This window comes from Bacillus sp. CGMCC 1.16541, assembly GCF_003184905.1.
Taxonomy (GTDB): Bacteria; Bacillota; Bacilli; order Bacillales; family Bacillaceae_H; genus Priestia.
In genome coordinates this window covers 1-57,671 of the sequence record NZ_KZ821207.1, presented here as the reverse complement: position 1 = coordinate 57,671, position 57,671 = coordinate 1, and the positions used below count along the sequence as shown (strand labels likewise).

The following is a 57,671-nucleotide window of genomic DNA, read 5'->3' as shown; positions in this document are numbered from 1 at the left end:
ACTTGGTGGGACGATTACTGGTGAACATGGAGTTGGAGAGATGAAAGCTCCTTACCTCGAGTTGAAGCTTGGGGCAGAAGGAATTGCTGCAATGAAGACGTTAAAGCAAGCATTTGATCCAAATAATATTATGAATCCTGGTAAAATTTTCGCTAAAGATGAGCGTAAACGTGTGGTGGTGACAAAATGACAACAGTAAAAGAACGTGAAGTCATCCAAGAGAAATTTAAAGAACAAATGAATGAAGATGAACTCCTTAACTGTATGCGCTGTGGCTTTTGCTTACCATCTTGTCCGACTTATATTGAGTCAGGGTATCAAGAGTCTCATTCTCCTCGCGGTCGTATTGCTTTAATGAAAGCCGTTGTCGACGGTGTCATTGAACCAGATGAAGATGTAGAACGCTCACTTGAATTATGTCTTGGTTGTCGTGCGTGTGAACCGGTTTGTCCGTCAGGCGTTAAGTACGGCCATTTACTTGAAGAAGCGCGCGATATTATTAACCAAAATAAAAAGCACTCACTACCTGTTCGTGCCGTTCGTAATGTCGTGTTTAAAGGAATGTTCCAACACCAAAACCGCATGCGTGCAGCCACAAGTTTATTAGGTGTATATCAACGTTCTGGGCTGCAAAAGATTGTTCGTAAAACTGGCGTGTTGAACGTATTACCTGACCATTTAGCGACAATGGAGAAAATATTGCCCACTGTTCCAACACTAAAAGAAATGAAAAATCGCCCTACGTCTTTACAAGCGCATGGTACACAAAAAAAGCGTGTCGCCTTCTTTTCTGGATGCTTAATGGACACGATGTTTATGGGGACAAATGATGCAACGATGAAGCTTCTTCAATTGGCTGGTTGTGACATTGTCATTCCCAAAACACAAGCATGCTGCGGTGCTCTTCATGGACACAGTGGTGAAAAAGCACAAGCAAAGGAACTCGCCAAGCGTAACATTGAAGCGTTCGAAAACGACAACGTAGATTACATCATTACAAACGCAGGTGGCTGTGGTGGATTTTTAATTGATTACGATCATTTGTTAAAAGATGATCTACAATGGGCAGACCGTGCGAAAGCCTTTGTCGCAAAGTTAAAAGATATTTCAAGTATTTTAGTTGAACTTGATTTTCATAAACAACCTTTACAATTACCAAATCAAGTCATTACGTATCAAGATTCTTGTCATTTACGTAATGTGATGCGAACATCCGGTGAACCTCGTCAGCTTCTTCATGCGATTGAAGGCGTGCAGTTTACGGAAATGAAAGATGCCGATCGTTGCTGCGGTTCAGCAGGTATCTACAACATTATTGAATCAGACATGTCGATGCAAATTTTAGATCATAAAATGGAGCAAGCAAAAGCGACACAAGCGACAACCATTGCGACTGCAAACCCTGGATGTCTGCTTCAAATGAAGCTTGGGATTGAGCGTGAAGGAGTAAGCGATAAAATGCGCGCTGTTCATATTGTTGATTTACTCATTGAAGCGTATGAATACGGTCAAAAGCAAACAAACCAAAAAACAATGTAAAAACATCCCTCTTGTCTACACTTTAGCCAAGAGGTTTTTTCATTGAGATTGATAAAGGTTCATATCTGGATGATTTCCCTTTGTGATTACATCACGCAGTATTTCTTGCTAACAGAATACTATATACCATACATGTGTATACTCCTTCCTGTTTTTCATTTAGTGTCTAACAATCATTGAAAATTTACATACAAAAAAGAGAAGAGCCAATTGCAATTGACCCTTCTCTTTACACATTCTTATTTAGAGCGTTTCTCTAACCAGTCACCAATCGTTGGATACGTTTCATTCACGGCTTTTGGACCGAATACAACAGAAACGTGACCTGTTTGAAGAAGTTTATACTCTTTATCTTTACTTGAAATTACATCCATCAATGCTTCTACTTGATGTGGCATGGCGATGTGGTCTCGGCTTGCTGCGATGTTTAACACGTTCGCTTTAATATTGGCAAGGTCCACTTTTTTACCACGCACTTCTAACTCACCATTGATAAGTTTGTTTTGCTGATAAAACTCGCGAATCCATTGGCGATAAGACTCACCCGGAAACGGAATGCCATCTGCGACCCACTTTTGCATGAGCTTCCAACTTTCAACGAAGCGTTGATTTTCCGAACGATCTACAAGTGTCACATATGGACCGTAAAAGTTCGTAATTGGCTTTAACATTTTGTTACCAAAGTCAATCATTTCAGGCGGGATGTTTCCTAACACATCTACCGCTTTATCAAGGTTAAAGTAACGCTCATCTAAGAAATGGCCATACAACCCTGTCTCTGAGAAATCAAATGGACTTGTCATGAAGATTAAATTTTTCAAAGGAATGTCTTCATTTAACGATGCAAAAATAGATGTCATCGTTCCACCCATACAATAACCTAGTACAGAGATATCAGAGGCACCAGACGTGCGCAACACTTTTTTCGCGGCTTTTGGAATGTAGTCTACAACATAATCCTCAAGCTTCATGTGACTATCTTCCAATCCAGGAGTTCCCCAATCAAGAAGATACACATCAAAACCACGATTCACAAGGTACTCCACGAGGCTATTGCCTGGTGTTAAGTCTAAAATGTAAGGCTTGTTGATCATCGCATACACCATTAAGATTGGTGTTTTATGAAGCTTTTCTTGTGTTGGTGTGTAACGATAAAGCTTTGATTTATTCTTTTTCCAAATAACCTCTTTTGGAGTTAAGCCTACTTCTGGTTCTGGTTCTGTTGCGACAATTTCAAATGCGCGTTTAAAACGATTCACTTGGCTTTTATACTCATTTGGCATGGATTTAATGTACTTTTCCCATTCCGTTAGATACGCCGTCATCATGAATTTACACAACCTTTCTACAGTATGTTGTGAATACTTAATTTTCGTTTCCATGACTTCCCACCGATGTAATAACTGTTTAGCCCCGACAAATGTCAGGGCTAGACAGTTTTATATTTGCCGAAGGGGCAATTACATGTACAGACCGCCGTTAATGTTTAATTGTTGACCTGTAATATATGCACCATCTTGACATAAGAATACAACGCCGCGTGCAATTTCTTCCGCTTGACCGAAGCGACGAGTTGGAATTTTTGAAACGATTTGCTCACGAATGTCTTCTGGAATTGCCAGAACCATTTCTGTTTCAATGAAACCAGGGCAAATCGCGTTTACTGTTACCCCTGTACGAGCAAGCTCTAATGCTAATGATTTTGTAAAGCCTAGCATACCTGCTTTTGCAGCTGAATAGTTTGTTTGACCGAAACCACCAGCTTGACCAATAATAGAAGAGATATTAATAATGCGGCCAGCTTCAGATGCTTGAAGATATGTAAGCGCAGCAGATGTTGTATTGTATACGCTATGTAAATTGACATCAATTACTTTTTTCCAATCTTCTTCACCTAATTTTTTGAACGAACGATCGCGTGTAATACCAGCATTATTAACTAAAATATCAACTTGGCCAAATGCTTCCTTCGTTGCTTCAATTAGATTCTTTGCTTGATCAGAATACGAAACGTCAGCTTGAACAGCAATTGCGTCGCCGCCGTTTTCTTTAATTTCGTTTACTAATGCTTCTGCAGATTCTTTACTGCTGTTGTAGTTTACCGCTACTTTTACCCCTTGAGAAGCAAGCTCTTTTGTAATCGCTGCTCCAATCCCTTTTGAACCACCTGTTACGATTGCTACTTTGTCTTTTAATGAAATCATCCTTCATATCCCCCTTGCTTCAGCTATAAGTTTTGTATATTGCATAATGAAAATAAAAGCAGTAGTTGGTGCTCTTTCCCCTTACAAACAAAAATTATTTACTAACTTCTTGTTTGCTTTTTTCTTTTTGAGGTGCTGTTGATTGATCGAGTAACTCCATTTGTTGTTCTAAAAGTTGCGTTTGAAGCTTTTCACTCTGTTGTTGAAGTTGCTGTTGAAGCTTTTCTTGAAGTGTTTCTTGAAGCTGGCTTTGACCTTCAAGCGCCGCTAACACTCGATCTAACTTTTTATCTAGCGCTTTCATGTCGGTTTTTACTTTACTTAACTCACGTTTTAATGCTGCATTGTTTTCTTGATTTGTCTCGAAATCGTCAAAGCGCTCTTCAAGCCCTTCAATTTTTTCTTCGACATTAATCACTAACGACGCAACATTTGCAACATCATCCTTTGTCGGGATGTTTGTTTGCTCGAAGTAACGACCTGTTACCTCATTAACGGCTTGCTGATACTGAAGATTCATATTCAACACGTTCCCCAATAGTTGAGAGAACTCATCGCGTTGAATGTTTTCACCGATCACCTTGCCCCAATAAGATTCCGTCTTGTCATATACTTCTTTCCAAGCTAAAAATGGGTCAAATACTTTTTGTTGATCCACTGTTCCATCTCCTTTCCCGTTGTATTAAAAGTGATGGTTCTTCTCTTAACCTCATCGGTCACCCGATTAGATTAAAAGCAGCAAACAATTTTTCGTTTGCTCATTCACAAACATACCGGCATTCATCAGCATATTTTTACGTGAATATGAAAATTTTTACTTTCTTGCTTATCTTTATTATAAATTGCTTTCTTTCAATAGACAATTCTAAATTTTTGATAGATTTTGATATCTTTTGACGATTCCTGTCGAAATAACAAAAATCGTCCCTTTAACCTAGAAGACTTTAGGTGTTCTTGTTGAAAAGTAAGTTTCTCACCAACGACCGTTTTACCGCACCGTGTTTCTCCTTCTAAGAATCTTTAAAGAATTACATTGATTAATAAGGTGGGGGTCTTCTCGACTGAAATGATAAAGGAAGGGAATACTCTTTTCTAACTTCCCCAAGCAGAAAAGGGTTGTCAACGAAAACACGCAACGCACACCCGACAGAAAGCAAGCATCCTAGAGTGTAAATCAACAAACTTATTCGAAGAAAGAGGAAGAAAAACCTATTTTTCGTTAACCATCCATATATTGGTTGACATTTTTATCAGATAGGTGTAAATTACACATAGGTACACATTACTTATTATTTTGAATAGGGGTGATCCCTTGTCTATGAATGACAAAGATAAAAACTCCACTACATCCAACTTAGAAAAAGCGATAAGTGGTACTCCTAAAAACTTTATGATTCCTTTTTTGCTCTTGAGCTTACGAGGTTGGAACTTACACGGTTATAAGCTCATTCAACAATTGATGAACTATGGATTTACATCGGTTGATCAAGGAAATGTTTATCGCACATTACGACAACTAGAAAAAGATAACTTAATTAAATCTGAATGGGATACCTCATCAGATGGTCCAGCTCGTCGCATTTATTCACTAACTGATGCGGGAGAGCAATATTTACAATTATGGGCGAACTCACTTGAACAATATCAAAGTATGCTTAATTCATTTTTTAAAATTTACACCGATATGTTTTTCCCTTTTACCTCTTCTTCAACCACAGATAAAGAAAAAGAGACTGAAGAAAAACAATAAAGGGACTCACACAGCAAAATATTGTTGTGTTTCCACATAAAACTATAAACTAGCGAACTAGAAGGAATGTTCACGACAGTGTAAGCACCTTAGAAATTATCATCCGCAAAATGTTCCATATACCTCTTTGTTTTGTTACAACCATTTGTTCGTAAAACTTATTTCTAGGGAGGAAATTATGATGACAACAGTTAAGTATGATACGTTAGTAGATGCAGTTTGGGAGCAATGGTCAAAAGGCTTACACACACTTTTAGAAGGCAACAAGCAAGTGGAACAATGGACGCTACAAGCGATTCAACAACAAAATGAATTCGTAACAAAATCAATTGAACAACTTCAAGAAGTGGATAAACAATGGAAGCACGAGTTAGAAGAATTACATTCTAAAACAGTAGATGGATTACGCAAAACAGCTGGAAGTGCTGTAGCAGATTCATATGAAGATTGGTCAAACCGTACACATGACGTGTTACACCGCCTTCAACAATTATCAGTTGATCAAAGTAAAAATAGCTACAGTTTCGTGCAACAAGCACAAAGTCAATATCAACAAGTTGTCTCTCAATTAGTTGAAGAGCAGAAGAAATCTCGTGAAGAGCTTCAACAAGTATCTGAAGCTTACATGGAGCAATTAAAATCACTTCAAAAGTCATTTTTACAATCAGTCGAACAATATTCGCTTGTTAAATAAGGTTGAATACATGCCGCGTTTCCTATAAAGGAGCGCGGCTTTTCGATGCGTCTCCTTCTTCCCTCCTGTAAACTGGTTGCCTTTCAAACCATTACCAGCATGAAAAAGAGTGAATAAGAGAAGATAGTAATACAACGAGAATCTCGTTGATGCTATGAAAAGGAGATGACTATAATGGCTAGAACAAACAAACTACTTGTTCCTGGTGTTGAACAATTTTTAGATCAATATAAATATGAAATCGCTCAAGAATTTGGTGTAACATTAGGTTCTGACACAGTGGCTCGCAGCAACGGTTCTGTTGGTGGCGAAATGACGAAACGTCTTGTTCAACAAGCACAAGCTCATTTAAGCGGTAACAAATAAAACTTTATAACATGGCAAAAAAGGACGCTCTCACATGGAGCGTCCTTTCTATTCTTCTGATAATTCTTTTTGCTTCGTTGACGACGAATGGTTTTGTTTTGCATGCGGTGGTGGACCTTTTTGCTTTTCTTCGTTCGATTTCGCGTGTGCTGATGGGCCACCTTTTGACTTTTCTTCGTTTGGTCTTGCGTGTGCTGGCGGACCTTTTGGTTTATCTTCGTTCGGTCTTGCGTGTACCGGCGGATTTTTTGGTTTGTCTTCATTCGGTCTTGCGTGTGCTGGCGGATTTTTTGGTTTGTCTTCGTTCGGTCTTGCGTGTGCTGGCGGACCTTTTGGTTTGTCTTCGTTCGGTCTTGCGTGTGCTGGCGGACCTTTTGGTTGGCCTTCATTCGGTCTTGCGTGTGCCGGCGGACCTTTTGATTTGTCTTCGTTCGGTCTTGCGTGTGCTGGCGGATTTTTTGATTTGTCTTCGTTCGGTCTTGCGTATGCTGGCGAACTACCGTTTAACTTGTCTTCTTTTGCCTCTTTAGAAAAATCGTGCTGAGCGTCTTGTTTCGTTGACTTTGATGATGAAGTCTCTGACTTGTCTTCTCTTTGAGAGGAAGGAGCTAGGTTATCTGTTTCTTTTATCTGTTTCTCTCTTATAACGGCCCCTGTCGATACACCTCGTGTCATCGCTTCTTCTCTTGTCACTGTTGATGTACGAACTGTTTCAAACGTGTATGACTTCCACTCATTTTGAATTTGTTGAATGTCGGTTGATAAGCGCTTTTCGTAACTTTTTTCTTTTTTCTTCACAACCGTCGTAATTAATACTTCGTTCGTTTCCTTTAAATACCCCTGCTTCTTACTAGCGTTTAATAAGGCTGTTGTCACATCGTGAACGGATTGATGTTCCCATGAGGAAAGTGTCTTAATCAGCTTTTCTCCCTCTTCGTTAAATGCTTTTAAATCGACAACTTCATAGTCACGATTCACACCTAACTCTAAGCTTGGGTTAATATCAATCGACATGTACGCGTACACTTGCTGTTGCATGTAATAAGGAACTAAAAAGAGCAACACCATTGCAACAGCTAACGTACTGACAAAGAGCGGCTTCCATGTTTTACGTTTAGAAGTGAATCGAGTTGCTTCTACCGTCTCCACACGAAAGGGAAAGAAAGACATTTCCTGTCCGATTTCATACTGTCTGTTTTCCGTTCTTGTTTTGACAAACTCACCTTCAGGGGTCAACATTGTGACATAATCGTCTGTTACTTCCATGACAATTCCCTTTTTCAAGAATTGAGCACCCCTTTTAAGTAATCTTTCAAATATACGTAATCCCCTGTTAACACAATGACAATCGCAATTATATACTTACGATTTCGCTCAATGGTTTTTCGACTAACTGAAACGTTCTTTTCAACGAGGCGAATAGGAAGCTGCTTCTTTTTAAACAACTTTGCTTTTATCTCTTCATGTTCAGCGATAAATGTAGCCACTTGAATCGCATTAATTCGAGCATCTGCATGTTTAGGTGATTGTTCGACGATTTCATGAAAAGAAAGATCAAACGTCTCGAGCATTGATTGAAAATGAAGGATTTCATCTCTGCGTATTTCTTGTTCAATCTTTTTAATATGCTCGTGAAGAGATAAATTTGCTTCTAGCTTTGTTTGCGCAAATTCTTCTTCTTCCTCTTCATATCCATGTAAATGAAACGTTTGAAGGCGAGCTTCTTTTCGGATGTGATCAATCACACGACGCTTAATAATCACCTCAGCAAATGAAAGAAGAGAGCTTCCTTTTTCTTTCGTATATTTTTCAATGGCTTCGTTAAAAGCGATGAGACCAATGCTAAATTCGTCGTCTGACTCTTCAATATATCTTTTACAAACACTTGAAACAGCTTTCGCAATAAACGGCTTATATTGTTCAATTAAATCATTTTGAAGCTGTGTATCTCCTTTTTGAACTTGTACAGCCATCTCTTCAAGTGTCCGTTGGCGACCGAACTTAAAGAGTATGTTAAGCAATGGTTTCACCTCTTTTATCTCTATAATTATTCGTTTTTAGATGTTTATTTTTGGGTGTTTGTTCATAAATAAATAGCCGCCTTTTTAGGCGACTATTTATTATAACGTAAATGAAGTAAAATTGACCACTTATTCATATATTTCAAATCTATCTTTTGTTTAACAAATTTTACAACTTATTCATTTTCTACTTTTTTCATCATTTCTTCTGCATCTTTTTCAACATCTGTTGGTGCTTCTTTTTTCTTCGATAAGAACCAGCCACCAGCAGCTATTGACACTAACACAATCCAGAAGAAAATTTTCCACAGTTTTGACTCTGGGAAATGCTCGTCAATAATCGCAAGCTCTGGGTGAGCAAGTGTGTACACAGCTAATTTTACCCCAACCCAACCTACAATTAAAAATGCCGCTGTTTCAAGACCTGGACGTTCATTCAACAACTTCACAAACCATGTTGCGGCGAAACGCATAATGATTAATCCAATTAATCCACCAGCGAAAATGACTAAAAATTGTCCCCCATCTAACCCACCGATTTTCGGTAACGGTGTATTCGGTAATGTCACCGCTAATGCAACCGCTGCTAAAATGGAGTCTACTGCAAAGGCAATGTCTGCTAACTCAACTTTAATAACAGTTGGCCAAAAGCCTGAACCTTTTTTGTCTTTGTCTTTTACTTCTTCGTGTTCGTCTTTCTTTATATAACGTTTTACAAGATGATTAATTGCAATAAACAGTAAATAGATAGCTCCGATGGCTTGAACTTGCCATACATCGACTAAGAATGAAATCGCAAAGAGTGATCCAAAGCGGAACACAAACGCCCCTGCTAATCCATAAAATAACGCTTTTTTACGTTGTTCATCCGGCAAGTGTTTCACCATGATAGCCATAACAAGTGCATTATCTGCTGCTAAAATCCCCTCAAGGGCAATGAGTACAAGAAGTACCCACCCATACTCTAATAACAATGCTGCATCCATTTTTCTTGCTCCTCTCTTTTCTCTCTCTGTAGTATTCTTTTTCCCCTTTTCGACAAAGAAAACACAAAAAGACCTTTGCCAAAAATGGCAAAGGTCTTGCTAAGCATACACGTATGCCAACAAAGCCGATGGATCTTCATCCACGTAATGACGACTTTGTTTCAGGTTTCCCTGACGCTACTCCCCTTTACTTTGAGAGAAAGTTCGTATTTATTTGTTATTAGTTTATAAAGAATACCGTAACTTGTCAATTGATTTTTTCTGATACTTTACTATATGTACACAATTGAGACAATAGACCAATTATTGAACATTTAAAATTAACTCGTTTAATCGCTTTTGAATGTCTTGGATTTTTAATTTTGAAATATGCGCATACTGATCATGATCTAAAAAATAAGCAAAATACGTTTCATTCTTTGGTGTGATGTGTGAAATTTTTTGTAAGTTCACAATGTAAGAACGATGCGTTTGATAAAAATAATGAGGATCTAGATACTTATACAAATCACTAATGTTTTCATACGTTTCATACACTTTTGCTTTTGTATAAATCAAACACTTTTTTCCTGATTTCTCAATAAAAATAATTTCTTCAACTGGAATATAATACGTTGAACCGTTAAACTTCACAGGCAACCTTTTTAACGGTTTTTGAGGAGACAGTTGTTCCTCTTTTTTTATGTCAATCGATTGCTTAGCACGATCTAAGGCAATGTACAAACGCGTCTTTTCAATCGGCTTAACAATATAATCAAGTGCAGATAATTCAAAGGCCTTTACCGCAAACTCATCATAACCCGTTATAAAAACAAACTTTAAATCTGGCTTTATTTTTAAGCATTCACCAATTGCATCTAATCCGTTCATTTTAGGCATGTCAATATCCACAAATAAAAGGTGCGGTTGCTTTTCCATCACTTCTTTTATAAGTGCTTCTCCGTCATGACACTTTCCGACGACAGAAAACGGCGATATTTCTTCAATAAAATAATGCACAATTTCAACTGAATCTGGATTATCATCTGCAATGATGACCTTAATTTCACTCAACCTACATTCTCCCCTTTTACTCTTTATCGCAGGAGATAAAGAGATGAACACATTTTCCTTCATAGCAGTTACTATACTTCATTATAGGTGCTAAACATTTCAATTCACCTTTGTTGTCTATTTATTTTAACAAGTTCGACAAAATATACAAGTAGGTACGTGGAATTCGCATAAAAAATTGACATCGTTTCCATATATTTATTACATAATAAGTAAATGTTTCCTTTTAAGACCAAAAGCCCTGATCCTCTACTCAAAAAAGTTTGAATAGAAAGGAAAAGGGCTTTGAACAACCATCTTATTTTGCTTTGTTAAACAACTTGTTTGCAGCTTTTGGGACGTAGAAGTCACCTTTTTGACTTTGAACGACCACACCAGGTAACTTGTATTCTTTGCCGTTTACAATGATGATGTCTTTGTTCACTGGTAACTGTGCTTTTTTGTTACCTTTCTCTACAACAAGCACTGGGTTCGCTTTGTCTGTTTTATCAATGCTTGTTTTTGCTCCCTTGAACACATCACTTGCTTTTCCAAATAGTTCGTCTGTTAGCTTGTTTAAATCAACACCTAACGCTTTTGCCATGTGCTTAGCAATGTCTGTGTTATCTAAGAAACCTTCCGGACGATTCGGACCGTATGAATACAAGAACATATCTTCACCTGTGTGCCCACCTGTTGTAAACCCGATGTTTGCACGCTCTGCAAGCATTTCAACTAATGCTGTTCCAATTGCTTTTTCGTCTTTTGCTGCATCTAATTTTGCTTGTTCTTGTTCAGATAAGTCTTTTAATCCATATAGTGCTGCCACTTCTTCTTTGTTTGATAAGTCATCGTTTAACTTACTTAACGCACCTTCAACCGTCATTTTTGCTTCTTTTAATGGATCAATGTAGTTAGATACTGGTGTTGTATCATACCCTTTTGTTGTGTTTTTGTTTCCAATTGAAATCCCGCTGTTTCCGTGGTCAGATACGGCGATAACCATTGTGTTACCGTCTTTTTTCGCGAACTCTAACGCTTCACCTAATGCTTCGTCAAACGCTAATACGTCACTGACCATCCCGATTGTATCATTGCTATGAGCAGCCCAGTCCGGCTTACTTCCTTCTACAAATAAGAAGAAACCGTCTTTATCTTTTGATAATGTATCCACTGCTTTTCCAGTCATGTCTGCTAATGTAGGCTCTTCTGGACGCGTTTGCTCACGGTCCATGTCATACGCTAACGCTGTATTTGAGAATGAACCCCAAATTTTGTCTGACGTCGAGTTTAATAAATCGTCTCTTGTTTCAACGAAATCGTAACCACGCTCATCTAGAACATCAACTAAATTTTCACCGTCTTTACGACTCTTCTTTCCTTCACCTGGCGCTAAAGAATCTTTTCCGCCACCAAGAATGACGTCCATGTTTTGGTACACTTGTTGTTCACCGATCACTTCGAAATTGTCACGATCATGGTGGTGAGAAGAAAATCCTGCTGGTGTCGCATGCTGAATTTCAGAAGTGGAAATGATTCCTGTTGCACGACCCGTTTGTTGCGCTCCTTCTAATACGTTTGCAACGGGGCGGAATTGATCTTCTTCTTTAACTGGCTCAACACCTGGTGTCGTCACTGTTGATGGAAGTACACCGACATACCCTGAATTTGATTTGTTTCCTGTGGCTAGTGCCGTTGAAGCTGGTGCTGAGTCTGTAATCGCAGATTCTGCTGAATAAGTCGTCACTCCTCCTGCTACAAGCTTGTCCATGTTTAGTGGCTCACCTTTGTACCATCTTGCTAGCGTTGTGGCACTAGAGCTTGTTCCGTCCATAACCATCATGATGACGTTTTTTGCTTCTTCTTGTTTGACCGTCTTTCCTTCATTTTTCGCTTCTGTTTTTGGTGAATATTGGCTAAATCCGAATGACCCGAGCGCCACTGCACTCGCAAGTGTTACTCCTAATACTTTTTTTGAAACAGGCTTCACTAACTTCCCCTCCGTCATAATGATGTTTGATTAACATGTTTAACAGTATCAAAGAGGTGTAAAGAACATTTTTCACAGATTTAAAGCCTATGTAAAGATTTATTACAATTTCTTTTCACGGCAAAGTTTCGCATAAAAAGGTAATGCATGAACAAACTACCAATAACGAACGAGGAGCGTGAATGACTCACCTCACTATTCGGCTGCATAAGGGAGTATGTACATCATGTTTAAAAATCTATTTAAACGCGGACGATCAGATAAACAACCTGAAAAGAAGTCAATGAATGAAATGATTGAGCAATTTAAAAAGTCGAGTGATTTTATGACACTCGCGATTGGGGCGCAACATAAAAAGTTCGCAATTACTTATTTCAAACAACTCATTAACGTCAACAGCGTGGAACAGAAGATCATTTTGCCGCTCCAAAAACTAGATTTCGTGTTAAACGATTTAAATGATATTGAAAACGTCATGCCAATTGAAGACATCTCTATTACGACTGATACGCAAATTATTGAAGAAAAGCTTCTACGTGGGTATGTCATGTTTCAATTGCATACCGATGACAAAAAAGTTGCACTTTTAAAGGTCGAAAGCTTAGATACAGGATTTCGAAAAGAAAATGACTCTGAGAATGAATTCAGTGTGGTCGGTCCAAAAGTCGGACTTGTGGAAGATTTAGATGTAAATCTATATTTAATGAGGAAAACGTTAATTTCCAATCGACTCATTTTCAAAGAGTTATCGATTGGCACGGTATCGAAAACACGCGTCATCATTGCTTATATTGAAGGTGTAACCAACCCACAGCATGTTGAAACGCTGACGCAACGAATTGAAGAAGTGGATTTTGATGTCATTTTTGATAGCACGATGCTTGATCAATTGATTTCAGATCATTCTGCTTCTCCGTTTCCATTGTTTTTAACGACCGAGCGAATTGACCGTGTCGTGTTCGCCCTTTTAAACGGACAAGTAGCATTTTTCACAAGTGGCTCCCCGTATGCTGTCACAGGGCCATCTACGTTACTTGATTTCTTTATTTCACCAGAGGATTATTACTTACCTTGGGTGCTTGGATCGTTTTTCCGTCTTATTCGAATGTTTGGGGTGTTCTTTTCAATTTTTGCGACACCACTCTATGTCGCAATCGTTACCTATCACTATGAAATGCTTCCAAAGGATTTATTAGGGCCCATTATTTTCTCGCGCACCAACGTCCCGTTTCCACCAGTTGTGGAAGTATTATTTTTAGAGATTACCATTGAATTGCTTCGTGAAGCAGGAGCACGGTTACCAACCAAAGTTGGACAAACACTTGGGATTGTTGGTGGGATTGTTATTGGACAAGCGACTGTAGAGGCATCATTGACTAGTAACATCTTATTAATTATCGTCTCGTTAACAGCACTCGCGTCCTTCACGACTCCTATTTTTAAAATGTCAAATACCATTCGTTTGCTACGCTTTCCGTTTATTATTTTTGCTTCGCTTTTAGGGTTACCCGGCATTACACTTTGTTTCTGCTTGTTACTCGTTCATTTAATGCGCCTCGAATCACTTGGTACACCGTATCTTGTTCCACTTTATCCGTTTCGTCCAAACGGTTATCGTGATTCATTTTTACGTTTACCGTACAGTCATACCGCAAAGCGACCAAGCTTTTTACGACCGCTTAAGCGATTGCGTTACGATGAACAAAAAGCGAAAAAGAAGAAAGACCCTGGAATTAATGAAGAATAATCTTTCAACATGTGAGGCATCGTTTGTATGAAAAAATTATGGTTACTTGCTTTTTCTGTTGTACTTGCGACAGGGTGTGCGGACCAAGAAATTATTGATGAAATCCAGATTGTCAATTCGTATGGCCTTGACTTAGAAGAAGATGACAAAATTCGCGGGACAATTTTATATCCATTATTTAAATATGGGCAAACCGAAGAACCTAGTATTATTGCGACAACCGCAGATACCATTTTTGATATTCCTCTTCAATTAAACAATAAGTCATCACTTCCTGTTGCATTCGGGCAGTTACGCAGTGTAGTAATTGGGGAGTCTCTTGCTAAGAAGGGACTAGACGACGTTATTAATACAGTAGCTCGTAATCCCGACTTAGGGCGAACGCTTCAAATGGCAATTGTTCAAGGAGATGCCCATGAAATGCTCAGTTCGGTAACAAAGAAAAAGGTAAGTGATTCACAGTTCATCTCTAGTTTGATTGAACAAAACATTCGAACCGAGAACTTACCTCTTACTAATTTCCAAGTATTTTTATTTGATTTTTTTAGTGATGACCGAGATGCGGTATTGCCAATGCTTAAGCAAGAAAAAGACGCCATTAAACTAACCGGATTAGCCCTTTTTAAAGGCGATAAAGTGATTTCAAAGATTAATATGAAAGAAACCTTTTTGTTTAAGCTTTTATCGTCTGGTTCAAAACATGGACGGTATGTGATGCAAATAAAACGTGACGATCATAAAGGAGAAGTGGTGCTTCAAAACATTCGCGCTCGCACCAACTACGACTTACATCACGAAGATAACAATTCATCTATTACGGTGAACGTGAAGATTGATGCCTTGGTGAAAGAATATCCGTCTTGGGTTGATTTGACCGCTCCTAAAAACGTAAAAATGCTTGAAAAGAAACTGGTGCGTGATATTGAAAAAGAAGGCGAAAAGCTCATTAAAAAGTTTCAAAAGCTAGATATTGATCCCATTTGCTTTACTGATTATGCACGTAGTCGAACACGACATTTTAAGAAACAACAGTTTAAACGTAATTATCCAACGATGGACTTTAACGTCAAAGCAGATGTACAGCTTGTTCAAACAGGCATTAACGAATAAAGGAGGAGAAGACATGCATAACACCATTGATGAAAAATACCAAGTGTCTCCTTCTTTTGTCTTTTTTCTCATTCACTCCGTTCAAATTGGGGTTGGTATTTTAGGCTATCAACGTTATATTATTCGGGGTGCAGGGTACGATGCGTGGATTTCAATTATTTTATCCGGCATTAGCATTTGCATCTTAACGTGGATGTGTTACAACGTGCTAAACCGTGAAAACACAGACTTGATAGCCATTCACAAAGCGTACTTTGGCAAATTCATTGGGAGTATCTTTAATATCATCTTCGCAGTTTACTTTTTCTCTTTTGCCTTTGCCGTTTACCGAACGTACATTGAAGTGCTTCAAGTGTGGATGTTTCCACAACTTGCCACATGGTATATTTCCATTTTCTTTTTAACTCTTGTCTATTACATTGTATCGGGTGGATTTCGTCTCATTACAGGAATTGCTTTCTTTGGTGTCATGCTTCCTCTTCCACTTGTCTTCTCGTTATTGTATCCGCTAAAGTATGCAGAGGTGGATAACCTTTTACCCATTATGAGTCACGGGATCAAAGACTTGTTTGAATCTTGTAAAATTGTCACATTTGAATATTTAGGATTTGAATCCATTCTTATTTACTATCCGTTTATTAAAAATGGAAAGTCGAGTCAAAAGTGGGCGCAAAAAGGGTTGATTTTTAGTATCATTATGTACACGATTGTTGCCATCGTCACGTTTATGTACTTTAGCCAAGATCAGTTGTCACAAACCATTTGGTCCACGTTAACAATGGCGAAAATCATTGAAATTCCATTTAGTCAACGTTTTGAGTATATCGTCATTTCGTTGTGGCTACTCGTTGTTCTACCGGTTATTTGCGTGAATACATGGTGCACCGTTCGAGTGTTTAAACGTCAATTTGGCGGGAAACCTTCCATTTATGTGTTTATAGCGATGATTGCGCTACTTGCTCTAAGTATATATTTTGATAACCGAAAAATGATTGATGCCCTTAATAACAATACATCAAAAATAGGCATGTATATGATTTACTTTTACATTCCGTTTTTATTTGTATACGGACTGCTTCGAGCGAAAATAAAAAAGGCAAGAGAACAGAAATAATGTCTCTCGCCTTTTTGGTTTATCGTTATCGCTCATTCAAAGTGAGCTAAAAATTCGCCGTATCCTTCTTTTTCGAGGTCTTGTTTCGGAATGAAACGAAGAGCAGCTGAATTGATGCAGTAGCGAAGACCGTTTTCACCTGGTCCGTCATCAAACACATGACCTAAGTGAGAGTTTGCATCTTTACTTCTCACTTCTGTGCGCACCATGTTGTGGCTCACATCCATGTTTTCTTTTATTTGTTCTGATTTTAATGGTTTTGTAAACGATGGCCAGCCGCATCCCGCGTCATATTTATCTTTTGAACTAAACAATGGCTCACCTGATACGATATCAACATAAATACCTTCTTCCGTATGATTCCAAAACTCATTGCGAAACGGTGGTTCCGTTGCATCATTTTGTGTCACTTCATATTGAATCGGTGTTAATCGTTCTTTTAACTCTTTATCAAGCTCAAAGTTGCGCCAGTTTTCTTTGATGAACTTTGCACGTCCAGATCCGTTTCGGTACATTGAATAACGAAATGCATTCTTTTTATAGTAATGCTGATGATATTCTTCCGCTTCATAAAATGGCTTGGCTGGCAAGATGGCTGTTACGATTGGATCTTTAAAACGGCCACTTTCCGCAAGCAATTGTTTCGATTGCTCCGCTAATTCTCTTTGTTTGTCGTTATGATAAAAAATCGCCGTGCGGTACGAATCACCACGATCGGCAAATTGACCACCTGCGTCTGTTGGATCAATTTGTTGCCAATATAACTCTAATAACTTTTCATATGGAAACACATCTGGATCAAACGTAATTTGAACCGCTTCATAATGTCCTGTTGTTTCGGAGCACACTTCTTTGTACGTTGGATTTTCCGTGTGGCCACCGGTGTAACCAGACACAACTTTTTCAATGCCTGGTTGCTCGTCAAACGGCTTGACCATGCACCAAAAGCAACCACCAGCAAACGTCGCTAACTCATAATTTGTTGTCATGTCGCTAACCTCCTATAGGCTTTTTCTCTATTATACGCCTCTTGCTTGTTGTAACCAAATTTGATGCTTTTTCAAAAAAAGTGTGCGACACGAAGCCATTAATGCCACATGTCACACACCCCTCTTGTTAAACTACTTCTTCTTTTTTCTCTTCTACTTTTTGACTTGTACGAAGCGGAATTTCTTTAATGAAAAATGTTAATGCCACTCCGATAATAATAATGAAGGCTGCCGTGAAATAAACGCCTGTTAATGCATAGCTTAACGACTCACGAAGCATGTTCACAATCCCGCCGAACGCTTCTTGAAATTGTGGTGGGATTTGTTGTTGAATTTGACCAAGACGATCCGGGTCCATCAATACTTGTGGGTCTAGTCCTTGTAGTTGCTTAGCAAGTTCAGGGTTTTGTGCAAGTTTTCCTGTCTCACCGCTTCCTTGTTCCATTTGCTCATTCATACGCACGTTCATCATTGTTCCCATAATCGCCACTCCAACTGTTCCTCCAATTTGACGGAACAATTGAGACGAAGCGGTTGCAACCCCTAAGAATTGCTGAGATACAGCATTTTGAATAATCAAGGTGAAGACCGGAAAGCTCATTCCAAGACCAAGACCGACTAAAATATTGTTTAAGACAACGATGGTCACCGATGTAGATGGGTCCATTGCAGAAAGGGAGAACATTCCACCAGACATGACCAAAAGACCTGTGATGGCTAACGCTTTGTATTTCCCTGTTTTTGTCATAAATTGACCACCAAGCGTACTAGCTGCTACCATCGATAGCGTCATCGGCATCATAATAAGGCCGGATGCAGTGGCCGATTCACCAATAACCCCTTGAATAAAAAACGGAATGTACATCGCAGCACCAAACATTCCCGCGCCTAAAATAAAGCCGACGATATTTGCTAAGGAGAAAATGTTATTTTTAAATAAATCCAGTGGCAGTACGGGACTTTTCGCTTTCTTTTCAACCACGATAAAAATAGCAAGTGACGCGATGGTTGCGACAAACAAGCCAATGATTTGCCCAGAACCCCAATCGTACTTCGAACCTGCCCATGAAAATGCAAGCAGTAACGGGACGATCGTTGTCGTTAAAAAGAGTGAACCGACATAATCGACTTTCTCACCTGGTTTCTTCTCCACACTCGGAAACAGCGACCAAATTAACACGAAAGCCACAAGCCCAAACGGTAAGAACACCCAAAACACCCAGTGCCAATCCGCGTTATCGACGATCCAGCCGCCTAATGTAGGACCGAATACACTCGCTAACCCAAACACAGACCCCATAATGCCTTGCCACTTTCCGCGCTCACGTGGTGAAAACAAATCGCCGACCGCTGTAAAAGCAGTGGACATAATGAGTCCTCCACCTAGTCCTTGAATCCCACGACACGCAATCAATTGAAACATCGAAGTGGAAAAGCCAGCTAATAACGAGCCGACGGTAAACACACCGATTCCAATTAAAATGAAGGGCTTTCGTCCATAGATGTCTGATAGTTTTCCGACTAAAATGGCAGTAATACTAGATGCTAACATGAACATTGTGAATACCCAGCTAAAATACTCAATCCCACCAAGTTCCGCGATAATACGTGGCAAGGCGGTTCCGACAATTGTTTGGTTTAATGCCGCAAACAACATCGCTGCCATAATTGCAATCATGATGGTAATTTTCTTTTTATGATCCAGATGCTCCATACTGACACTTCCTTCTGTAAATTCATTCACTTAGTGAAACATTTCATTTCGTTCGATCAATCTTTTCAAATAACGTAATAATGATTTTAATTTCTTCATCCGTAAATTGTTGAAATCGTTCAAAGAAGTACTCTTGCTTTTTTTGTTCCATCCGCTCAAACGCCGCTATACCTGCTGTTGTAATGATAATTTCAACGATGCGTCGATCTTGTTCCGACCGCTTTCTCTCGACATAGTCCTTTGAAATCAACACATCTGTCACTGCCGTAATATGACTGGCTGAGACATTTAAGTGCTTCGAGATGTCTGTTACTTTTTGTGGTCCTCCGTCTTTTAACATACGCAATGTCATAAACTCATTCGGTGATAACTCGGCGTTTAACACCTCGTGAATCTCTTGTCGAAGTTGACGGAAAACGTTGCGAAACAACAACTCCATCTCATGAATTAACTCGTGTCTCTTCCCCACTTACTCTCCTTCTTTCTTCTAAATAGTCAAAAATTATTTATTTCACTTTATTAAATAATTAGTAGATAAAACAGTTTTAACAAACAAACAAGCTCTTCGTCAAGAAAAAATTTTTCGTATACCGAAATAATTTCTCTCGCATTTTCCTTATCGTGAGTTTATTGAATCATTTGTATGCGTGTTACGACGGGAAACAAAAAAAGAACAGACCTCATTCAATGAGAATCTGTTCGCTAACTAAAAATACCCGTTAAAAATGTACGCCATTTTGGAGCTGCTTTTTTAGGTTGTGGACTTTCATACTGCTTCAATTTCTCTTGCATCACGTCCATTTTTCCTTCAAGCTTTTTAATCGTGCGTGTGAGCTGCTCAATTTCTGAACGATGTTCTAAAATTTGAAACGTCACCACTTCGCCCGCTTTTTCATCAATGCGTTTTTCGTTTTCTACCATTCGCAGACGTAAATGTTCAAGCTGCTTTTGAACGTCTTGCACGTGTTCATTTTGAACCGGAACGAGCTTCGCTTCATTTTTTTTAATACGTGACGTTAGTTCGTCAATTTGCTTTTGTAGTCGTCTATTTAATTTAGACTCTTCTTCTTTTTCAGCAACAAGCGTCATCATTTCATCAAGTTGTTTTTGCACCTGTTCCATTTGTGTCGTGGTCGCTGCTTCTTCGTACGCTTCATTTCCTTTTACATAGGTCATCACTTCATCGAGTTGTTTTTGCATGGTTGCGAGGTGATCGTCTGAACGCGAAGGGTGTGGCTCTTGCTCAATACGCATCGTTAATTCGTCTAATTGCTGCTGCATTCTTTCCATCTGGCCATTCGATGTGATCTCACGTTGCTTTTCTGGTAAACGAGCAGTTAGCTCATCTAATTGCTTTTGAATCGCGCTTATTTGTTCGTTTGGGATGATTTCTTCTTTTTGAATGACTTTGACAACACTTTGACGCTGGCGGTTTTGTTGAATTTCTTGTAGCTTTTCGACTTCTTTTTCCGTAAATTCACAATGCCCAAATTCATTTTTCTCCGGTTCCATGTCGTGTTGTTTCACCCATTTTAAGACCGTACTTGGATGAACACCTAAAATCTTTGCAACTTCGTTCGTTTTCATCTTCATCCCTCCGCGTGCTTTTCGTATTACTACGGGTTTTCGCGAAAAGAAAACGAATTCCTCCTAGCATGACAAAACTAGAAGAAATTCGCCAAAGAAAGCTATAATTTTACGATTTCCCTAACACCCAGCGACTCTTTGTAAACATCATGTAGGCAATGACGAATGTAATGCCAATCATCACAACTGAACTTCCTACCACATACAAGATACTCGTTACATCGTATACACCATAGATTAATTGTTTGATGAGTGCGTAAATATTTAAGAACGGAATTAAAAAGTGTGTCGAAGTTAACTCATTCACTGACGTACCAATCAATAAGAAGTACGGAATCATCGCGACTGTCATCATTGGTGAAATGTAGTTTTGTGCTTCTTTCATCGTATTTGCCATCAAGCTAAGCATCGCGAACACACATGCCGCTAACAATGAGAAGACGATAATGCCGACTACTAAGCTACCTGTGAAAAATAACAGATTCTCTGAAATGTTCAACGCCTCCACAAGCGTTTCTGTAAAGTATTGAACAAATACAACGAATGTGACGACTGAAAACAGTCCACTTAACATCCCAAGTGTTGCGATCGTGAACCACTTTCCGACAATTAAATCTAGTCGCTTCGCTGGTGTCATGAGCAATGCTTCCATCGTATTGCGCTCTTTTTCACCTGCAAACAAATCACTAGCCGCGGGCATGCCACCCATTAAAACACCAATCACAATGACAAGTTGAGCAAAAATTGAAATCATATAAAGGGAACCATCATCCGCTTCTGTTAATCCTTCCATGTTCACTTCAAACGGCGTGATATCGGAGTTTTGAATGTTTAATTGTTCAAGACGTTGTGCAATTACTTGTTCACGTTGCATCGTTAAGACCGTCATCACGTAATCACTAGCTGCCGACGCTTTCGTACTTGTTGGATCTGCATAGACGGTAATATTTGCAGCTTCGCTGTTTTGCAGTTTCGTCATAAAGTCCTCATCCATTTCAACTGCTACGAGTGCTTTTCCTTCTTCGACCGCTTCTTTTGGATTTGTCACTTTTTCAATCGTGACATTTTCTCCTTGTTCGATCCATTGCACGACCGTATTGTCTGCTTGCTCACTAACCGCAATGCTCATGTTGTCTTTTCCTTGATTTGACATGTACATATCAAAGAAAAACAAGATACCGATGTTAAATAGAATCGGAAGTAAGATGCTCAAATAAATCGTTTTTTTATCACGTAATGAATCTTTTAATTCCTTTTTATACACATGCCAAATCATGCCGATTCTCCTCTCACAATGCGTGACATAAAGATATAGTTTAAGTCGCGACTTTCTTCTTCGCGGTACAGTTGTTCGTTTGATCCTTGATAGATCATTTGCCCTTTATGAATCATAATGATGGACTGACAAAGCTGTTCGACTTCTTCCATAATGTGACTTGAAAACACAATGGTTTTCCCTTCTTTTTTCAACTGACGCACAAGCTCTCGGAACATGTTGGCTGCTGTGATGTCTAGTCCCGTTGTTGGTTCGTCAAAGAAAATGACATCGGGGTTGTGTAAAATCGTTCGTGCAATGGCTACTTTTTGACGCATCCCTTTTGAAAACCCACCAACCCGACGGTCTAAATACTCTTTCATGCCAAAGCGCTTAGCAAGCTCTTCGATGCGCACTTTTGTTTCGTGCTTACTCATGCCGTAAAATGCTGCGAAATATTCTAGATTTTCACGCGCTGTTAACCGGTCATAAAGACCTGTTTCACCACCGAATAACACGCCAATTTGTTGTTTTACTTTCATTGGTTCTTTATGAATATTTGTGCCATTGATTAACACTTCTCCGCTTGTTGGTTCAAGTACCGTGGACATCATGCGTAACAACGTTGTTTTTCCTGCCCCATTTTCCCCAAGTAATCCGACAATTTCACCTTTTGGAATTGTAAACGTTACATCTTTCACTGCTTGAATCGTTTGCTTTTTTTCTTTAAATTCGCGCGACACGTGTTTGATTTCAATCATCGTAAAAGCCCCTTTCGCCTTCCGTTTTGTTCTGTTTTTATCATAAAAGGAAACGACAATTCGCACACCGATGTTGTCATGAAACGGGCGTTTATTGTCATGAAAAGGTCCTATCATTTTGTAAAACATGGTAAAATGGGTACAAATAATCAATCAAAGAGGGTTGCATATGATGAAGGTCGGTCTTGTGGATGATCAAAAATATGATTTAGAAAAACTGCATGTCACAGTGTCACAGCTTCCTCATGTTGACATCGTCTTTTCTACTAATGACGCAGAAGAAGCGTATGAACAAATTAAAAAGAACGACATTGATTTATTAATTACCGATATAGAAATGCCTCGTTTATCAGGTTATGAGTTAGCGGACTTCATTAATAGTTACGCGCTCGATATAAAAGTGATTTTTGTGACCGGTCATAGTGGTTTTGCCGTTCACGCCTTTGAGTTAGATGTGCTTGATTACATTATGAAACCTTACTCACGCGACCGCCTTTTAAAAGGAATTGCCCGATTTGAACAAAAGAAAGAGAAAAAAGAAGATCATGACAAGCTCATGTTAAAACAAAAAACAGAGATGCAAATTTTAAATAAGAAAGACATTGTGTTTATTGAACGAACAGGGCGGTCCACAACGATTGTCACAACGAATGGAGAGTATTCCACGTATCAATCGTTAAGTGAGCTGGAACCTGAATTTCAAGCGCGCCATTTTTTACGATCACACCGTGCATTTATCATTAACATTCATTACGTGAAAAACTTTTCTCTTTATACGAAGCATTCGTATTCAATTACGTTTCAACAAACGAACAAGACCGCACTCATCACAAAAGCGAATCTTGATAAGCTTCAAAAAGAGTATTTTTAAAGGAGCAGTCCCATGAATAAGTACCAACTTAGCTTATCAATCATTCTACTTTTCATCGTGTTCGTTCAACCTTGTTCCATTGTCGTAAAAGTCGTGTTCAGCCTCTTTTTATTAGTCGAAAGTTATGTGTCGCAAAAAAGGGCCACACCTCTTTCATGGCATGTCGTTGTTTTACATGGATTGCTATTGATCGCTATGGTCCTATCATCGTCTTGGTTAGTAACTGGCGTTTTACTTGTTTCATTATATATAGTGGAATGGCTCCGATTTTTTCTGATGAAACAAGTCGATATGAAAGTAAAAGCATGGAACGAGGCATTTTCAGAATTGGCGGCAACGGATGAATTGTTTCGTAGTGTAAGAGCGGAGCGTCACGATTACATGAAGCACATCTCAACGGTTCACTATTTAGTTGAAACCAATCAAATAGAAGAAGCCAAATCGTATTTACAAGCGTATGTCGGGGCCGTTGGAGATGTAAGTTCCTATATAAAAGGAGAAGCGGCACATGTGGCGTCTGTTTTACATCGTGTGACCCGAGAAGCGAAACAAGAAAACATCACGTTGTCGCTTCAATGCATGGTCCCTCTATCTGCCCTTCCGCTTCAACCAATTGATCAAGTGAATCTTCTCATGAACTTACTTGAAAATAGCGTCGATGCTGCGAAACAGTCAGAGCAAAAGGAAATCACGATTAAAACGTCGACACATGGGGGCATTTATATGATGGAAGTAATCAATTCGACACCTCCTCTCTCTCATGAGCGTCAAGAACATCTATTTTCGCAGTTTCAAATAACGGAAAAAGGTGGCCATCATGAAGGGTTAGGAACATGGATTATTAAAGAAACGGTGAACAACTATCGAGGTCATCTTGACTACGCATATAAACCTCCGTACTTGGGGATTAAAATAAAAGTACCAATTGTAACGAATTCATAATTTGTGCTTGCATTTGTTTCTAGAAACGAATATTATTATAAATGTTGTTTTTAATGTTCGTCATTTCGGAGGGTAACTATGTTTAAACTAAAAGAAGCAAACACCAATGCTAAAACAGAAGTGGTCGCTGGGATCACGACGTTTTTAACAATGGTTTATATCGTCATTGTCAATCCAGTCATTTTATCTGACGCTGGCGTTCCATTTGATCAAGTCTTTACTGCAACGATTATTTCAGCGATGGTTGGAACACTTTGGATGGCACTTGCCGCAAACTATCCAATCGCTATTGCCCCGGGAATGGGCTTAAATGCATACTTCGCTTATTCCGTTGTCGGTTCATACGGTGGCATTGATTACGCAACAGCGTTCGCAGCTGTGTTTGTCGCTGGTTTGATTTTTGTCATTTTATCACTCACTCCTTTTCGCAAAAAGTTAATTGAAGCGATTCCTGATAACTTAAAGCATGGAATTACAGCTGGTATCGGTCTTTTCATCGCGTTTATCGGTCTTCGCTTAACAGATATTATTGTGGCAGATGAAGCCAACTTAGTTGCACTAGGTGATCTTCACTCTCCAAAAGTCGTACTGGCTTTAGTCGGTCTTGCCGTGACGTTAATTTTTTATGCAATGAACGTAAACGGTGCCTTGTTTTTAGGAATGATCATTACAGGTGTGATCGCATACTTCACAGGTCAATTAAAGTTTGACGCTGGCATTATGGCGATGCCTCACCTTCCTGAAGGATTAATTGTCGCAAACCCAATCACAGCAATTGGCGATGTGATTCAACATGGATTATATGCGGTCGTGTTCTCCTTCTTACTTGTTACGATTTTTGATACAACAGGTACAATGATTGGAGTTGCTCAACAAGCAGGCTTAATGAAAAACAATGAAATGCCTCGTGTTCGTCATGCATTACTAGCTGATTCATTCGGTACATCGATCGGGGCCATGTTTGGTACAAGTCCAACAACTGCGTACATCGAATCATCTGCGGGAGTTGCTGCGGGTGGTCGTACGGGATTAACTGGTTTAGTGGTTGCAATTTTATTCGGAGTAGCCGCATTCTTTGGTCCGTTAGTCGGTGCTGTATCAGGAATCGCTGCCATTACTGCTCCTGCGTTAATTATCGTTGGTAGCTTAATGATGGGTGCCATTGCTCACGTAAAATGGAACGAATTTGACGAAGCATTCCCTGCATTCTTAGTCATTTTAAGCATGCCGTTAACATCAAGTATCGCAACAGGAATTGCACTAGGATTCATTTCATATCCACTCATGAAACTTGTAAAAGGAAAAGCAAAAGAAGTTCATCCACTTGTGTATGTCTTTGCCGTGTTATTCCTTTATCAACTAGTGTTTTTACCTCATTAAAAAGTGAGACGGGTTTTTATCCCGTGTCGCTTTTTTTGTTTGGAAAAAGAAGACGATTCTTTCAATTATTTGATATACTAGTCATACTTACTTATACATATAGGGGAATCACGACATGAAAAAACAGTTACTCACATTGATGTTTATTGTATTTATGGTGTTTGTCGGATTCGGGATCATTATTCCCATCGTACCTGAAGTCATTCGGGCGACAAATGTAAGCACTGTCAATTTAGGCTTTTTAATGGCGATTTATTCGATTGGTTCGTTTATCACTTCTCCGTTTTGGGGAAGCTTGTCTGACCGTAAAGGAAGACGCCCGATTTTATTAATTGGGTTAATTGGATTTAGTTTAAGTTTCTTTATTTTTGCAGCTGCGGGTGATTCGTTAGTGATGATGTATGCGTCTCGCATCGTCGGTGGATTGTTTGCAGGGGCAGTCATTCCATGTGCATTTGCGTATGCTTCAGATATTACGACGGAAGAAAACCGCACAAAATCAATTGGATTGTTAGGGATGACGATTGGTCTTGGCTTTATTTTCGGTCCGGCTCTTGGTGGATTGCTTTCTTCATTCGGTTTGTTCGTTCCGTTCATCGTATCGGGTGTTTTAGCCATTATCATGACAATCTTTGCGTTTTTCGTACTACCAGAGTCTCTTTCACCTGAAAAACGAAAGCCAGCAACAGAGAAGTCGACGAGTTGGAGCGATTTTACAACCGACTTTCAAGGTGCATTGAAGTATTTGTACATCCTCTCATTTTTTGCGACGTTTACACTTGCCGGATTGGAAGCAACGTTTCAATTTTTCCAAATCGACCGCATTGATGCAACCCCAACCACAATTGGCTGGATGTTTGTCGCAAGCGGTGTCACACAAGCGCTGATTCAAGGTGGGGTCTTGCAACGCTTTAAAAAAGGGAATGAGAAATCCCTCATTGTCGCGGGGCTGTTACTGTCAGCGCTTGGTTACATCTTGATTTTATTTTCATCTAGTGCTTTAAACGCTGCCATCTTTTTATCGGTCTTTACAGCGGGAAATGCCCTCATTCGTCCGTGTGTGCTGTCTCTTATTACGATGAAAACAAAGGTTGGCTACGGTGCCGCATCAGGTATTAGTTCCTCAATGGACAGTCTAGGACGCATCTTCGGTCCTGTTGTTGGGTCTTTTGCTTTTAGCCTCAACATGTCCCTTCCGTTCTTACTTGGCGGTGTGTTGGCGTTAGGTGCGCTTTTATTACTACAGCGACACGTCACATTAGATCGTAGCGAGCATACGGTGTCGTCGTAAAAACGGAGGTAGAAGCATGAGCTGGTATTTAGATATTGTGTATGAACGCAGTAAAGAAGCACCCTATACGTTTTATGTCCCTAGTGAAGACGTAATTGCCTAGTTGAAAGTGGGAGATTACGTCAAGCTTATTTTTGAAACAGATTCTGAAGAAGATGACTATCCTAGAGAGCGAATGTGGGTCGAGATGACTCCATTCTGGCTTTTCTAGACGAGCCACCTCTATGCGTATATGAACGAAATGAAGACGGAACATTTGATAAAATTGAAGACTACGACTGGGATTATTATTTGAATGGATAAGCAAACTCAATAGTTTAGGCATTGCTAGAAAGTGCACGTTTCACTCTCTGGCAATGCCTTTTTTCTATTGCTTATGCGCAATTGTATGACTGTATGTAGTTCATCAACTACTTTTTTCATAACCTTCTACCATTAGTTTAAAGTATTTCAGCACCTTCTGTCGTTCTTCAGGGAATAAGACGTTCTTCATTGCTTCAAATAAGGCTAATTGCTCTGACTTTAATAAAATGACAAGAATACTCTTTTTGAATAGCTATATAAGTTCTGAGTGAACGTTTAAAAAGAAAAGGTTTCATAAACCGTTGATTGAAACGGAAGGTGCGAGACTCCAGTGGGAGCAGCGGGTCAGATGAGATCCCGCAGGAGCTTATGCGACGAGGAAGCTCAACGCACGCCCCACGGAAAGCGAGCATCCTGAAGTGAAAATCAACTCTCTTTATTCAGAGAGAATGAGATGACAAGAATGCTCCTTTTGAATAGCTATATAAGTTCTGAGTGAACACTAAAAAAGAAAAGGTTCCGTAAACCGTTGATTGAAACGGAAGGTGCGAGACTCCAGTGGGAGCAGCGGGTCAGATGAGATCCCGCAGGAGCTTATGCGACGAGGAAGCTCAACGCACGCCCCACGGAAAGCGAGCATCCTGAAGTGAAAATCAACCCTCTTTATTCAGAGAGAATGAGATGACAAGAATACTCCTTTTGAATAGCTATATAAGTTCTGAGTGAACACTTAAAAAGAAAAGGTTCCGTAAACCGTTGATTGAAACGGAAGGTGCGAGACTCCAGTGGGAGCAGCGGGTCAGATGAGATAGCGCAGGAGCTTATGCGACGAGGAAGCTCAACGCACGCCCCACGGAAAGCGAGCATCCTGGAGTGAAAATCAACCCCCTTATTCAAAGAACGAAGCCAACTAATAGACGGTTTCAACAGTAGTCGAGCTACTAAACAGGATAAACCCATTAAAATGGCGTATTCTCTATAGTAGAGAGAAAAAGGAGGACACGTAGTATGCAGCTATCATTTGATCATCTTGTTCATTTTTCACCTAATCCAGAATCCGCAAAAACTGAGCTACTTGAAAAAGGAATGAACGTCATCAACGGCGGACATCACGAGAAATGGGGAACATTTAATAAGCTATCTTATTTTGGATTGAGTTACATTGAATGGCTCGGCTTTCACGAACGCGCTGTCGCTGAATCTGTCACCGATAATGATTTGATTCGACAATTCGTCAAAGAAGAACATCCATATGGTCACTTTGGACGCTTTGCGCTTCGAACGGAAAACATCGAAGAAGTAGGAAAAAAACTAACAGAAAAAGGCTATGACATAGAAGGACCAGTCGCAGGATCTCGTCGTAAAGAAGACGGATCGACGCTTGAATGGCGGATGCTGTTTGTGAAAAATGACGAGCACGAACTTCCTCTTCCCTTTTTTATTCAGTGGGGTGAAGATGATCACACACGAGAACAAGCCCTTGCTCCTCTTTCACAGCATCCACAAGGAGCATTAAAAATTGAAAACATTTATTGTGCTGTACATCGTGTCGTCGAAACGTCTGAAAAATGGGCATCAGTACTAGAATTACAACTTGGTGAAGTATACCGTGATGCTTTATTAAATGCGACATGTCGCAAGCTTTATTTGCATGGAGGCAATCTCATCTTATGCGAATCAGCAAATGGTGTGGTGCATGAAACCTTGCAAACGGTTGGCGAACGTCCCTTTTTAGTCGAGATTTACAATGCGAACGAAAAAGCGGAATTTATGGTACAAAATGGTCGGTTTCGATTGAAGCGATGAAGAAAACGGGGACTGACACAAAAGGGACATAAAACAGCCCTGTTTGGCTCAGTCCCCTCCTTTTTCTTATTTTAATGCCTCATGAATGACATGTTCAATAAGAGTCGGTAGTTGTCCAAATGAATAACTCACATTTAGCCGTTCTGTCCACTGATGGGCATCGCGTCCAATCGGGCCAAGATTACATACAGGTACATGAAAGTCCGCGAGTTCTTTTAACGGAATCGTGTAGCCTTTTTCCCAAAGCGGCATGTTGGTCACAAACGGCATGAACGTATCAAGCGGATGTTGAAGACCTGCATAACTCAAGTCAGAAATTCCTCCGAAATAAGCTTGTTCAATGAGTTCGACATTGAAGCTTCTTTTTGCCACAGCTTGCACCGACTGAATGATGCCTTGCAATTTTACGCTTTCCTTTGAACAAATCGCCGGATAAAACGGTGGTGTGAAAAAGAGGATCATCATCGGCGCGGCTTCGCGGCATAAAATCGCAAGCTCATCGACAAGCTTAATGGAACGGGTGCGATCATCTTTCCCTTCACACTGTTCAAGCACCGCTTCTTGTAGTTCTTTTACCTTTTCTTCTCCGTGTTGCGTGACGGCATAAGTGTATAGCTCTTCATACGTAAAGACATTCACATCAAACGTACGAGGCGTCGATGCTTCTAATCTTGCATATTGCGCCGATCTCTGTTCATATAGTCCTTTAACGTGACGTGCTGCTTCGTTCGCTACTTGCATAAGCGGTGACATCACACCTTGAATCGACTTTTCCATTAAAAACAAATTAAACAATACAACCGCCCGATTTGGAATTTGAACAGAGTATTCTTCTTTTAAGTCTTTTTGTAAAAGCACCGTTGGAGGCGGACTGACTTCGTCAGCCACCACTTCGCAAAAGTCCGTGTTTAATTCAAGCTGACGTGTTAGCTCTGACACGAGAAGATTGGCATTTAATCCTGCAAATGGTTCACCTACGTGCGTTTCTTTTCCGTAGCATAAAAAGCTTGGCATCAGTTTACCAATGGAGCCTGAATACAAATAGTTCGTCGTATCACCAGGATAGCGACTAAAAACGGGCTCACTGTTCAACATAAGTTCATACTGTAAGTCGTGCTCACGTTGAAGTTGCCCTAACACTGACACAGCCGTGCGCATCCCAACAGAATTTACTTCTTCATCAGGTACACTGACAAGCAACACATTGCCATCAAACGCACCGTTGCTTGCTTTTTCAAGCATTGATACGTGAAGTGCGATCCCTGCTTTCATATCCATCGTACCGCGCCCAAACAGCCACTCCGCTTCTGATAATTCTTTTTGCACATGAAGCGGTAAAACGTGTATATGTTGAGAGAAGTGTTCCGTTAGTTCTCGTGGCTGAAACGCTTTGTCTTGAAACACCCCATAATCGTATACATCAACCACATCAAAGTGACTGAGTAACACAACCGTTTTTTTTGCTCCTTCTTTTTTCACAAGCCCTGTTACAACCGAACGTCCATCACCTGTTGAATGAAGTTGAACGTGCTGTTCATGCTGATTAAAATACGGAATACGAGCAATTCTTTGATAAAGAACGTGTGCCATCTCTACTTCTGAAATCGTTCCTGTCACACTAGGCACTTCGACTAACTCGCACAAAAGCTGTGTTAATGCTTCTTTGCTTTCATAAAGACTCTGATCTGTGCGCATTTCTTTCACCCTTTTCTTTTTCTAAATTTTCTAACAAAAATTCCAAATGGTCAAGAAGCATATATAAACGCCACAAAAAAAAGACCCACCGGAGTGAAGTCATGATAAGGTGTCAGCTTAGACTAACGCATGTTAGTCGTACGACGCGTTTGTGCCCGTAAAAGGAGCATAGGTTGTAAGCGCTTTTAAAGTTACTCTGTAAAAACATGAGGAGAACGCACTTCTCATGTTCATACGCTTGCGCTTATTTTTCTTCTTCTAAGAAGTCAATGATACGATCAATGAAATGCTCGCTCGTTTGATCATTTCCGTGCTCAATTAACACTTCCACGATACCTTCTCCTTTCCGTGTACACATCCACTTTGTATTTTTATAAGGTACAAGCTGACGACATGTTGCTTGTTTTATAAGATACCATATTTTGCATCTTTTATGATAGACTATTTGTGTAAAAATTTTGACAATTATTTTAACGAATTGTAAAATCGGCAAAATGAGAAATGTATCATATCATGATGACTTCATGGTGTAAACCAAAAAGCTCCTAATAAGTTTCGTCCTCTATGTACGCCCCTTATCAGTTACTTGAAGAAAGAAAAATCTTTCGAGCATGTATTAAAATCCGACCGCTTGCAACTTTTGAAGAAGAACGTCTTTGATCGCTCGCGCTCCTTTTTCTTTTAACGAAGCAAATGTATCGTGACTAAGACCGACTGCGTATGCTTCTCCCTCACGCTCCACTAAAAGCTCATAAAAGGTTGCATACTCTGTACAAGTTACATGTCCTTCTACCAACCCTTCGTTCTGTAGCTCTTTCCCTAACTCTTCTACTGTTAATGGCTTGGTGATTGTTTCATAACTCATGTCATTTCCTCCTCGTCTGTTAAACATAAAAACGCTCATTTTGCTTCGGATGCAAAATGAGCGTTTTCGCCGTTTTTATCACCCAAAGCATGTGCGTGCTTTGCTGGTAGGAGCACCTTACGTACGTAGGTTGCTGTGGAGTCTAGGAGCCAGTTCTCTCGTCCACTCGTGATAACTTGTTATAAATGATTTTTTAACTATATCAAACATCTGTTTAAATGTAAATAAAAAGTCTGAATTTTTCCATTACACTTTAAATTTAACGAGTAAATCTTGTAGATCTTGTGCCATGTTGCTTAATGCATGAGCAGCTGATGTGACTTCTTCCATTGCCGCTAATTCTTCTTGTGATGCGGAAGCGACGTTTTCAGAGCTTGCTGCTGACATTCTCGCTGCTTCAGAGAGCGTGTGCATTGCTTCTGTTATACGCGTTGAGTACGTTTCAATTTGTTCGGTCGCTTCCGTAATTTGTTGTACATCTCCTCGGATAGCAAAAATAGCTTGAATGATTTTTGAGAAGTTACGACTTGCTTCCGATACCACATCCATGCCAGCGGCGACGTTTTCATTGCTTTCTTGCATGACATGATACGCTGCTCGTGTTTCTAGTTGTATTTCTTGAATAAGCGTCGAGATTTGATCAGCGGATCGCTTTGACTCTTCCGCCAATTTACGAACCTCTCCTGCTACAACCGCAAAGCCTCGTCCATGTTCTCCTGCTCTTGCTGCTTCAATGGCTGCATTTAACGCCAGTAAATTCGTTTGATCAGAAATACGTGTAATCACTTCAATAATGTTACCAATTTCCGTTGAGCGATTTTCAAGTGTTTTCACCACTTCTGTTGATTCACTCACCGTTTCAGTAATCTTTGTCATTTGAGTCGTCACTTTGTTTAACGTTTCATTGCCGACTTCTGCTTCTCTTGCGGTTTCGTTCGTTGATTGTTCCACTTCTTTTGAGCGAGAAGAGACACCTTGGATCAGTTTGTCCATTTCCCGAATCGTTTCGTTCGTTTGCTCAACACTTAAAAGCTGACTTTCTGCTCCAGCTGCTACTTCTTGAATGGACACCGTCACTTCATTTGTTGCTTTTCTTGTTTCTTCTGCGCTTGCCGTTAATTCTTCAGAGGAAGCAGCGACAAGTTGACTTGTATCATTCGCTTTTGTAATGAGCTCTTTTATGTTGTTGACCATCAGTTGAAACGACGTTGACAACATGCCGAACTCATCATTTGTACGAAAAGCTGGAACCGTGACTTGTAAATCCCCTTCTGATAATTTCTTTGTTGATTGAGTTAAACGTTCAATTCCAACAACGTAACGTCTTGTGATGAGATATAAAATGGCACTCGCCACAATTGTTGCACCAAGCGAAAAGATGAAGATCGTCCATTTTAATGCATTTAATTGATTATAAAACTCATCTTCATAAGCACCAATCCCAATCATCCAGTCCCATGGTTCAAAATACGTCACGTAGGCAATTTTCTGACGCACTTCTTCTTCACCAGCATTTTGCCATGGGTATTCATAAAAACGGTCACTCGCGTTTGCTTGTTTGGCTACTTTCCATAAGTTATCAATGATCGCTTCTCCGTTCGCATCTTTCATCCCTGACACGTTCTCCCCTTCAAGTCCCATCGGATGAACAGTTGCAACATTGTCTGGTGTGTACGCAAATAGATAGCCATTGTCTTTATATAAAAAGCCTGACTTCGAAAAGTCGCGTTTGTTGTCATTGATTTTTGGTCCTGCCAGTAAGGTTGCTGCTTGTTCTTTTGCTGTTCCACTACGCAAAATCTTTACATTCTCTTGCTCATGCAATTGATGTAATACCGCTAGTGCTCCTTCTACATTGTTTTGCAAGTTCAACTTCCCTGCCTCAACCAGTTGTTTCTTGGCAATTTGAAAACTGACAAACCCTAACGTAGCAGCGGTCGCCACCATAATCGTCACAATCAACAATAGCACTTTAAAGCGCAAACTTTTAAAAAAAGCCTTCCCCATCCTACTTCCCCCACTTTATCATCTCTCTTTCTATACTTATCGGCTAAAAGAGGACAGTGTGAAGATATAATTGTAAAAATAGTTCGATAATTACACAATTAAATCACCATCCTTATTAAAAAAGAGAGAATGTAATGAGAACAATCTTCTTTTGAACAGGTATATTGGTTATGGATAAGCATTTCAAAAAAGGTTCCGTAAACCGTTGATTGAAACGGAAGGGGCGAGACTCCAGTGGGAGCAGCGGGTCAGATGAGATCCCGCAGGAGCTTATGCGACGAGGAAGCTCAGCGCACGCCCCACGGAAAGCGAGCATCCTGGAGTGTAAATCAACCCTCTTGTTCAGGGAGAATCTTCTTTTGAACAGGTATATTCGTTATGAATGAACATTTCAAAAAAGGTTCCGTAAACCGTTGATTGAAACGGAAGGGGCGAGACTCCAGTGGGAGCAGCGGGTCAGGTGAGATCCCGCAGGAGCTTATGCGACGAGGAAGCTCAGCGCACGCCCCACGGAAAGCGAGCATCCTGGAGTGTAAATCAACCCTCTTCATTCAAAGAACAAGCGGTGTTTTAGTCCACGAAAATAGTCAGAATAGTATTTTATTTGACCAAACTCCCTATTACAACTTAAAATGAAGTTTTGTAGAAAGGAGTACGTAAAACTATGTATACTTATCAAGTTGGTAACCAAACAATTGACTACAAAGTAGAAGTCGTTCCTAATAAAACAGACATCACTGTTCAAGTTTGCGACAAAGAAGGGGTAACAGTTGTCATCCCTCGTGGATTGAACCCAAACAACGTTCGTTTCGTCCTTGCACATAAAGCGAACTGGATTTTAACACAACTTCATGGAACAAACGACGTTCCGTCAAACGAAGACGAAGACAAAAAACAAGTCGTAGCAAATGAAACAGCAAACGAAGAAAACCGTGCAGAAACACCTGCACCAACAAATGCGCCTTCATTTGAAAACGATGATAAATTCTCTTACTTAGGGCGACTATACCGTCTAAACATCGTACGTGACGATGTAGAACGAGCTGACATGACGTTCCGAGCGAAATTTATCGTGACACTTCCAAACGGACTAAGCAAGGAAGAAGCAAACAATCAAATTCAAGCGCTTTTAACAGACTGGTACCAAGGCCGTGCAAAAGACAAGTTCAACGAAGCGTTAAAAGAAGTACGTAAACACGTTGAAAACGCACCAAGTACGATTGAATGGGCTGAACTACAAAATACCCCTTCAAAAGAGGAAAATGGTGAAATTGTGTTAAACTGGCGCTTACTAATGGCTCCACTTACGACAATCGAATATGTCATCGCATCACACGTTACAGATGCAGATGCGCTATACGAAGACGCAACAGAGCGCAAACAATGGCTTCAAGACAACACACTAACTGCCTTTTAATGAATCTAGATGAAAAGCACAGCCTCCTACACTCCGTTCACCATGAACAGAATGTAGGAGGCTGTGCTTTTTTGCTAAAGAGTTCCACCCGCTTTAAAGTAGACAAACAACCTCTCTGTGCGTATACTATGAAAAAATGTTTATTCTTTATCAATATAGGGTAAACAAAAGAAGTATTTTTCATTTACGCATTTACGCGAGATCAACAGAAAGGACGTGTTCTCTATGAAAGGACAACGTTATTTTTTACTCGGGCTTGTGTTTGCACTTATCATTGCCATTTTAGCAGTTACGAATAATGAGCCCGTTCAGTTCAACTACTTATTCGGTTCACAAGAGTGGCCTCTTATTTTAGTCATTTTAGGCTCTGCTATTTTTGGTGGAATCGCAGCGGCATTGTTAAGCTTTGTGAAAATTATTCAGCTAAACAGCCAAATTAAACAATTAAAAAAGAAACTGAGTGAAACGCCTGAACTAGAAACAGATGAACCTATCGTACCTCTTGATGAAGAAGAAAAAGAAGTGGCGCAAAATAAATAAAAAAAGCCTTGCCGACGATGGTTGGCAAGGCTTTTACTAGTTCACAGCTCGTACACGTTTTGCATACGTCGAATTTCCGTTTTTATTTCTTCCACGACGTGAGCAGGTGAAATAACTTTCGCTTCACTTCCCCATGTTAACAACCAACCAATAAGCCCTTTGCTCATCTTTGCTTTTGTACGAAGTTCGAAGTACGTATCGTCCACTTTTCGAATATCAGCTTCAATGCCAAATCGATCAATGACAACGTTTAATAGATTGTAATGAAAATGAACTTTCAACCACTCTTCTTCTCCTGCAAACATTTGAAACGAATGATTTACATATTCAGACAATCGAATGTCTTTCTTTTTAAAGGATTCCTCTAACACGCGTACATGTCTCATCCGGTCAACCCGATAATGACGAAATTGGTTTTCTGCTTTAAACTCGCCAATTAAGTAGTAAAAATCATTATGCCAAATGAGCGCATAAGGCATCACAATGTATTCGTCTCCGTCTCGACTGAGCTGAAACTCCTTTTCAACATTGTATCTACCATATTGAAACCCAATCCCTTTTTTCATTGAAATGGCTGTATGGATGCGGTCGATGTCAATTTTAATCGCTTGGTGCTGACTTTTCACCGCCTTGTCAAAATAAACAGGACTAGGCAATGATTTGGCTTGCGTTTGACTTGTCAGTCGTTTAATTTTTTCAATGAGCTGCTCGGATTCTTTTTGTGTAATAAATTTTGCAGATAAAACCGCATCAACGAGAAGACGGAGTTCATATAATTCAAAGAGACGATCTTGATAACTATAAAAATTCTCGCCGTACTTCCCTTTATTTTCAATCACATCAAAGTCTGATTCAATTAACGCTTGAATGTCTCGTTTAATCGCTCTTGCATCGACTTCATAATCAGAACCAAAATGATGTTTTAATTTTTCTTTGATGTCTTTTATCGACAACTCATGTTGCTCGTCTGTTTGTGTTGCTAAAATCTCTCTAATTTTTAGTAATCGTTGCTTACCTATAACATCTTTCATGTAAAATACCCCCTATTATAAAAAACGAACCTCTGAACAAATTCGTGTCAACTTGATGAAGTAGTGTTAAAATAGATTCGATTATGAACTTATTTTTCTAGTATATTGAAAATCAATGAAACGAGACCTCACGGCAAGAAGGAGTGACTCTACATGGATCCATCCATCAAAACTGAAATTTGGCTGTACGTAAAAGTACTCGTCATTACACTTTTCTTTTCTTTTATTCTGCAACATTTTTTCTTTCAACCTTATACGGTAAAAGGTGAATCGATGATGCCAACTCTTCATGAAGGAAACAAAATCATTATCGGAAAGTTAAGTAAGCCTGATCGCTTTGACCTCGTTGTCATTAAAGCACCGTTTAGCGATGACTATCTTGTCAAACGTGTGATTGGCTTACCTGGTGAGGAAATTGAATACAAAGATGATGTTCTTTACATTAATGGCAAACCAAAAGACGAACCGCACCTACGCGAATATCGCAACAACTTACTAAAACAAGATCAACTCACCGAAGATTTCTCCATTGAAGACGTGTCACTATCGAACAAAATTCCGAAAGACCATGTGCTCGTGTTAGGTGACAACCGACTTGTGAGCCGAGATGGCCGTCACTTCGGTTTAACCCCTACCGACGCCATTGTCGGTGAAGTCCATGTGACGTACTGGCCTATTAACGAGTTAAAGCTGGTGAAATAACAACACCATCCTTATTTTAACATACTTAATTTCAATCCTAATTGCTTTTTTCGACATCAAACAGGAGACATCACGTGATGTCTCCTGTTTGATATGAAAGGACAGATGCAATCGGTTGTCCGTCCCACCGCACGTCACTTTTCGCTTCTCGCTGTTTAATGGCTGGCTCTTCGAGTAACAACCAAAAGTTTTTAATCGGTAAATATCCTAATCCGTGCTTGTCGCACAGTGTTTGTAAATAACGCTGACGTGCTTCATTTTGAACTGCTGATTGATTGTCGCCTTCTGATGAAAAAGCATACAGCACACTGGCTACCGGGACACGTTTTACACGAAAACGCGCGTCAACGCGTAAAAAGAAATCCCAATCCCAGTAGTTATGAACCTTTGCGTCAAACTCGCCAATTTCATCATGAATAAAACGGCGATACATGCTTCCTGATGGCACGTATGTGGAAAACGTACGCATCCCCTCTCGGCTATATTCGTATGCAAATAACGTTCGCTTCGTCGGAACACGCGTCACACCCTCTACGCGGTAATCGAACATTTCCACATCTGAGAACACAAAATCCACATCTTGAATTTCATGCATCATGCGCTCAATATGAAACGGAAGCAACAAATCATCGTCATCAATGAGCATGATATAATCTCCAAGGGCAAGGCGTACGCCGATGTTTCGTACTTCAACATGACCCACATTTTCTGTTAGAGACACGATGTGAAGGGGCAGGTCTGGGTACGCTTCTTTCAAGCAATCCACAGACTCGCCTCCGTCGTTTACAATGATGATTTCAAAATCTTGATACGTTTGACGGCTTAATGACTCTAGCAATTCTGCTAATGCATACATTCGATTGTACGTTGGAATGACAATCGAAAGAGTCGGTTTGTTCACCTTCTCCACCTCTTATCTATTTGTTCAGTCGTCTGACTTCTTCTAAATGTAGCATACCACATTCTATGCACCGTCTCATGCATGAATACGCTCTGAGGCTCGATATCGACAAAGGAATATGAACATTAACCGTTTATCACATCTTGTTTGGTTACTTGATACGCTTGCTCAAACTCTTCAACGCGAAGTGGTTTACTAAAATAATAGCCTTGAATTTCGTCACACTGTTCTTTTTTTAGAATATGTACTTGTTCTTCTTGTTCGACCCCTTCTGCCACAACATCTAATTTTAAACTCTTTGCAATCGTAATAATGGCTTTCACAATCGTTGCTTCTGTTTCATCCATTCGTAAGTCTTGAATAAACGAACGATCCACTTTTAACGCATTAATGGGCAACTTTTTAATGTAACTAAGCGACGAATAACCCGATCCAAAGTCATCGATTGAGATGTACACACCGACTTGCTTTAACTTACGCAACTTCTCAATGACAATCCCAATGTTTTTAATCGCCACACTTTCAGTAATTTCTAATTCTAAATAGCATGGATCAAGCTTTGTTTCATCAAGAATATCCACGACTTTTTTTACAAAATCTTCTTCACCAAACTCGACACTTGATATGTTCACCGCCACACGCATCCATGGCATCCCTTGGTCTTGCCATTGTTTGTTTTGTCGACAAGCCGTTTGCAGAACCCATTCACTAATCGGCACAATGAGTCCTGTTTCTTCAGCAATAGGAATAAACTCTGCAGGTGACACTTGACCAAGCACAGGGTGATTCCAGCGAATAAGTGCTTCTACAGCTGCAATTTCACCCGTGTTTACGTAAATTTTCGGCTGATAGTGAAGTTCAAACTCTTCATTCGCAATTGCACGATGCAAATGATCTTCAATCATCATCTTTCTCGTATCTGCTTGTTGAATGGACGGTTCATAAAGCGTTAAATTGTTTCGGCCCATTCTCTTCGTATGATACATCGCCATTTCCGCTTGACGAATGAGCGTGTCTAAGTTCACACTGTTTTGCGGGTACACACTCACACCGATGCTTGCACTTAAAAACACTTCCACTTGATCAAGGTGAAACGGCTGTTGAATACGAGTTAAAATTTGTTTTCCAAGTGTACGAACCGCTTCTTTCTCTCCGTTTTGAACCATCACTAAAAAGCCATCGGTGCCAAAACTTGCAAGAAGATCATGTGAAGAAATTTCTTGTTGAATACGCTTGACAATTTTTTTAATAATAAGGTCGCCAAATTCACGACCGTACGTGTCATTAAAAAAGCGAAAACGGTCTAAATCAATGACCATTACCCCTAATGACATGTCTTCTCTCTTCGCTCGTTCCATTCGATTTTTTGCAATTGTATGAAAAAAAGCGGCATTCGGAAGCCCTGTTAACCGGTCTTCATATGTTGTATGTAACCTTGCTTCATACGCTTTTCGCTCATCGGTTACATCTCGTAAAATCGTTTGTATGTATGTCACACCTTTTATGTAAATCACATTGGACTTTGTTTCTAACACAAGTTGCTTTTCTTCATCGTTTAAAATCGTAATCTCCCGAACGATATCCCCACGTGTGAGCTCTCCGTTAGTCAACTCATCAATTAGTTGTTGAATAAATGGACGTTCTTCTTTTCGAAAAAATTCAGTTACGTCTCGCCCGATAGCTTCATCTTTTGTAGTCGTGCCTACAATGCGCAACGTTTCTTGATTCACAGAAACAATTTTTCCTAAGCGGTGCACGACAATCGGGAGTGGTGAGGCATCGAAAAGCTGTTGATAGCGATTGTTTACTTCTTGAAGGTCCGTACTGAATTCTTTTTGCGGTGTAATATCACGCATCGAAACGAGATAATTTGTTTCAACGACGAGTACCGTCAATTCAATCCATTTTACCGCTCCACCTTGGAGGGTAAGTGTATGTTCAATCCGATTCCCAGCTAATGCATGAAGGTCTTCTACATCAGGAAGAATGGTTGAGATCGGTTGATTTATCACCTGGCTTGAAAACCATTTCTCTCCCTCGGTGTTCATGTCCACCACCATTCCCTCGCGATTCACAACAATAATCGGATCCATTAACGATGTGAAAATAGCTTCCTTAAACAGACGCTGTCTGCGAAAGTTTCTCGATTGATACATTAAAAAAAGGGCTAAGCCAAGTACAAGTAAGCTTACGACTAGGGGTAAAAAAGAGAAAAAGATATCGTAAGACTCTTTATTTATATATCGATCAATCATATTTAACTTCCTTCCACCCAAATTACCTACTTCATTATCATACTAAATAGGACTTTATACGTATATATTTATTTCAACAAATTAACCAAAAATTCATCTTTTTTTAACAAAACGTATTGAAAAAAGCGCTCAAATGAATATGATTATCTTACGTACAGAAAGACATTTTAGATAAAGGATGGGGAAAGCGATGAAATACAAACGCGAAGAGCCTTTTCGTTTTACTTTTTCACCACCAATAAAAGGGACTTTTTTACCATTAATAAATACCAAACCTTCACAAACGTCAAAAAAAGGATTGCTTTATATAGAAGACATTAGCCCAAGTGGATTAAAAGTATCCTCACCTTTAAACCTCCCAACAAATGAAATGAACGTGCAAGCTGTCATTCAATTTCAAATGAATGATAAAGAATTAGAAATGGTTGGAACGTTCGTATGGAAAAAAGAAATGGCTAGTGGTTATGCTTACGGCGTGGACTGCGTAAAAGATCCCGAGCAGCAAAAAGAAATTATTAACGAGATTAAACAATACATCCAGCGAACACGCTCGAACTAATCACACGCTAGCTAAGTAAAGGCGGTTAGGTACATGCAATTGAAATGCATCTCAACTGGTAGACACCACACCTGCCAGTTGGGATGCTTTTTTATAAAGAACTTGTTGTTTGACACAACCAACTATTTCCGGTTACTTTTTGTGACAAAAAGGGAATAATGGGTAGAGATTCTTTTTTGAAAGGAGAAGTGAGATGAACCGAAAAAGAAAAGCGGAACTCATCGGTGCGCTCGTGCTCACTTTCTTACTCTCAACGATTGGCATTGCCTATTATGGCTATACGAAAGTCGAAGCAGCGGTGAACGAAACGTATAAGCCCCTTCGTTATCAGTCCGATAAGCGAAGCGAAAAGGTGAACATCAAAGAGGCCCAGCCACTCTCTGTTTTACTCATTGAAACAAATGACAACCAAGTCAATACACTCTCGTTCTTTACGCTTAACACAGATACACCGTCTACGCATGTGGTACATGTTGATAAACAAGCCCTCCCTCTCACAAATGAACATGATACGGAACAAATTGTAGCAAGCGTTGAAGAGGTAATGGATGTACCGGTGGACTATTATTTAAAAGCAGACACTCATGTATTTGAAAAGCTTGTTCAATCGGTCCATAAAGTTGAGGTGCAAAACCCTGAAGCATTTGCAACGGACGGATATGTATTTCGAGAAGGGACGATTACGTTAACACCAAAAGAAGCACATGCATTTACAACCTTTTCGTCAACAAATGAAACAGCCGAAATGGATAAAAAGAAGCGTCAACAACAAGTGTTAAAGAGCGTACTCCGACAAGTCGGAACGATTCATCACATCCCTCAATATGATGATGTATTAACGATTGTCAAAGATCACATTGAAACGAATGTGACGTTCGATGAAGTTCGCACCATTCAAAAGCGCTACCGTGAAGCACGAAAAGACGTCACTCAACACGTGGTGAATACGAAAAGTGACGCAAGAAACGTTGCACCTACTTTAAAAAAGCATTTAGAACTTTAATACTTAAAAGACCCTTTCCTATACTCACCGTAAGAGTATTCGAGAGGGTCTTTTATTCATGTAAAAAAAGGTAAAAAACGAATTTATTTCTTCTATTAGAAAAACCTTTCTATATTAGGTGAAAATAGAATGAGTTGAGCCTATCAAGGTGGTGCAGAAGGTGACAGAATTTGGTTCTTTTATCCATTGCACCGCGATTGAAAACTTGTTACGATGAAACAGATTTGTCGAAAGATGTTAGACAACAAGGATGTGATCTTCTTGAAAAAACAAATTTCGGAAATTTTTTGGCTTCGTAGTGTAGCGTGTTTATCGGTTGTACTCATTCATGCATTATCGCTTGTTATTGTGAACTATTACGCACAAGGCGACACCGCGCAGAAAGTGCTTCAATCGCTACAGCTTACACTGATGTATGGAACGCCTATGTTTGTGTTTATTTCTGAATTTCTTTTATCATATAGTTATCGACAAACCATACCAAAAGGATTTTTCAAAAAACGATTTCAATTTATTTTTCTCCCCTACCTCATCGTTGGGGTTTTATATGCCGTTTATTTTCAGCATCAAAATGGGTTAGAAAGTGTCCTCAGCCAAATAAAAATGAATGTCATTGATGCTCGTTATCATGGTTACTTCGTCATCATTATTTTTCAATTTTATGTCCTTCATGCTCTTTACCAAAAGATTGAGCGTTGGATTCCTATGAAAGTGGCGATTATTGGTGCATTGATGATCAACGTTGCTTATTTAGGTGTAGTGAACTTTATGGACCCAGCACCATTTAACATTTCTCCTGTCACATGGAACATTCAATCACGCTTACCATTCGTCGGCTGGATTTTCTATTTTATCGTTGGGTTTTATGCAGGCCGTCATTACAATGAATTTAAAGCATTTGTCATTAAGTATGCAAAGCTGAACATGCTTTTATTACTAGGCTCAGCTTCTGTTATTGTGTGGCTTTACTGGAGTGAAACGTTAGTCGGCATTCACTCAAAACGTGTCGATGTGATGTTTTTAACGACGTTTATGATTTTATTTCTGTTTTATGTGGCAACGAAAATGCAACGTGTACCGAAACTGTTTATCACGATTAGTCAGTATTCATTCGGTATTTACTTGCTGCATCCGCTTGTTCAATCACAAGTGATGCCTTACATTAAACAAATACCTTCGTTGAATAATCCATTTACTGCGACACTTCTCTTACTCGTTGGAGGTGTGGGTCTTTCAATGCTGTTGACGTATGCGATTAATCTTATTCCAATTGGAAAGTACATGATTGGAAAAGTAAACGTTCGTTCAAAACGTCAATCCTCACGCAAGCAACAACAAGCCGCATAACAAGGCAAAAAGAGGCTGTCACTTTGAGTTGACAGCCTCTTTTTTATAACAAACACACGAGGTAAGGTGATCATTCACCATGCCGCTTGCTTGCATAAACGCATAGCAAATCGTACTTCCCACAAACGTAAACCCTCGCTTTTTTAAATCTTTACTCATCGCTTCACTAATCGGTGTGGAGGACGGAACCTGTTCAATCTTCTCCCACGCATTGATAATTGGTTTTCCACCGACAAAGCTCCAAATGTAAGACGAAAATGAACCAAACTCTTCTTGAATCGTTAAAAAAGCGCGGGCATTGCGAATCACTGCATTCACTTTTCGCCGATTACGAATAATACCTGGGTCTTGTAAAAGTGCTTCTACTTTTGCTTCATCATAGTGAACAATTTGGGTCGCATCAAACTGATCAAACACTTCACGGTACCGCTCACGCTTTCGCAACACGGTAATCCATGATAATCCTGCTTGCGCGCCTTCTAAATTCAACAGTTCAAACAGTTTTTGATCATCATACACCGGTACCCCCCACTCATGGTCATGATAATCGATGTATAACTCTTCATCTGTTACCCAATCACATCGTGTCATCGTCTCCACTCCTTTTTCTTTTTATTGTACCAAAAGGAGTCGTGATGATGGATGAATGGTCTAACTTAATAAAATGCCTTCTTCTTCTTCAACCGTTTCTTTCACCAGTCGATATACACGTTTTAAAAGCTGTGGATACGTGTCGTCTGTCGGCGTTGGAAGAGCTTCACGTATGAAAGATTGGACGAGCTTCACACGTTCTGCATGAGATGAAGCTGCACAAGCTTTGCGCCATTGTTTCGGATGATGAAGCTGTTCGTCTGCATAAGTTTGAATCTTTTCACAAAAGCGTTCCGTCAATCGTTCGAGTGCGGCTTCTTTCCGGTCTTGTGTCACATCAGGTCGTGACCATCCTGATGGTTGCGCGAAAAAGAGCGTATAGACGTGCTTTTGCATCGAGCGACAAAATGCTTTTCCGACCTCACATTGTGCGTGAGGTTGACTCATCGTTTGACAGAGGTGAGCGAGCGTGTGTTGATCAAGACTCGTTTCATCCCAACATTTATAAAAGTCGGTCACACCTCGGTCGACTGCGAGTGGAATCATCATGTTGATATACAAAGGTGTAACGTCTTCTTCAAGCGCAACTCGCGGTTGTTGGATGGCTTCAAGCAACATCCCGCAAAGTGCGATTGTATGCGGATCATCTACATACGAATGTAAACTTTTAAACACAAACACCCCATTTTGACTCACGCTTCGTTCGGCCGTGTCTTTCGCATGTGAACCGAGGTTTTGTTCAATAAACGTGAACACTTCTTTCAAGCGGGCTGTAACATAACTTGCTCGTTGTGACTTTGTGCCACCATATAATTTGTCTTCGTGAGTGAAACAAAACAGCAGCTTATGTGCTTGTCCGTGGATGACGAGCGTTTCAATTAATTCACACGGTAAAGTCGTTGTCATGTCATGAACGACGACGACTTTATCACTTTGTTTTAGTTCTTGAAGCGTCACTTCTTTAGAAGAGTGCTCACTGATTACAAGATCTTCCACTTGGTCGATGAAGGCCCCTTTTAAACGAATACTTTCAACGAACGGGGAAAGCAAGCCTTCGTATTTATCTTTTACATGAGTTGTAAATCGTTCCAAGTACGAAAAACACTCGATTTTTTTCTCTGTTTGAAATGTCCAAGCAAGCGGCCAATCATCGTCTGTGAATGTCCATGTGCCTGTTTGCACAAGCACCATCATCTCTTCGATTTGCGTCATCACTTCTTCAAGCAATTGCTGACACGTTGGTTGTTCACGCCACGCATCAAAAAAGCAGCTTTTCCACTCTTGTTCTGTAAGCGACTCTTTAAGACGTAATGCTTCGGTTTGAATGGTTTCCACTAGCTCCAACAACTTATTCGGAATGCTTGTCCGCCCTGGTAACGATTGATTCGTATAAGGTAACGTGACCGCTAACGTCCCACAAACGTAAGACAAACTCGTGTGTAACTCATGAAACAACGCATACAAAAGTTCTTGGTCCGTTCCACCTGCAGCGTATTCATAAGCTGCGTGTGCCAATTGTGTGTTGAGCTTTGCTTTGACATGTTTTCGCTGCTCAAACACCACCACGACTTCATACGTTGGTTGTGTGGTGCATACATACTCCACAGACGGACGAAACGGATTAACGGTCGCTGTACTTGGGAATTTTTCTTCTTGTTTTAAGTGAAGCAAGCGGCGGATGAGCGATGTTTTCCCTGCCCCTTTTTCACCAACAATTAACACGTGCTGACGCTGATTGATAGGTGGTAAGGATACGTATTCATCACGCACAACAGCAGGTGAACTTGTAAAAATATCTTCGTAAAATGCCTCGACAACGCGTGAGTCATAGCGCGCATTGATACGTGGTCTTGCTTGTATCACCCCAGCTTCTTCATCACGCAACAGCTCGGTCATCTCAAGAGCAAGGCGTTCGATTTCTTGTTCATCATTTGTATTCATCCAGCGTTTGACATGCCCTTTTACAGGATGTGAAAACGCCAAACACCAACCTTCTCGGTGAACAGACTTGACTTTTTTTACTTGAACCATGCTTGTCTCCCCTTTATCTTTCATCATAGTTCAATGTATGCAAAAGCTTGTCTGCATTATGACAATCACTTTTGTAAAATTTTGTCACTATTTGGTTAAAAGTTTAAATTGATTAAATAGTAGGTTTTCACTATCATAAAGGTATAAATAGGATTATCGTACCATTTTAGTGAAGGAAACGATGAAGCGATTACTTTATTTGGGCACTTTAGAGTCGTGGAGTTTGTAGTGCAACCGGCCTTCTAGTACTAAGGGAGGGTTACTAATTTGTTAGGAAACACTAAACAATACCACAGCTTAGTAGACAAGGTAACGGAGCATGCAGATCAATACTATAACGGAGAATTTACACTTATAAGAAAGCGCTTTAACGGTGAATTATGCTGGCTATTTTGTTTTCAACGAGTAGATGAGATAGACAGTGGTGTGGAAGAATTAATGGCTTATGGTTCAACACCAGAAGAAGCAATGGAAATGGGTTTACTTGGTGACATTAGTTACATAGGTATCGAATCAATGATTTGGAGTGATGTCTACCCTATTGAAGATCTCACTCCTATAGTTGAAACAGAATCCACCCTTTCTATATCAACCGAGACAATGGCTTATGCTTGTCAACAAAACGAGTCGCTACGTAACTTTGTCATGAGTGGACATATTGTCAAAAGGCAAAGCAATTGGTTTATTAGTCAAGAAGCGCTCAGTCATCTAAAAAACGTACAACCCGTCACCATTTAAAAAACCATCGGACCTCTCAGGTCGATGGTTTTTCGTTGTGCAAGACGTTTTTTAAAACATCATAAAGCTCAACAAACTTCCAAGCTTCTTCTTTTGTAATTCCTTTTTGAATGGCTAGCCTCATAATCGCTAACCATTCATCGTCACTTTTCATTGCATAAAACTCTTCGATTAAACAAACAACAGGTACATGGAGACAGTCTGCTAACTTAATGAGATGACCGACAGACGGATTACAACTCTGATTTCGCTCTAAATCACTAAGATAACTTTTGGCAATTCCTGTAGAAGTGGCAACGTCATGTAAAGTAAGATTCTGCTTCATTCGATAATATCGTAACTTATCTCCTAACACTGTCTTTCACCGCCTTGCATCCCTCTTCTATCTTTCTTAAGACTCTTGCGTCACTTCTTCTGTGCTCTCTGGTGCTGGCTCAGTTGGTGCTACTGGTGCTGGGTCTTCCTCTACTTTCTCTGCTGGTTGCTCTTTCTTAGGCTCTACAGCAGGTGGGATAGGATTTTCTAGCTCTGTTGAAGGTTGTGACTCAGTAGCGTCATTTGCTTTGTCTTTATTTTTGCCTTTTCCATTTTCGTTGTCGTTTTCCTCGTCTTTGCCTTTGCCGTTTCCATTCCCCACTTCTTTCGTGCCTTCTGTATCTGTATGACCACATTTCTTTCCATTTCCATTATCATTTGGTTTTCCTTGACCATTATTAGACGGTTCAGGACAATCTTTGTTCTTTTCTTTGTCTTCCTCTTCTTTTGGTGGTGTTCGGTCTGGTACACTTTGATTAACATCATACTCAAAATAATAATTGTAGCCAACGATTTGATAACTCAACACTCCGGGGCCACATGCATTCTCTCCCGTAATATTATTTTCGTACAATTTAGTCTCACCGGGCTCGAGGGACGTAATATCTTGCCCTCCATTAATGGAAAGATCTACTCTGTAGTCAAAAATATTTGTAACGGTTACTTTATGAGTAACTCCACATTTACCGAAACTTTCTGTTGATTCTTGAATCTGAACTAGTTCATCCATCGTCGCATTTTTTTCTTCGCCATTCATCGTCGCAGATGATGTGAAATAAGAAAACGTATCTGTTGACCAGGCATTCAATCCGTAGAGAAGTAAAAAGAATATACTCATTAGTAATGATAGGTGAGTCGCTCGTTTGATCCTTCTAAATCGTTTATGCTTTAACTGTTCATATTTAATTTTTCTACCAGTCTGCATGTTTGATCACCTCAATCTCGCTGATTATTTAGCAGCTTCTTTTTTCGCGAAGTAAGCAACAGTAGTCCACCACTCACACATAAAAGCATCCCAATCACAAGTAAGCTAAACACATTTGTTGCCGTTTGCGGTAATGTGTAGCCTCCATCACTTGCTTTTCCACTACTAGTCGGTGAACGATCTGTTGATGGACTTGGCGATTGATTTTGTGACGGTGGTTGTTCATTACTTGGTGGGTTTCCATCGTCTGGCGGGTTTCCATCGTCTGGTGGGTTTCCATCATCTGGCGGGTTTCCATCATCTGGTGGATTTCCGTCATCTGGCGGATTTACATCGTCTGGTGGATCTATGTTCGTAGCTCCTGTGCGAACTTCCATGTTTCCAACAAAGCTCGCTCCTTGTAGNCTGGTGGATTTCCGTCATCTGGCGGGTTTCCGTCATCTGGCGGGTTTCCGTCATCTGGCGGGTTTCCGTCATCTGGTGGATTTCCGTCATCTGGCGGGTTTCCGTCATCTGGCGGGTTTCCGTCATCTGGTGGATTTCCATCGTCTGGTGGATTTCCGTCATCTGGCGGGTTTCCATCGTCTGGCGGGTTTCCATCGTCTGGTGGGTTTCCATCATCTGGCGGGTTTCCATCATCTGGTGGATTTCCGTCATCTGGCGGATTTACATCGTCTGGTGGATCTATGTTCGTAGCTCCTGTGCGAACTTCCATGTTTCCAACAAAGCTCGCTCCTTGTAGACGATTATCTGCTGACTCTTTTAGTTTTAGTTGAAGTGTTAACGCAAACGTTTCATTTGGTTTTAAATAAAGAAACGCATCTTCATCAAACGCTTCTTTAAAGTCCCATACATCGTGCCACGCTCCAAATGATACGTTATGAAGCGGAAGTTCATTGTTGTTTGAGGTGAGGCGGTATTGAATCGCATACTCATTCAGTAATTCGGTTAATTCTGCTTGACCTAATCCCTCTTTTTTCAATTGAAAGCGGAATGACAAATCAGTTTTTGTTGGAGACGATGTATCATTTTTGAAAATAATGGTCTTTTCTTTCGTATATCGTGAAGGTGCAAGTTTGATTGTTGTATCAAATAAGCCACTAACCGACTTATCTTTTCCGCTTAACATAATGACTTGATTCGAATTAGATGCATGCACTCGTTCATTCAAACTCGTAAACAAACCAATGAGCAACATGCCCACTAATACAACATTTCCAACTACAATGGCTTTCGGTTTTCTCCTCATGAAAACACCATTCCTTTAAGGATTCTCTAAAGATTGCGTATCTAGTGAAAAAGCGCATTTTTCATAAATGCGCTTTTTCGTTGGGGGATTGATTATATATTTAATTAATTTGAATTTCCATTTGCATTTTTAGGTGCTTCAATTTGTCGCGCAGTTACATCAAATTTCATGTTCACTTTTGCACCTTGATAGTCGTTACCTGCTGTTTTCTTTAAATGTGTGCCGAATAGGAAATGAACATTATGAGCATTTGTAATAATTCCATCAAATAACTCTTCTTTGCTGATTTTTTCTCTCACTAAATCAGCCATCGTTTCTTCAGAGATGACACCGACAACCATCTTATCTGAAGAGATATCACGGGTGAAAGCGTTAATATTTCCAATGTTTCCTCTGTTGATTTCAACAATATTTACATCTAATCCTGTAAAACGATGTTGTAAGTCAGAGATGAAATTTGTCAGTGCTGCAGGCCCTGGATTACTGTGTGCTAAATATGTTTTTAACGCTTCTTCATATGCTTTGTCAAAGAAAGGAGCTGGTGAAGTATTAAATACTACCACACCGCCACTGCGATATTGAGAGAAGTTAATCCCTTCTTTTCCACCACTTAAGACAGACTCTACGTCTACTTTTAATCTGACTTCTTTATCGTCAGATTCATTTTCAACAGTCACCCAATTTTCAGCAACTTTTGTACGACTTGGTGCTAGCTTTTCTGCTGCAAAATTAAACGTTCCTCCGCCTTTAAGTTTAATGTTTGTATTTTCCACTTCACCTGACACAGTCGCATTACTTGTAAACCAAGAATACGTCCCAAACCCTGCACCTACTACTAAAGTCCCAGCTAACGCTGTACCGACTAACGCTTTTTTAACGTTGTTCATATGTTTCCTCCTCCATTTCACAATAAGTGAACGTTTTATTAAAAGAGAAACAACTCATGAAGAGCTGTTTCTCTATCAAGTTGAGAATACTCTACTACTCTCGTTTATTATTATTGCTCAGTGAATTTTGCACCCGTATCTACTTGTTTCGCTTCTAAATCTAAACCAGCGTTAAACGTGGCTCCTTGATAGTCGTTACCAGCAGTTTCAGCTAACTTGACTTTTAACGTAAGTGTTAACGTTTCCTTAGCTTTAAACTTCTGATCTCCAGCTGTACCACCCTCGCTTGGTAACCACTTGTCTACTACTTCCGCAATCTTCGCTCCACTCACATATCCGTTATTATCTGCATATCCTGCAGGTAATGGAATGACTGTATTACCATGCTTTAGTGAAGCCTTCACTAAATAACCATTACGAAGGGCATCGTTTACTGTGCCAGTTTTATCAGTCACATCAAATTGTAATTTCCCACGTAAATAAACATCCTCTTCACCATCGTTTGTAATGGTAATTGTACGCTCGACTGTTTCACGTGACGGAGCTAGTTTACTTTGTCCTTCAAAAATGTTTTCTAACGTCTTTTCTCCATCTACTTCTGCTTTAATGCTTAACGTCGAGTTTACTACTTCACCAGAAACTTCCGCATTACTTGTAAACCAAGAATATGTACCAAAACCGGCACCTACTACTAATGTTCCAGCTAGAGCTGTTCCTACCATTGCTTTTTTCACTTTGTTCATTGCCATGTTCCATTCTCCCCTTTGGATATAAGATTTTAAATTAACAACTACAACAAATGAAACGCGATAGGTGAATCAAGTTTTCATCTGTTCCCACTCCTTTCGTGTTACGCGGTGATTAGGCGTCCACTTGTTTTGTTGATTTTTTAACCCCGATCAATCCTAATTTTTCAAAGATTGTGATAATTAAGAAGATGAGTATAGGTACTAGGATGAGTAAGAAAAATCCGATTGGGCCTGCGACGAATTTGGCTGCATAACCAGCTTTTGGAATACTGATTGTTTGAACACCTAGTATGCTTGCGGGTTCGACGAGTAGTTCGTCTTCTACGTTGTTGTTGTCACCTTTTGCTTTGAATCGTGTTTGACCGTTTTCGTTTACTTCTTCTATTAATCTATGTGTGATGAGTTTTCCATCTGGGTGTTTGTATGTAACGACGTCGCCTACTTTTGGTTGTTGTTCCGTTTGGATGAAGATGACGTCTCCTGCGTTAAACGCTGGCTGCATACTATTTGATAAAATCGTTAAGGGCTTATAGCCTAGAACACTTGGGACTTTTTCAATATCACCTTGTGCTTTAAAGACGATAAAAATAACAGAGATTGCTAGAATGGCTAACAGTGCTAGTAGTGTCGTTGTGATGTACTTCATAATCTTCAACTTGATCACCCTCAATTGTTTTTTGTGATTGTGTTCGGTGTACCGATTTGTTACTTTTATACTACACACAATTCACGTACAATTCAAGTATTTTTCACGTTGTTTTTCTCGTCAAATTTCTGCAAAATTCCAATTTTAAATTTGTTCGTTGATTGTATGATGAGAAATGACTGAAAACCACTCTTGTTCTTGGTAGCGTTGCATCGGCTTTTTTACTTGCTGATAATAGGCGCGAATGATTTGATATTTTGTCTGCATGTATTGACATCTTCCAGTGAATAAATCGTCGATAAACAGTTCACCTATGTTTGAACCGATACACCGAACCGTAAACTTTTTGCGTGATATCCAAACTGTGTACGATTCTCCTTGTAAAAAATCCAATTTTTACTCATCACCTTTCAAAAGTAATGCTATAATAAGAGAAATGAAGAGATAGAAAGTAGGTAAAAGAGAGAAGTTCTTTTGTACTAGTTCGGATTGTACACATAATTCACGTACAAAACAATTTTTACTTTTCGTCTTTTTTCGTGCATTTTTGTCGAACTTTCTATAAAAAACACTAGAAATCATTGAATGCATCTGGAGGTCATAGTAATGAAAAAAATTCCTACTCAACGAATTGATATCCGCTTTCCAACTGCATTACTTGAAAAAGTCGAAGAATATCAATATGAACATGCCATTTCAACACGAACCGCTGCGATGTTAGATTTAATCCGAAAAGGGTTAGAAGCGAACAAAAAAGAATAGTTGAACATAAAAACATCCCTTGCTTCTAATTACTTCATAGGCAAGGGATGTTTTCTCATGATTCACTGTTGTGTGGTTCATAAAAGTGGACATATAATAAAAAAAGAAAGCAGGTGAGCAAATGGTTAAATGGATCGGGATTGCCGTTATCACAATTGGACTTTCACTCATTGGCTATTGGTACATGGAATGGTCAAGTGCAACCGCTTCAGTCGACAAGATGGAAAAAGCAGAGGTTGAGAAACTTCAATCTTATACGTTCACATCCATTAAACCGGCTAAACAATCCTCTCCTCCTCCACAAACGCATAAAAACGGAGATCAAATTGCAACACTATTCATCCCACTGCTTCAACAAAAATACACGGTCTATTGGGGAACAGATGAACAAACGCTCACACAAGGTGTCGGCATGTACGACAGCGACGTGACTACAACACCGGCACAATATGGACATACTCTTTTAAGTGGTCATCGAGATACGGTGTTTACACAATTAAAAAACGTGAATGTACATGACACGCTAATCGTTCACTATGATGGAACGTACTACGAATACACCATTCAGAAACAATGGATTACACATAAAGATGATACAACGGTCATTCAAAAAATGACGGAACCGACGTTAACATTATCCACTTGCTATCCGTTTCGCTATATTGGCGATGCACCTGAACGTTACATTTTACAAGCGACGTTAACTGGAGTTGTGTCTGAAGAGAACTAACGAAAAAACGGACCTTAAAGTGACCTTTGCTTTTCTTTCTCCATACTCTTGTACATTCTACAAAATCGTGTATGATTAGGGTTGGTTATATTTTACTAGAAAGGGAGAATTAATCATGAAAAAGGTTTTATCGTTTCTTTTAGCTTTTGTTCTGTTTATGAGCATTGTCAGTGGTCCTTCTTCAGCTTCTGCTGCTCGTTCATTTTCAGATGTTTCTTCTTCGTATTGGGCGTATAAAGAAATTACGTACTTAACGGAAAAGGGCATTATTAATGGGTATCAGAATGGAAAGTTTGGGGTAAGTGATTCGATTACTCGCTCTCAAGGTGCCATCATGTTAACGCGAGCGTTAAAGCTCAATACAACAAGTGTGAAAAACCCAGGTTTTAAAGACGTGCCTACGTCTCACCCCGCTTATAAAGAAATTGCTGCTGCAACGAATGCAGGACTCTTCTCAAAAGCAACGACGTTTAATCCACAAGGTAAACTAACACGTGCTCAAATGGCGAAAATTTTAGTTCAAGCCTTTCAATTATCAACATCACAATCTACGACATTTACAGATGTAAACCAAAGTCACTGGGCACATGCCCCTGTCGCAAAACTTGTCGGTCATAATATTACAACTGGATACAATGATGGTAGCTACAAACCGAATGCATCGGTGAGTCGAACACAATTCTCTGTGTTTTTAGCACGTGCCCTTGACAATACGTTTAAACCAACCGTACTCGTTTATCCTGTACAAGTAGCACCAGGCTTATTTTATCCACAAGTAAAAGGCTTACCGACGAATGTAACAGCGTCAATTAATCGTACGTTAAAAGACCACGCGTTACAGTCAAGAGAATTGTACTTAGAAAACCAAGCTCTCGCAAAAGAATGGGCTGATGATCCATTTTCAAAATATTTTACGTATAATTTAAATTATGAAGTAAAACGTGCCGATACGAACTACATTAGTATTGTATTAAGCGATTATGAATATTCCGGTGGTGCGCACGGCCTCTACTGGTTAACAGCGTATAACTTTGACGCAAAAACGGGACAAGTGGTGTCCTTTGAAGATGTGACAAAGAATCCACGTTACGTTTCCATTATTAATAATGAAGTCAAGCGTCAAGCAGCGGAAAAGATTCGAAAAGGTGAGTTATGGTCGTTTGATGGATTTAAATCGATTGATCCTGACGTTGATCAATTTTACATGACAAATAACGGCATCACTGTGTTTTTCGGATTATATGAATATACATCTTATGCAGAAGGGATTCCTGAATTCCCTATTCCGTTTTCAGCCTTCCGTTAAATGAGTTGAACGTGAGACAAAAGCATCTCTTCCCCACGATATCTATTCAATCGAATGGATGGATAACGGGGCAAGAGGTGTTTTTTTACGTTTGTTCATTCATGTGCTCGCCTCTTTTTTTAAAATCATCACACTCTCACACCTCTCATCATTTTTATAATACATAGAAGGTTTTTTCCAATTGAAACGCGAAAAAGAAAGAGAGGTGATAGAGAATGCTAGCAAAAGTGATGAATAGTACGATCCCGACAACGAAAAAAGACGCCTTTTCTTACACGCAGCAACATTGGTCTGCGCTGACACATGTACCAGGGTTTATTGGTCAATTGGGTGGATGGAATGTAGAAGATGAAACAGACAGCTGTATTGTTGGATTGTGGGAAGATGCGTTTTTTTATCGTGACTTTATGAAAAACGTACACGACTCCATCTTTTATCAAAGCGGTCAACAAAAAACATATACGAAACTCGACGTCTCCATCGCAAACGATGCTCACTTTGTAGAAGGTGTGTATCGTTATTTCAGAAGCAGTGCGATCGAAACGAACTATATGATGAAAACGACACTGACCTTGACAGAGTATGAGCAAGAACTAGCGCACATATTAGCAAAAAGTGTTCAACATCCGGGTTATCGCTGTTTAACGAATATTATTACGCCGTTATCCGATACTGATTTAACCATTGTCTCCTTATATGGAACGGCTTGCCCGACTAAAACCATTGACACACTCGTTCATCCAGATGTCAAAGCTGCCGAGCAATCGATTTATAAAATGGAGAAAAATTGGCTCGTGCTTGCACAGCAAATCTAAAAAGGGGATCTGACATCACACTTGTCAGACCCCTTTAAATACGTGTTCATAAAATACATTTCTTTCCACATGTCACATTTCGTGCGTCTTTTTCCGACAACAAAAGCCGACGCAAAGCGCCGACTTTCTTAGAGTGAATCAATATAGTGTTGAATCTTTTGTAGATACGCTTCGCTTAACGTTCCGGCTCCACCGCGTAAAATTTCGGTTGCATAATGATCAGGTGGTGCAAGGTCCGGTTGCTTATCGAGTACGAAAAAGGTTAAGACATTGTGAAGCACTTTCCCATTATGCTCGACTGAAATCAGCGCAGGACGGTAGCTATTCGTTTCAACGCCTTCACGTACATACAAATACTCCACGGCCTCTTGTGGCACACGATAGAGCTTCCCTTCGACTTCTCCTCCTTCTTCCACGATATCCGCACGCCCGCCGTCTGGTCGCGGATGGTTAAACCGAAGCGTGTAACGCGGAAGTTTGGCCATGCCAAGTAAGTCGGTAAAATGCTGCGCAACCCCTTGAAGCGTAAAACGTTCGGTATCCATGCATGAACCGTACGCAAAATAAAGAGTTTCACCCGTCGTATCGACATTCCAGATGCGCCAATCACCACGCGGAATTTGTGTTTCAAGAAGCGGTGATTGCTCGCCTACCACGTACACCATCGCTTCAATGGTACTCACATCCGTTTGAATATCTTGAGCGATACGTTCGTATTCATTGTTCGGACTTCCTTCTCCTTCATACCCTTCAAGCTGATCTAATGCTTTTAACTCAAAATCGTTCACTTCGTACAGTTCCCCATACACAACACCTTCGCCAACTGTCATCGCCGGGTAACCACGACCGGAATCATATAACACCCCTTTTGTGTAAGCTTGCTCCGCAACAAGATGCGCGTCCTTCAACAAATCATGATTGCTCTCGCCTTTTCGAAGCGTTCCATAAACAAATACATAATGTGTCATGAACATCCTCTCCTTTTCTATTACACTATCATGTTTAGTGGAGAATAGGAAAGGAAGTCGTTAAAAAGAAAGAGACTCTTCTCTATTAAACAACTGGTAGGGCGTGGTGAACTGATGCCTTCGCTTACAAAAAATCATGAATTGAAATACTCAATAAGTTGAAAATCAACATACTCTGTTTGAATGAACCATAAAACAAGACGAGAAAGCGGACTGACTTGTTTCGTTTAATAGACGTACAACGGTTCTGACATCTTCCTCTAGTTCAACGGGAAACGTGTTTAGGAATTTGTCGTTTGGATTTTCCATACGTTCACCACCGCTCGTTTACTCACCCTTCTTTTCATGTTCTTTTCGCCAACGAATCGCAAAGTACAGCGCGGAAATTTGAAACACAAGCGCAAGGATCCAGCCGATTGTTGGTGCGTATTCAATATACTCTTTTAACCCCATCCCCCCTGCGATCGCGGCTGTTGACAGCATCACAAACGCAACCGTGAATTTCTGATTTTCCCCCATGGATGTTCCTCCCCTTTATTCGCTCGTTAGCTTAAGAATGATGTCTTTATATTCTCGGTAACGAGTGAGTAATTCCTCTCGCGTAAATAACGTAAAATCTTCAAAGTCAAAGCCTGGTGAAACCATGCATCCCACTAGCGAAAACCCTTCACTTTCCTTTGCTGAACCGAAAATTGCTCCTTTTGGAACGAGCACTTGTGGCTTTTGACCCTTTGTCACATCTAAGCCAAGCGATTCTTTACGAAGCGTGCCGTCTTGTAAAATCATATAGATTGTTAGCGGTGAGCCGTCATGAAAGTACCACATTTCATCTGATTTCAATTCATGAAAATGAGACACTTGATGTTCTTCTAATAAAAAGTAAATACTCGTCCAAAGCGGTCGATGTCCTGAAAACTGTTCACGAATCGATCCGTCTGTTAGTTCTTCTTCCGAGCGATACGACGAAGCATAATAACCCCCTTCTGGATGTGGTGTCATGTTTAACTGTTTAATATATTCATTACTTGTATTTGGCAAGCAAAAAATGTTGTAAACGGCAATCAAAAATGTTGCTTGCCAACAATCCTTCAATTCTTTAATTTTGCAATAAAGATTCCTTCATTCGGTTACTATATATAAATGATTTTCTTTTTCGACATTTGACCTAGTGAATCCCTAAGCGTT

56 protein-coding genes, 2 pseudogenes and 3 riboswitches (1 of these 61 running past the window's edge) are annotated in these 57,671 nt (G+C 39.9%); of the genes and pseudogenes, 25 read left to right on the top strand and 33 right to left on the bottom strand.

What is annotated here, in order from left to right:
- Both glcD and DIS06_RS02200 read left to right on the top strand, forming a co-directional pair.
- Positions 1–190: the end of a glycolate oxidase subunit GlcD gene (glcD, locus tag DIS06_RS02205; protein WP_110111627.1), read on the top strand. 1,223 nt of this gene lie to the left of the window's left edge; 190 of the gene's 1,413 nt are visible here — the last part of the coding sequence; the start codon falls outside the window, past its left edge; it ends in the stop codon at positions 188–190.
- Positions 187–1,539, top strand: a complete 1,353-nt coding sequence (locus DIS06_RS02200; RefSeq protein ID WP_110111626.1) for a (Fe-S)-binding protein — start codon at positions 187–189, stop codon at positions 1,537–1,539. The genes glcD and DIS06_RS02200 overlap by 4 nt, the downstream gene beginning before the upstream one ends.
- A 239-nt stretch (positions 1,540–1,778) precedes the next feature.
- Here the strand turns inward: DIS06_RS02200 and phaC are convergent, their stop codons facing one another.
- From phaC to phaR, 3 genes are all read right to left on the bottom strand, one after another.
- Complete coding sequence (gene phaC / locus DIS06_RS02195; RefSeq protein WP_162595849.1) at positions 1,779–2,864, bottom strand: class III poly(R)-hydroxyalkanoic acid synthase subunit PhaC; 1,086 nt, start codon at positions 2,862–2,864, stop codon at positions 1,779–1,781.
- 135 nt (positions 2,865–2,999) lie between these two features.
- On the bottom strand, positions 3,000–3,743 hold the full coding sequence (gene phbB / locus DIS06_RS02190) for an acetoacetyl-CoA reductase (protein WP_110111625.1): 744 nt from the start codon (positions 3,741–3,743) through the stop codon (positions 3,000–3,002).
- Between the two features lie 94 nt (positions 3,744–3,837).
- Complete coding sequence (phaR, locus tag DIS06_RS02185) at positions 3,838–4,401, bottom strand: polyhydroxyalkanoic acid synthase subunit PhaR (RefSeq protein ID WP_110111624.1); 564 nt, start codon at positions 4,399–4,401, stop codon at positions 3,838–3,840.
- A 660-nt stretch (positions 4,402–5,061) separates the two neighbouring features.
- On the opposite strand from phaR, the gene phaQ reads away from it, so the two are divergent.
- The 3 genes from phaQ to DIS06_RS02170 all read left to right on the top strand — a co-directional run bounded on the left by phaQ (position 5,062) and on the right by DIS06_RS02170 (position 6,553).
- A complete protein-coding gene (gene phaQ, locus DIS06_RS02180; RefSeq protein ID WP_110111623.1) occupies positions 5,062–5,493 on the top strand; it encodes a poly-beta-hydroxybutyrate-responsive repressor in 432 nt (143 codons plus the stop codon).
- Between the two features lie 181 nt (positions 5,494–5,674).
- A complete protein-coding gene (gene phaP, locus DIS06_RS02175; RefSeq protein ID WP_110111622.1) occupies positions 5,675–6,187 on the top strand; it encodes a polyhydroxyalkanoic acid inclusion protein PhaP in 513 nt (170 codons plus the stop codon).
- Between the two features lie 174 nt (positions 6,188–6,361).
- Entirely contained in the window at positions 6,362–6,553 is a 192-nt protein-coding gene (locus DIS06_RS02170) for an alpha/beta-type small acid-soluble spore protein (protein ID WP_110111621.1), read from the top strand.
- 48 nt (positions 6,554–6,601) lie between these two features.
- Here the strand turns inward: DIS06_RS02170 and DIS06_RS02165 are convergent, their stop codons facing one another.
- The 5 genes from DIS06_RS02165 to DIS06_RS02145 form a co-directional block, all read right to left on the bottom strand.
- Positions 6,602–7,837: an anti-sigma factor domain-containing protein gene (locus DIS06_RS02165; RefSeq protein WP_110111620.1), complete on the bottom strand. Its 1,236-nt coding sequence runs from the start codon at positions 7,835–7,837 to the stop codon at positions 6,602–6,604.
- On the bottom strand, positions 7,834–8,583 hold the full coding sequence (gene sigI / locus DIS06_RS02160) for an RNA polymerase sigma factor SigI (RefSeq protein ID WP_110111619.1): 750 nt from the start codon (positions 8,581–8,583) through the stop codon (positions 7,834–7,836). Before sigI ends, DIS06_RS02165 begins: the two co-directional genes overlap by 4 nt.
- Before the next feature lie 167 nt (positions 8,584–8,750).
- Entirely contained in the window at positions 8,751–9,560 is an 810-nt protein-coding gene (locus DIS06_RS02155; RefSeq protein WP_110111618.1) for a TerC family protein, read from the bottom strand.
- 101 nt (positions 9,561–9,661) lie between these two features.
- A riboswitch (yybP-ykoY riboswitch) is annotated at positions 9,662–9,758 on the bottom strand.
- Between the two features lie 105 nt (positions 9,759–9,863).
- Positions 9,864–10,613 carry a LytR/AlgR family response regulator transcription factor gene (locus tag DIS06_RS02150; RefSeq protein ID WP_110111617.1) on the bottom strand — a complete coding sequence of 250 codons (750 nt, stop codon included), beginning with the start codon at positions 10,611–10,613 and terminating at the stop codon, positions 9,864–9,866.
- Between the two features lie 298 nt (positions 10,614–10,911).
- Positions 10,912–12,600: an alkaline phosphatase gene (locus DIS06_RS02145; protein ID WP_110111616.1), complete on the bottom strand. Its 1,689-nt coding sequence runs from the start codon at positions 12,598–12,600 to the stop codon at positions 10,912–10,914.
- A 208-nt stretch (positions 12,601–12,808) separates the two neighbouring features.
- On the opposite strand from DIS06_RS02145, the gene DIS06_RS02140 reads away from it, so the two are divergent.
- Genes DIS06_RS02140 through DIS06_RS02130 form a run of 3 tightly spaced genes read left to right on the top strand, consistent with a single transcriptional unit; the run spans position 12,809 to position 16,553 of the window.
- On the top strand, positions 12,809–14,329 hold the full coding sequence (locus DIS06_RS02140) for a spore germination protein (protein ID WP_110111615.1): 1,521 nt from the start codon (positions 12,809–12,811) through the stop codon (positions 14,327–14,329).
- 27 nt (positions 14,330–14,356) lie between these two features.
- Complete coding sequence (locus DIS06_RS02135; RefSeq protein WP_110111614.1) at positions 14,357–15,439, top strand: Ger(x)C family spore germination protein; 1,083 nt, start codon at positions 14,357–14,359, stop codon at positions 15,437–15,439.
- A gap of 13 nt (positions 15,440–15,452) precedes the next feature.
- Entirely contained in the window at positions 15,453–16,553 is a 1,101-nt protein-coding gene (locus DIS06_RS02130; protein WP_110111613.1) for a GerAB/ArcD/ProY family transporter, read from the top strand.
- Positions 16,554–16,585: 32 nt separating this feature from the next.
- On the opposite strand, the gene msrB is transcribed toward DIS06_RS02130, so the two are convergent.
- The 7 genes and pseudogenes from msrB to DIS06_RS02100 all read right to left on the bottom strand — a co-directional run bounded on the left by msrB (position 16,586) and on the right by DIS06_RS02100 (position 22,859).
- A complete protein-coding gene (gene msrB, locus DIS06_RS20485; protein ID WP_275425411.1) occupies positions 16,586–17,035 on the bottom strand; it encodes a peptide-methionine (R)-S-oxide reductase MsrB in 450 nt (149 codons plus the stop codon).
- Positions 17,021–17,542: pseudogene (gene msrA / locus DIS06_RS20480) on the bottom strand (peptide-methionine (S)-S-oxide reductase MsrA); the annotation flags it as partial. The pseudogene msrA and the gene msrB, both read right to left, overlap by 15 nt.
- A gap of 127 nt (positions 17,543–17,669) precedes the next feature.
- On the bottom strand, positions 17,670–19,256 hold the full coding sequence (locus DIS06_RS02120; protein ID WP_110111611.1) for an MDR family MFS transporter: 1,587 nt from the start codon (positions 19,254–19,256) through the stop codon (positions 17,670–17,672).
- 43 nt (positions 19,257–19,299) lie between these two features.
- Positions 19,300–19,725: a MarR family winged helix-turn-helix transcriptional regulator gene (locus DIS06_RS02115; RefSeq protein ID WP_110111610.1), complete on the bottom strand. Its 426-nt coding sequence runs from the start codon at positions 19,723–19,725 to the stop codon at positions 19,300–19,302.
- A gap of 233 nt (positions 19,726–19,958) precedes the next feature.
- Positions 19,959–20,843 (bottom strand): MerR family transcriptional regulator, encoded by an 885-nt coding sequence (locus tag DIS06_RS02110; protein WP_162595835.1) that lies wholly within the window; start codon positions 20,841–20,843, stop codon positions 19,959–19,961.
- A 109-nt stretch (positions 20,844–20,952) separates the two neighbouring features.
- Entirely contained in the window at positions 20,953–22,119 is a 1,167-nt protein-coding gene (locus DIS06_RS02105) for an ABC transporter permease (protein ID WP_110111608.1), read from the bottom strand.
- The gene (locus DIS06_RS02100; RefSeq protein ID WP_110111607.1) at positions 22,116–22,859 is read right to left on the bottom strand and encodes an ABC transporter ATP-binding protein; all 744 of its coding nucleotides are present in this window, start codon (positions 22,857–22,859) and stop codon (positions 22,116–22,118) included. Before DIS06_RS02100 ends, DIS06_RS02105 begins: the two co-directional genes overlap by 4 nt.
- A gap of 169 nt (positions 22,860–23,028) precedes the next feature.
- On the opposite strand from DIS06_RS02100, the gene DIS06_RS02095 reads away from it, so the two are divergent.
- From DIS06_RS02095 to DIS06_RS02070, 6 genes and pseudogenes are all read left to right on the top strand, one after another.
- A complete protein-coding gene (locus DIS06_RS02095; RefSeq protein WP_204166737.1) occupies positions 23,029–23,730 on the top strand; it encodes a LytR/AlgR family response regulator transcription factor in 702 nt (233 codons plus the stop codon).
- Positions 23,731–23,742: 12 nt separating this feature from the next.
- A complete protein-coding gene (locus DIS06_RS02090) occupies positions 23,743–24,672 on the top strand; it encodes a sensor histidine kinase (protein ID WP_110111606.1) in 930 nt (309 codons plus the stop codon).
- A gap of 78 nt (positions 24,673–24,750) precedes the next feature.
- Entirely contained in the window at positions 24,751–26,052 is a 1,302-nt protein-coding gene (locus DIS06_RS02085) for an NCS2 family permease (protein WP_110111605.1), read from the top strand.
- Positions 26,053–26,167: 115 nt separating this feature from the next.
- Complete coding sequence (locus DIS06_RS02080; RefSeq protein ID WP_110111604.1) at positions 26,168–27,343, top strand: MFS transporter; 1,176 nt, start codon at positions 26,168–26,170, stop codon at positions 27,341–27,343.
- Positions 27,344–27,359: 16 nt separating this feature from the next.
- A pseudogene (locus DIS06_RS20475) lies at positions 27,360–27,646 on the top strand (hypothetical protein).
- 1,008 nt (positions 27,647–28,654) lie between these two features.
- Positions 28,655–29,452, top strand: coding sequence for a VOC family protein (locus DIS06_RS02070; RefSeq protein WP_110111603.1), 798 nt, complete (start codon positions 28,655–28,657; stop codon positions 29,450–29,452).
- A 66-nt stretch (positions 29,453–29,518) separates the two neighbouring features.
- On the opposite strand, the gene DIS06_RS02065 is transcribed toward DIS06_RS02070, so the two are convergent.
- The 3 genes from DIS06_RS02065 to DIS06_RS02055 form a co-directional block, all read right to left on the bottom strand.
- The gene (locus DIS06_RS02065) at positions 29,519–31,147 is read right to left on the bottom strand and encodes a M20/M25/M40 family metallo-hydrolase (RefSeq protein WP_110111602.1); all 1,629 of its coding nucleotides are present in this window, start codon (positions 31,145–31,147) and stop codon (positions 29,519–29,521) included.
- A 616-nt stretch (positions 31,148–31,763) separates the two neighbouring features.
- Positions 31,764–32,012, bottom strand: a complete 249-nt coding sequence (locus tag DIS06_RS02060; protein ID WP_110111601.1) for a hypothetical protein — start codon at positions 32,010–32,012, stop codon at positions 31,764–31,766.
- Positions 32,013–32,084: 72 nt separating this feature from the next.
- A riboswitch (SAM riboswitch) is annotated at positions 32,085–32,190 on the bottom strand.
- Positions 32,191–32,258: 68 nt separating this feature from the next.
- On the bottom strand, positions 32,259–33,959 hold the full coding sequence (locus tag DIS06_RS02055) for a methyl-accepting chemotaxis protein (RefSeq protein WP_481746835.1): 1,701 nt from the start codon (positions 33,957–33,959) through the stop codon (positions 32,259–32,261).
- A 724-nt stretch (positions 33,960–34,683) separates the two neighbouring features.
- On the opposite strand from DIS06_RS02055, the gene DIS06_RS02045 reads away from it, so the two are divergent.
- Both DIS06_RS02045 and DIS06_RS02040 read left to right on the top strand, forming a co-directional pair.
- Positions 34,684–35,436: a M48 family metallopeptidase gene (locus tag DIS06_RS02045; protein ID WP_110111598.1), complete on the top strand. Its 753-nt coding sequence runs from the start codon at positions 34,684–34,686 to the stop codon at positions 35,434–35,436.
- Between the two features lie 225 nt (positions 35,437–35,661).
- Positions 35,662–35,976, top strand: a complete 315-nt coding sequence (locus tag DIS06_RS02040) for a LapA family protein (RefSeq protein WP_110111597.1) — start codon at positions 35,662–35,664, stop codon at positions 35,974–35,976.
- A gap of 41 nt (positions 35,977–36,017) precedes the next feature.
- On the opposite strand, the gene DIS06_RS02035 is transcribed toward DIS06_RS02040, so the two are convergent.
- Positions 36,018–37,007, bottom strand: a complete 990-nt coding sequence (locus DIS06_RS02035; protein WP_110111596.1) for a helix-turn-helix transcriptional regulator — start codon at positions 37,005–37,007, stop codon at positions 36,018–36,020.
- A 153-nt stretch (positions 37,008–37,160) separates the two neighbouring features.
- On the opposite strand from DIS06_RS02035, the gene lepB reads away from it, so the two are divergent.
- A complete protein-coding gene (lepB, locus tag DIS06_RS02030) occupies positions 37,161–37,709 on the top strand; it encodes a signal peptidase I (protein WP_110111595.1) in 549 nt (182 codons plus the stop codon).
- A 70-nt stretch (positions 37,710–37,779) separates the two neighbouring features.
- Here lepB and DIS06_RS02025 read toward each other — a convergent pair whose 3' ends face one another.
- The gene (locus DIS06_RS02025) at positions 37,780–38,610 is read right to left on the bottom strand and encodes a glycosyltransferase (protein WP_110111594.1); all 831 of its coding nucleotides are present in this window, start codon (positions 38,608–38,610) and stop codon (positions 37,780–37,782) included.
- Between the two features lie 125 nt (positions 38,611–38,735).
- Complete coding sequence (locus DIS06_RS02020) at positions 38,736–40,865, bottom strand: EAL domain-containing protein (protein ID WP_110111593.1); 2,130 nt, start codon at positions 40,863–40,865, stop codon at positions 38,736–38,738.
- Positions 40,866–41,055: 190 nt separating this feature from the next.
- Between DIS06_RS02020 and DIS06_RS02015 the strand changes: the two genes are divergently transcribed.
- The 3 genes from DIS06_RS02015 to DIS06_RS02005 all read left to right on the top strand — a co-directional run bounded on the left by DIS06_RS02015 (position 41,056) and on the right by DIS06_RS02005 (position 43,774).
- A complete protein-coding gene (locus DIS06_RS02015) occupies positions 41,056–41,424 on the top strand; it encodes a PilZ domain-containing protein (protein WP_162595834.1) in 369 nt (122 codons plus the stop codon).
- Between the two features lie 193 nt (positions 41,425–41,617).
- Entirely contained in the window at positions 41,618–42,427 is an 810-nt protein-coding gene (locus DIS06_RS02010; protein WP_110111591.1) for an LCP family glycopolymer transferase, read from the top strand.
- A gap of 261 nt (positions 42,428–42,688) precedes the next feature.
- Complete coding sequence (locus DIS06_RS02005) at positions 42,689–43,774, top strand: acyltransferase family protein (protein WP_162595833.1); 1,086 nt, start codon at positions 42,689–42,691, stop codon at positions 43,772–43,774.
- Between the two features lie 18 nt (positions 43,775–43,792).
- Here DIS06_RS02005 and DIS06_RS02000 read toward each other — a convergent pair whose 3' ends face one another.
- Together DIS06_RS02000 and DIS06_RS01995 are read right to left on the bottom strand one after the other, a co-directional pair.
- Positions 43,793–44,365, bottom strand: coding sequence for a DNA-3-methyladenine glycosylase I (locus tag DIS06_RS02000; RefSeq protein WP_110111589.1), 573 nt, complete (start codon positions 44,363–44,365; stop codon positions 43,793–43,795).
- Between the two features lie 60 nt (positions 44,366–44,425).
- Entirely contained in the window at positions 44,426–46,396 is a 1,971-nt protein-coding gene (locus DIS06_RS01995; RefSeq protein WP_162595832.1) for an AAA family ATPase, read from the bottom strand.
- 165 nt (positions 46,397–46,561) lie between these two features.
- Positions 46,562–46,645, top strand: a riboswitch (cyclic di-GMP riboswitch).
- 18 nt (positions 46,646–46,663) lie between these two features.
- On the opposite strand from DIS06_RS01995, the gene DIS06_RS01990 reads away from it, so the two are divergent.
- The gene (locus DIS06_RS01990) at positions 46,664–47,134 is read left to right on the top strand and encodes a hypothetical protein (protein ID WP_110111587.1); all 471 of its coding nucleotides are present in this window, start codon (positions 46,664–46,666) and stop codon (positions 47,132–47,134) included.
- Between the two features lie 16 nt (positions 47,135–47,150).
- On the opposite strand, the gene DIS06_RS01985 is transcribed toward DIS06_RS01990, so the two are convergent.
- From DIS06_RS01985 to DIS06_RS01950, 7 genes are all read right to left on the bottom strand, one after another.
- Positions 47,151–47,489 carry a helix-turn-helix domain-containing protein gene (locus DIS06_RS01985; RefSeq protein WP_110111586.1) on the bottom strand — a complete coding sequence of 113 codons (339 nt, stop codon included), beginning with the start codon at positions 47,487–47,489 and terminating at the stop codon, positions 47,151–47,153.
- A 36-nt stretch (positions 47,490–47,525) separates the two neighbouring features.
- Positions 47,526–48,374, bottom strand: a complete 849-nt coding sequence (locus DIS06_RS20005; RefSeq protein WP_162595831.1) for a hypothetical protein — start codon at positions 48,372–48,374, stop codon at positions 47,526–47,528.
- Between the two features lie 11 nt (positions 48,375–48,385).
- On the bottom strand, positions 48,386–48,751 hold the full coding sequence (locus DIS06_RS20860) for an LPXTG cell wall anchor domain-containing protein (protein ID WP_110111584.1): 366 nt from the start codon (positions 48,749–48,751) through the stop codon (positions 48,386–48,388).
- A 976-nt stretch (positions 48,752–49,727) separates the two neighbouring features.
- The gene (locus DIS06_RS01965; RefSeq protein ID WP_110111583.1) at positions 49,728–50,510 is read right to left on the bottom strand and encodes a hypothetical protein; all 783 of its coding nucleotides are present in this window, start codon (positions 50,508–50,510) and stop codon (positions 49,728–49,730) included.
- 110 nt (positions 50,511–50,620) lie between these two features.
- Positions 50,621–51,259, bottom strand: a complete 639-nt coding sequence (locus tag DIS06_RS01960; RefSeq protein ID WP_110111582.1) for a hypothetical protein — start codon at positions 51,257–51,259, stop codon at positions 50,621–50,623.
- Between the two features lie 112 nt (positions 51,260–51,371).
- A complete protein-coding gene (locus DIS06_RS01955) occupies positions 51,372–51,905 on the bottom strand; it encodes a signal peptidase I (RefSeq protein WP_239421804.1) in 534 nt (177 codons plus the stop codon).
- 144 nt (positions 51,906–52,049) lie between these two features.
- Complete coding sequence (locus DIS06_RS01950; RefSeq protein ID WP_110111580.1) at positions 52,050–52,298, bottom strand: hypothetical protein; 249 nt, start codon at positions 52,296–52,298, stop codon at positions 52,050–52,052.
- A 213-nt stretch (positions 52,299–52,511) separates the two neighbouring features.
- On the opposite strand from DIS06_RS01950, the gene DIS06_RS20290 reads away from it, so the two are divergent.
- From DIS06_RS20290 to DIS06_RS01935, 4 genes are all read left to right on the top strand, one after another.
- Positions 52,512–52,667 (top strand): ribbon-helix-helix domain-containing protein, encoded by a 156-nt coding sequence (locus DIS06_RS20290; protein WP_204166736.1) that lies wholly within the window; start codon positions 52,512–52,514, stop codon positions 52,665–52,667.
- 121 nt (positions 52,668–52,788) lie between these two features.
- Entirely contained in the window at positions 52,789–53,397 is a 609-nt protein-coding gene (locus tag DIS06_RS01945) for a class D sortase (protein ID WP_110111579.1), read from the top strand.
- 115 nt (positions 53,398–53,512) lie between these two features.
- Entirely contained in the window at positions 53,513–54,703 is a 1,191-nt protein-coding gene (locus tag DIS06_RS01940; protein WP_110111578.1) for an S-layer homology domain-containing protein, read from the top strand.
- A 215-nt stretch (positions 54,704–54,918) separates the two neighbouring features.
- Positions 54,919–55,518, top strand: coding sequence for a YdbC family protein (locus DIS06_RS01935; RefSeq protein WP_110111577.1), 600 nt, complete (start codon positions 54,919–54,921; stop codon positions 55,516–55,518).
- Positions 55,519–55,646: 128 nt separating this feature from the next.
- Here DIS06_RS01935 and DIS06_RS01930 read toward each other — a convergent pair whose 3' ends face one another.
- From DIS06_RS01930 to DIS06_RS01920, 3 genes are all read right to left on the bottom strand, one after another.
- Positions 55,647–56,486 (bottom strand): gamma-glutamylcyclotransferase family protein, encoded by an 840-nt coding sequence (locus DIS06_RS01930; protein ID WP_110111576.1) that lies wholly within the window; start codon positions 56,484–56,486, stop codon positions 55,647–55,649.
- A 327-nt stretch (positions 56,487–56,813) separates the two neighbouring features.
- The gene (locus tag DIS06_RS01925) at positions 56,814–57,005 is read right to left on the bottom strand and encodes a hypothetical protein (protein ID WP_110111575.1); all 192 of its coding nucleotides are present in this window, start codon (positions 57,003–57,005) and stop codon (positions 56,814–56,816) included.
- A 15-nt stretch (positions 57,006–57,020) separates the two neighbouring features.
- Positions 57,021–57,524 carry a cupin domain-containing protein gene (locus DIS06_RS01920; RefSeq protein WP_162595848.1) on the bottom strand — a complete coding sequence of 168 codons (504 nt, stop codon included), beginning with the start codon at positions 57,522–57,524 and terminating at the stop codon, positions 57,021–57,023.
- Between the last annotated feature and the right edge of the window lie 147 nt (positions 57,525–57,671).

Excerpts from the sequence above, each read along its gene's own strand:
- DIS06_RS02200 (WP_110111626.1), top strand. The coding sequence starts at position 187 with ATGACAACAGTAAAAGAACGTGAAGTCATCCAAGAGAAATTTAAAGAA.
- DIS06_RS02000 (WP_110111589.1), bottom strand. The coding sequence starts at position 44,365 with ATGACACGATGTGATTGGGTAACAGATGAAGAGTTATACATCGATTAT.
- DIS06_RS02100 (WP_110111607.1), bottom strand. The coding sequence starts at position 22,859 with ATGATTGAAATCAAACACGTGTCGCGCGAATTTAAAGAAAAAAAGCAA.
- DIS06_RS02105 (WP_110111608.1), bottom strand. The coding sequence starts at position 22,119 with ATGATTTGGCATGTGTATAAAAAGGAATTAAAAGATTCATTACGTGAT.
- DIS06_RS02055 (WP_481746835.1), bottom strand. The coding sequence starts at position 33,959 with ATGGTGGCGACCGCTGCTACGTTAGGGTTTGTCAGTTTTCAAATTGCC.
- DIS06_RS02015 (WP_162595834.1), top strand. The coding sequence starts at position 41,056 with ATGAAATACAAACGCGAAGAGCCTTTTCGTTTTACTTTTTCACCACCA.
- DIS06_RS02130 (WP_110111613.1), top strand. The coding sequence starts at position 15,453 with ATGCATAACACCATTGATGAAAAATACCAAGTGTCTCCTTCTTTTGTC.
- DIS06_RS02020 (WP_110111593.1), bottom strand. The coding sequence starts at position 40,865 with ATGATTGATCGATATATAAATAAAGAGTCTTACGATATCTTTTTCTCT.
- DIS06_RS20005 (WP_162595831.1), bottom strand. The coding sequence starts at position 48,374 with ATGCAGACTGGTAGAAAAATTAAATATGAACAGTTAAAGCATAAACGA.
- lepB (WP_110111595.1), top strand. The coding sequence starts at position 37,161 with ATGGATCCATCCATCAAAACTGAAATTTGGCTGTACGTAAAAGTACTC.
- DIS06_RS01995 (WP_162595832.1), bottom strand. The coding sequence starts at position 46,396 with ATGGTTCAAGTAAAAAAAGTCAAGTCTGTTCACCGAGAAGGTTGGTGT.
- phbB (WP_110111625.1), bottom strand. The coding sequence starts at position 3,743 with ATGATTTCATTAAAAGACAAAGTAGCAATCGTAACAGGTGGTTCAAAA.
- DIS06_RS01960 (WP_110111582.1), bottom strand. The coding sequence starts at position 51,259 with ATGGCAATGAACAAAGTGAAAAAAGCAATGGTAGGAACAGCTCTAGCT.
- phaQ (WP_110111623.1), top strand. The coding sequence starts at position 5,062 with ATGAATGACAAAGATAAAAACTCCACTACATCCAACTTAGAAAAAGCG.
- DIS06_RS02135 (WP_110111614.1), top strand. The coding sequence starts at position 14,357 with ATGAAAAAATTATGGTTACTTGCTTTTTCTGTTGTACTTGCGACAGGG.
- DIS06_RS02145 (WP_110111616.1), bottom strand. The coding sequence starts at position 12,600 with ATGACGGAGGGGAAGTTAGTGAAGCCTGTTTCAAAAAAAGTATTAGGA.
- DIS06_RS01965 (WP_110111583.1), bottom strand. The coding sequence starts at position 50,510 with ATGAACAACGTTAAAAAAGCGTTAGTCGGTACAGCGTTAGCTGGGACT.
- phaP (WP_110111622.1), top strand. The coding sequence starts at position 5,675 with ATGACAACAGTTAAGTATGATACGTTAGTAGATGCAGTTTGGGAGCAA.
- DIS06_RS02090 (WP_110111606.1), top strand. The coding sequence starts at position 23,743 with ATGAATAAGTACCAACTTAGCTTATCAATCATTCTACTTTTCATCGTG.
- DIS06_RS02035 (WP_110111596.1), bottom strand. The coding sequence starts at position 37,007 with ATGAAAGATGTTATAGGTAAGCAACGATTACTAAAAATTAGAGAGATT.
- DIS06_RS02040 (WP_110111597.1), top strand. The coding sequence starts at position 35,662 with ATGAAAGGACAACGTTATTTTTTACTCGGGCTTGTGTTTGCACTTATC.
- DIS06_RS02120 (WP_110111611.1), bottom strand. The coding sequence starts at position 19,256 with ATGGAGCATCTGGATCATAAAAAGAAAATTACCATCATGATTGCAATT.
- DIS06_RS02080 (WP_110111604.1), top strand. The coding sequence starts at position 26,168 with ATGAAAAAACAGTTACTCACATTGATGTTTATTGTATTTATGGTGTTT.
- DIS06_RS01935 (WP_110111577.1), top strand. The coding sequence starts at position 54,919 with ATGCTAGCAAAAGTGATGAATAGTACGATCCCGACAACGAAAAAAGAC.
- DIS06_RS02070 (WP_110111603.1), top strand. The coding sequence starts at position 28,655 with ATGCAGCTATCATTTGATCATCTTGTTCATTTTTCACCTAATCCAGAA.
- DIS06_RS02140 (WP_110111615.1), top strand. The coding sequence starts at position 12,809 with ATGTTTAAAAATCTATTTAAACGCGGACGATCAGATAAACAACCTGAA.
- DIS06_RS02095 (WP_204166737.1), top strand. The coding sequence starts at position 23,029 with ATGATGAAGGTCGGTCTTGTGGATGATCAAAAATATGATTTAGAAAAA.
- DIS06_RS01930 (WP_110111576.1), bottom strand. The coding sequence starts at position 56,486 with ATGACACATTATGTATTTGTTTATGGAACGCTTCGAAAAGGCGAGAGC.
- DIS06_RS02170 (WP_110111621.1), top strand. The coding sequence starts at position 6,362 with ATGGCTAGAACAAACAAACTACTTGTTCCTGGTGTTGAACAATTTTTA.
- DIS06_RS02085 (WP_110111605.1), top strand. The coding sequence starts at position 24,751 with ATGTTTAAACTAAAAGAAGCAAACACCAATGCTAAAACAGAAGTGGTC.
- DIS06_RS20860 (WP_110111584.1), bottom strand. The coding sequence starts at position 48,751 with ATGGAAGTTCGCACAGGAGCTACGAACATAGATCCACCAGACGATGTA.
- phaC (WP_162595849.1), bottom strand. The coding sequence starts at position 2,864 with ATGACGGCGTATCTAACGGAATGGGAAAAGTACATTAAATCCATGCCA.
- DIS06_RS01945 (WP_110111579.1), top strand. The coding sequence starts at position 52,789 with ATGGTTAAATGGATCGGGATTGCCGTTATCACAATTGGACTTTCACTC.
- DIS06_RS02060 (WP_110111601.1), bottom strand. The coding sequence starts at position 32,012 with ATGAGTTATGAAACAATCACCAAGCCATTAACAGTAGAAGAGTTAGGG.
- DIS06_RS02045 (WP_110111598.1), top strand. The coding sequence starts at position 34,684 with ATGTATACTTATCAAGTTGGTAACCAAACAATTGACTACAAAGTAGAA.
- DIS06_RS01955 (WP_239421804.1), bottom strand. The coding sequence starts at position 51,905 with ATGAAGTACATCACAACGACACTACTAGCACTGTTAGCCATTCTAGCA.
- DIS06_RS02010 (WP_110111591.1), top strand. The coding sequence starts at position 41,618 with ATGAACCGAAAAAGAAAAGCGGAACTCATCGGTGCGCTCGTGCTCACT.
- DIS06_RS01925 (WP_110111575.1), bottom strand. The coding sequence starts at position 57,005 with ATGGGGGAAAATCAGAAATTCACGGTTGCGTTTGTGATGCTGTCAACA.
- DIS06_RS02065 (WP_110111602.1), bottom strand. The coding sequence starts at position 31,147 with ATGCGCACAGATCAGAGTCTTTATGAAAGCAAAGAAGCATTAACACAG.
- DIS06_RS01940 (WP_110111578.1), top strand. The coding sequence starts at position 53,513 with ATGAAAAAGGTTTTATCGTTTCTTTTAGCTTTTGTTCTGTTTATGAGC.
- DIS06_RS02155 (WP_110111618.1), bottom strand. The coding sequence starts at position 9,560 with ATGGATGCAGCATTGTTATTAGAGTATGGGTGGGTACTTCTTGTACTC.
- DIS06_RS02110 (WP_162595835.1), bottom strand. The coding sequence starts at position 20,843 with ATGAAAACGAACGAAGTTGCAAAGATTTTAGGTGTTCATCCAAGTACG.
- DIS06_RS20290 (WP_204166736.1), top strand. The coding sequence starts at position 52,512 with ATGAAAAAAATTCCTACTCAACGAATTGATATCCGCTTTCCAACTGCA.